51 protein-coding genes and 1 pseudogene (2 of these 52 running past the window's edge) are annotated in these 56,727 nt (G+C 70.8%); 29 read left to right on the top strand and 23 right to left on the bottom strand.

Going from position 1 to position 56,727, the window contains the following annotated elements:
• From OG390_RS10915 to OG390_RS10870, 10 genes are all read left to right on the top strand, one after another.
• Positions 1-720 carry the 3' portion of a molybdopterin oxidoreductase family protein gene (locus OG390_RS10915; protein WP_406167031.1) on the top strand. It extends 1,548 nt beyond the left edge of the window, so 720 of the gene's 2,268 nt are visible here — the last part of the coding sequence; the start codon falls outside the window, past its left edge; it ends in the stop codon at positions 718-720.
• Between the two features lie 121 nt (positions 721-841).
• Complete coding sequence (locus OG390_RS10910) at positions 842-2,263, top strand: CitMHS family transporter (RefSeq protein WP_406167029.1); 1,422 nt, start codon at positions 842-844, stop codon at positions 2,261-2,263.
• Positions 2,264-2,369: 106 nt separating this feature from the next.
• Positions 2,370-3,599, top strand: coding sequence for an MFS transporter (locus tag OG390_RS10905; RefSeq protein WP_406167028.1), 1,230 nt, complete (start codon positions 2,370-2,372; stop codon positions 3,597-3,599).
• A gap of 102 nt (positions 3,600-3,701) precedes the next feature.
• On the top strand, positions 3,702-4,334 hold the full coding sequence (locus tag OG390_RS10900; protein WP_406167026.1) for a hypothetical protein: 633 nt from the start codon (positions 3,702-3,704) through the stop codon (positions 4,332-4,334).
• Positions 4,321-5,091 (top strand): class F sortase, encoded by a 771-nt coding sequence (locus tag OG390_RS10895; protein ID WP_406167024.1) that lies wholly within the window; start codon positions 4,321-4,323, stop codon positions 5,089-5,091. The genes OG390_RS10900 and OG390_RS10895 overlap by 14 nt, the downstream gene beginning before the upstream one ends.
• 272 nt (positions 5,092-5,363) lie before the next feature.
• Positions 5,364-6,707: an ABC transporter ATP-binding protein gene (locus OG390_RS10890; RefSeq protein ID WP_406167022.1), complete on the top strand. Its 1,344-nt coding sequence runs from the start codon at positions 5,364-5,366 to the stop codon at positions 6,705-6,707.
• Between the two features lie 19 nt (positions 6,708-6,726).
• Positions 6,727-7,182: a DUF3574 domain-containing protein gene (locus OG390_RS10885; protein ID WP_406167021.1), complete on the top strand. Its 456-nt coding sequence runs from the start codon at positions 6,727-6,729 to the stop codon at positions 7,180-7,182.
• A 125-nt stretch (positions 7,183-7,307) separates the two neighbouring features.
• Positions 7,308-8,696, top strand: a complete 1,389-nt coding sequence (locus OG390_RS10880) for an aldehyde dehydrogenase family protein (protein ID WP_406167019.1) — start codon at positions 7,308-7,310, stop codon at positions 8,694-8,696.
• Positions 8,697-8,706: 10 nt separating this feature from the next.
• Positions 8,707-9,789, top strand: coding sequence for a Zn-dependent alcohol dehydrogenase (locus tag OG390_RS10875; RefSeq protein ID WP_406167017.1), 1,083 nt, complete (start codon positions 8,707-8,709; stop codon positions 9,787-9,789).
• A 194-nt stretch (positions 9,790-9,983) separates the two neighbouring features.
• Positions 9,984-11,360, top strand: a complete 1,377-nt coding sequence (locus OG390_RS10870) for an MFS transporter (RefSeq protein ID WP_406167015.1) — start codon at positions 9,984-9,986, stop codon at positions 11,358-11,360.
• A gap of 23 nt (positions 11,361-11,383) precedes the next feature.
• Here OG390_RS10870 and OG390_RS10865 read toward each other — a convergent pair whose 3' ends face one another.
• The 3 genes from OG390_RS10865 to OG390_RS10855 form a co-directional block, all read right to left on the bottom strand.
• Positions 11,384-12,349, bottom strand: coding sequence for a DMT family transporter (locus tag OG390_RS10865; RefSeq protein ID WP_406167013.1), 966 nt, complete (start codon positions 12,347-12,349; stop codon positions 11,384-11,386).
• Positions 12,350-12,527: 178 nt separating this feature from the next.
• Positions 12,528-13,253 carry an ArsR/SmtB family transcription factor gene (locus OG390_RS10860; protein WP_406167012.1) on the bottom strand — a complete coding sequence of 242 codons (726 nt, stop codon included), beginning with the start codon at positions 13,251-13,253 and terminating at the stop codon, positions 12,528-12,530.
• Positions 13,254-13,452: 199 nt separating this feature from the next.
• Positions 13,453-14,094, bottom strand: coding sequence for a TetR/AcrR family transcriptional regulator (locus tag OG390_RS10855; protein WP_399088682.1), 642 nt, complete (start codon positions 14,092-14,094; stop codon positions 13,453-13,455).
• 111 nt (positions 14,095-14,205) lie between these two features.
• Between OG390_RS10855 and OG390_RS10850 the strand changes: the two genes are divergently transcribed.
• From OG390_RS10850 to OG390_RS10840, 3 genes and pseudogenes are all read left to right on the top strand, one after another.
• Positions 14,206-15,357: an acyl-CoA dehydrogenase family protein gene (locus tag OG390_RS10850; RefSeq protein WP_406167009.1), complete on the top strand. Its 1,152-nt coding sequence runs from the start codon at positions 14,206-14,208 to the stop codon at positions 15,355-15,357.
• A gap of 102 nt (positions 15,358-15,459) precedes the next feature.
• Positions 15,460-15,669, top strand: a pseudogene (locus OG390_RS10845) (YiaA/YiaB family inner membrane protein); the annotation flags it as partial.
• 83 nt (positions 15,670-15,752) lie between these two features.
• The gene (locus tag OG390_RS10840; RefSeq protein WP_406177603.1) at positions 15,753-16,379 is read left to right on the top strand and encodes a TetR/AcrR family transcriptional regulator; all 627 of its coding nucleotides are present in this window, start codon (positions 15,753-15,755) and stop codon (positions 16,377-16,379) included.
• Between the two features lie 88 nt (positions 16,380-16,467).
• On the opposite strand, the gene OG390_RS10835 is transcribed toward OG390_RS10840, so the two are convergent.
• On the bottom strand, positions 16,468-16,929 hold the full coding sequence (locus OG390_RS10835) for a MaoC family dehydratase (RefSeq protein ID WP_406167007.1): 462 nt from the start codon (positions 16,927-16,929) through the stop codon (positions 16,468-16,470).
• 107 nt (positions 16,930-17,036) lie between these two features.
• Between OG390_RS10835 and soxR the strand changes: the two genes are divergently transcribed.
• Entirely contained in the window at positions 17,037-17,546 is a 510-nt protein-coding gene (soxR, locus tag OG390_RS10830; RefSeq protein ID WP_406167005.1) for a redox-sensitive transcriptional activator SoxR, read from the top strand.
• A 77-nt stretch (positions 17,547-17,623) separates the two neighbouring features.
• Here the strand turns inward: soxR and OG390_RS10825 are convergent, their stop codons facing one another.
• The 3 genes from OG390_RS10825 to OG390_RS10815 form a co-directional block, all read right to left on the bottom strand.
• On the bottom strand, positions 17,624-18,691 hold the full coding sequence (locus tag OG390_RS10825; protein ID WP_406167003.1) for an RNA ligase (ATP): 1,068 nt from the start codon (positions 18,689-18,691) through the stop codon (positions 17,624-17,626).
• Positions 18,692-18,817: 126 nt separating this feature from the next.
• Entirely contained in the window at positions 18,818-19,546 is a 729-nt protein-coding gene (locus OG390_RS10820) for a 3-keto-5-aminohexanoate cleavage protein (protein WP_406167001.1), read from the bottom strand.
• A gap of 136 nt (positions 19,547-19,682) precedes the next feature.
• The gene (locus OG390_RS10815) at positions 19,683-20,285 is read right to left on the bottom strand and encodes a hypothetical protein (RefSeq protein WP_406167000.1); all 603 of its coding nucleotides are present in this window, start codon (positions 20,283-20,285) and stop codon (positions 19,683-19,685) included.
• A 287-nt stretch (positions 20,286-20,572) separates the two neighbouring features.
• Here OG390_RS10815 and OG390_RS10810 point away from each other — a divergent pair, with 287 nt between their 5' ends.
• On the top strand, positions 20,573-23,359 hold the full coding sequence (locus tag OG390_RS10810) for a penicillin acylase family protein (RefSeq protein WP_406166998.1): 2,787 nt from the start codon (positions 20,573-20,575) through the stop codon (positions 23,357-23,359).
• 294 nt (positions 23,360-23,653) lie between these two features.
• Here the strand turns inward: OG390_RS10810 and OG390_RS10805 are convergent, their stop codons facing one another.
• Positions 23,654-24,976: a serine-threonine protein kinase gene (locus OG390_RS10805; RefSeq protein WP_406166996.1), complete on the bottom strand. Its 1,323-nt coding sequence runs from the start codon at positions 24,974-24,976 to the stop codon at positions 23,654-23,656.
• A gap of 93 nt (positions 24,977-25,069) precedes the next feature.
• Complete coding sequence (locus OG390_RS10800) at positions 25,070-26,308, bottom strand: exo-beta-N-acetylmuramidase NamZ domain-containing protein (RefSeq protein ID WP_406166994.1); 1,239 nt, start codon at positions 26,306-26,308, stop codon at positions 25,070-25,072.
• 217 nt (positions 26,309-26,525) lie between these two features.
• Here OG390_RS10800 and OG390_RS10795 point away from each other — a divergent pair, with 217 nt between their 5' ends.
• The 3 genes from OG390_RS10795 (at position 26,526) to OG390_RS10785 (ending at position 29,622) form a co-directional block, all read left to right on the top strand.
• Entirely contained in the window at positions 26,526-27,290 is a 765-nt protein-coding gene (locus OG390_RS10795; RefSeq protein WP_406166992.1) for an SDR family oxidoreductase, read from the top strand.
• On the top strand, positions 27,287-28,948 hold the full coding sequence (locus OG390_RS10790; protein ID WP_406166990.1) for a class I adenylate-forming enzyme family protein: 1,662 nt from the start codon (positions 27,287-27,289) through the stop codon (positions 28,946-28,948). The genes OG390_RS10795 and OG390_RS10790 overlap by 4 nt, the downstream gene beginning before the upstream one ends.
• 80 nt (positions 28,949-29,028) lie before the next feature.
• Entirely contained in the window at positions 29,029-29,622 is a 594-nt protein-coding gene (locus tag OG390_RS10785) for a TetR/AcrR family transcriptional regulator (protein ID WP_327427538.1), read from the top strand.
• Positions 29,623-29,810: 188 nt separating this feature from the next.
• On the opposite strand, the gene OG390_RS10780 is transcribed toward OG390_RS10785, so the two are convergent.
• The 3 genes from OG390_RS10780 to OG390_RS10770 all read right to left on the bottom strand — a co-directional run bounded on the left by OG390_RS10780 (position 29,811) and on the right by OG390_RS10770 (position 32,525).
• Positions 29,811-31,061, bottom strand: coding sequence for an acyl-CoA dehydrogenase family protein (locus tag OG390_RS10780; RefSeq protein ID WP_406166988.1), 1,251 nt, complete (start codon positions 31,059-31,061; stop codon positions 29,811-29,813).
• A 6-nt stretch (positions 31,062-31,067) separates the two neighbouring features.
• On the bottom strand, positions 31,068-32,090 hold the full coding sequence (locus OG390_RS10775) for a phosphotransferase family protein (RefSeq protein WP_406177602.1): 1,023 nt from the start codon (positions 32,088-32,090) through the stop codon (positions 31,068-31,070).
• Positions 32,091-32,228: 138 nt separating this feature from the next.
• Entirely contained in the window at positions 32,229-32,525 is a 297-nt protein-coding gene (locus tag OG390_RS10770) for a hypothetical protein (protein WP_406166986.1), read from the bottom strand.
• Between the two features lie 114 nt (positions 32,526-32,639).
• Here OG390_RS10770 and OG390_RS10765 point away from each other — a divergent pair, with 114 nt between their 5' ends.
• Positions 32,640-33,575 carry an NADP-dependent oxidoreductase gene (locus OG390_RS10765; RefSeq protein WP_399096709.1) on the top strand — a complete coding sequence of 312 codons (936 nt, stop codon included), beginning with the start codon at positions 32,640-32,642 and terminating at the stop codon, positions 33,573-33,575.
• Between the two features lie 232 nt (positions 33,576-33,807).
• Here OG390_RS10765 and OG390_RS10760 read toward each other — a convergent pair whose 3' ends face one another.
• The 4 genes from OG390_RS10760 to OG390_RS10745 form a co-directional block, all read right to left on the bottom strand.
• Positions 33,808-34,131 (bottom strand): DUF202 domain-containing protein, encoded by a 324-nt coding sequence (locus OG390_RS10760; RefSeq protein ID WP_406166984.1) that lies wholly within the window; start codon positions 34,129-34,131, stop codon positions 33,808-33,810.
• Positions 34,128-34,520: a YidH family protein gene (locus tag OG390_RS10755; protein ID WP_406166982.1), complete on the bottom strand. Its 393-nt coding sequence runs from the start codon at positions 34,518-34,520 to the stop codon at positions 34,128-34,130. Before OG390_RS10755 ends, OG390_RS10760 begins: the two co-directional genes overlap by 4 nt.
• Before the next feature lie 218 nt (positions 34,521-34,738).
• Positions 34,739-35,296: an NUDIX hydrolase gene (locus tag OG390_RS10750; protein ID WP_406166980.1), complete on the bottom strand. Its 558-nt coding sequence runs from the start codon at positions 35,294-35,296 to the stop codon at positions 34,739-34,741.
• A 66-nt stretch (positions 35,297-35,362) separates the two neighbouring features.
• Positions 35,363-36,256 (bottom strand): DMT family transporter, encoded by an 894-nt coding sequence (locus tag OG390_RS10745; RefSeq protein WP_406166978.1) that lies wholly within the window; start codon positions 36,254-36,256, stop codon positions 35,363-35,365.
• A gap of 311 nt (positions 36,257-36,567) precedes the next feature.
• Here OG390_RS10745 and OG390_RS10740 point away from each other — a divergent pair, with 311 nt between their 5' ends.
• The 5 genes from OG390_RS10740 (at position 36,568) to OG390_RS10720 (ending at position 42,553) form a co-directional block, all read left to right on the top strand.
• Complete coding sequence (locus OG390_RS10740; RefSeq protein WP_406166976.1) at positions 36,568-38,223, top strand: FAD-binding dehydrogenase; 1,656 nt, start codon at positions 36,568-36,570, stop codon at positions 38,221-38,223.
• A gap of 173 nt (positions 38,224-38,396) precedes the next feature.
• Positions 38,397-39,347 (top strand): hypothetical protein, encoded by a 951-nt coding sequence (locus tag OG390_RS10735; protein ID WP_406166975.1) that lies wholly within the window; start codon positions 38,397-38,399, stop codon positions 39,345-39,347.
• Positions 39,348-39,418: 71 nt separating this feature from the next.
• A complete protein-coding gene (locus OG390_RS10730) occupies positions 39,419-40,984 on the top strand; it encodes an APC family permease (protein WP_406166973.1) in 1,566 nt (521 codons plus the stop codon).
• Positions 40,985-41,097: 113 nt separating this feature from the next.
• Positions 41,098-41,934, top strand: a complete 837-nt coding sequence (locus OG390_RS10725) for a molybdopterin-dependent oxidoreductase (protein ID WP_406166971.1) — start codon at positions 41,098-41,100, stop codon at positions 41,932-41,934.
• Positions 41,918-42,553 carry a cytochrome b/b6 domain-containing protein gene (locus OG390_RS10720; protein WP_406166969.1) on the top strand — a complete coding sequence of 212 codons (636 nt, stop codon included), beginning with the start codon at positions 41,918-41,920 and terminating at the stop codon, positions 42,551-42,553. The genes OG390_RS10725 and OG390_RS10720 overlap by 17 nt, the downstream gene beginning before the upstream one ends.
• 663 nt (positions 42,554-43,216) lie before the next feature.
• Here OG390_RS10720 and OG390_RS10715 read toward each other — a convergent pair.
• Genes OG390_RS10715 through OG390_RS10700 form a run of 4 tightly spaced genes read right to left on the bottom strand, consistent with a single transcriptional unit; the run spans position 43,217 to position 47,003 of the window.
• The gene (locus tag OG390_RS10715) at positions 43,217-44,242 is read right to left on the bottom strand and encodes an L-idonate 5-dehydrogenase (RefSeq protein WP_406166968.1); all 1,026 of its coding nucleotides are present in this window, start codon (positions 44,240-44,242) and stop codon (positions 43,217-43,219) included.
• Between the two features lie 13 nt (positions 44,243-44,255).
• On the bottom strand, positions 44,256-45,014 hold the full coding sequence (locus tag OG390_RS10710) for an SDR family oxidoreductase (protein WP_406166967.1): 759 nt from the start codon (positions 45,012-45,014) through the stop codon (positions 44,256-44,258).
• A 10-nt stretch (positions 45,015-45,024) separates the two neighbouring features.
• Complete coding sequence (locus OG390_RS10705; protein WP_406166965.1) at positions 45,025-46,422, bottom strand: gluconate:H+ symporter; 1,398 nt, start codon at positions 46,420-46,422, stop codon at positions 45,025-45,027.
• A gap of 53 nt (positions 46,423-46,475) precedes the next feature.
• Positions 46,476-47,003 (bottom strand): gluconokinase, encoded by a 528-nt coding sequence (locus OG390_RS10700; protein WP_406166963.1) that lies wholly within the window; start codon positions 47,001-47,003, stop codon positions 46,476-46,478.
• A 139-nt stretch (positions 47,004-47,142) separates the two neighbouring features.
• Here OG390_RS10700 and OG390_RS10695 point away from each other — a divergent pair, with 139 nt between their 5' ends.
• A complete protein-coding gene (locus tag OG390_RS10695; RefSeq protein WP_399096665.1) occupies positions 47,143-47,844 on the top strand; it encodes a FadR/GntR family transcriptional regulator in 702 nt (233 codons plus the stop codon).
• A gap of 35 nt (positions 47,845-47,879) precedes the next feature.
• On the opposite strand, the gene OG390_RS10690 is transcribed toward OG390_RS10695, so the two are convergent.
• From OG390_RS10690 to OG390_RS10680, 3 genes are all read right to left on the bottom strand, one after another.
• Complete coding sequence (locus OG390_RS10690) at positions 47,880-48,257, bottom strand: YchJ family protein (RefSeq protein WP_406166961.1); 378 nt, start codon at positions 48,255-48,257, stop codon at positions 47,880-47,882.
• Positions 48,258-48,278: 21 nt separating this feature from the next.
• Positions 48,279-49,658 carry a M1 family metallopeptidase gene (locus OG390_RS10685; RefSeq protein ID WP_406166959.1) on the bottom strand — a complete coding sequence of 460 codons (1,380 nt, stop codon included), beginning with the start codon at positions 49,656-49,658 and terminating at the stop codon, positions 48,279-48,281.
• 77 nt (positions 49,659-49,735) lie between these two features.
• The gene (locus OG390_RS10680; RefSeq protein WP_406166957.1) at positions 49,736-53,611 is read right to left on the bottom strand and encodes a Pls/PosA family non-ribosomal peptide synthetase; all 3,876 of its coding nucleotides are present in this window, start codon (positions 53,609-53,611) and stop codon (positions 49,736-49,738) included.
• Between the two features lie 867 nt (positions 53,612-54,478).
• On the opposite strand from OG390_RS10680, the gene OG390_RS10675 reads away from it, so the two are divergent.
• The 4 genes in view from OG390_RS10675 to OG390_RS10660 are tightly spaced (at most 2 nt apart) and all read left to right on the top strand, a layout consistent with a single transcriptional unit that may run on beyond the window.
• Positions 54,479-54,715 (top strand): hypothetical protein, encoded by a 237-nt coding sequence (locus tag OG390_RS10675; protein WP_406166956.1) that lies wholly within the window; start codon positions 54,479-54,481, stop codon positions 54,713-54,715.
• On the top strand, positions 54,712-55,494 hold the full coding sequence (locus OG390_RS10670; protein WP_406166954.1) for a vWA domain-containing protein: 783 nt from the start codon (positions 54,712-54,714) through the stop codon (positions 55,492-55,494). The genes OG390_RS10675 and OG390_RS10670 overlap by 4 nt, the downstream gene beginning before the upstream one ends.
• A complete protein-coding gene (locus OG390_RS10665; protein WP_406166953.1) occupies positions 55,494-56,369 on the top strand; it encodes a protein phosphatase 2C domain-containing protein in 876 nt (291 codons plus the stop codon). The genes OG390_RS10670 and OG390_RS10665 overlap by 1 nt, the downstream gene beginning before the upstream one ends.
• A 2-nt stretch (positions 56,370-56,371) precedes the next feature.
• Positions 56,372-56,727 carry the start of a hypothetical protein gene (locus OG390_RS10660; RefSeq protein WP_406166951.1) on the top strand. It continues 712 nt past the right edge of the window, so the window shows 356 of its 1,068 coding nt (coding positions 1-356); its start codon is at positions 56,372-56,374; its stop codon lies beyond the right edge, outside the window.

Below are 56,727 nucleotides of genomic sequence, written 5' to 3'. Positions count from 1 at the left end.
AAGTCCGTCACCGAGGCACACTCCCCGGTGCACGGTCGCGACCCGAAGGAACTCGCCGACCGGCTCACCGGTGTCAACGGCTCCGAGCGGCGGCTCGACATGATGCTGCGCCTCGGCCCGTACGGCGACGGTTTCGGCGCCAGGCCGGACGGGCTGAGCCTCGCGAAGCTGCTGGCCCATCCGCACGGCATCGACCTCGGACCGCTGCGGCCGCGCCTGCCGCAGCCACTGAAGACGCACAGCGGGAAGATCGAGCTGCTGCCCGGCCCGATCGTCGACGATCTGCCGCGCCTGCGCGACGCCCTGCGCGAGCGCCCGGCGGCCCTGGTGCTGGTGGGCCGCCGCCATCTGCGCTCCAACAACAGCTGGATGCACAACGTGCCCGCCCTCACCGGCGGCTCCAACCGCTGCACCCTGCACATCCACCCCGAGGACGCCGAACGCCTCGGGCTCGCCGACGGGGCTGCCGTACGCGTCAAGGGCGCCGGGGGAGAGGTGACGGCCCCCGCCGAGATCACCGACGCCGTACGACGCGGTGTGGTGAGTCTGCCGCACGGCTGGGGACACGACCGCCCCGGCACCCGGATGAGCCACGCCGCCCTGGACCCGGGCGTCAACGTCAATCAGCTCCTCGACGGCTCGCTTCTTGATCCGCTGTCGGGCACGGCGGTGCTCAACGGCGTGCCCGTGGAGCTCGCGCTCACCGATACAGGCCTGTGACCTGGAGTTTTGCGCTTATTGCTCGCGTGTCAACATCTTGTTAACGCTCGCGGGCCCGACCTAACGTCGCCCTACCGCCGGCCCTGGTGGGAGTTCAAGGGCGAACGTTAGGTATCCATTCATGCTGACCATCCTCGGCTTCGCCATGATCGCGACCTTCCTGGTCCTGATCATGCTGAAGAAGATGTCGCCGATCGCGGCGCTCGTGCTGATCCCGGCACTCTTCTGTGTCTTCGTCGGAAAGGGCGCCAAGCTCGGTGACTACGTCATCGACGGCGTCACCAGCCTCGCTCCCACGGCGGCGATGCTGATGTTCGCGATCGTCTACTTCGGTGTGATGATCGACGTCGGTCTCTTCGACCCGATCGTCCGGGGGATCCTCAAGTTCTGCAAGGCCGACCCCCTGCGGATCGTGGTCGGAACGGCGGTCCTCGCGGCGATCGTCTCCCTCGACGGGGACGGCTCGACCACCTTCATGATCACGGTCTCGGCGATGTACCCGCTGTACAAGCGCCTGAAGATGAGCCTGGTCGTGATGACCGGTGTCGCCGCGATGGCCAACGGCGTGATGAACACGCTGCCCTGGGGCGGCCCGACCGCTCGCGCCGCGACCGCGCTGAAGCTCGACGCGAGCGACATCTTCGTCCCGATGATCCCCGCCCTCGCCGTCGGTCTCCTCTGCGTCTTCGCCCTCTCGTACGTCCTCGGCCGCCGCGAGCGCAAGCGGCTGGGCGTGCTGACGCTGGACGAGGTGCTGGAGCCGCAGGAGGCGGAAACGGTTCTGGTCGGCGCGGGCGGCTCGGGGTCCGGCTCCGCAGGCAAGAAGTCCGTGGCGACCGGCGGTTCGGGCTCCGGTACGGACGCGGACGCCCCGGAGGTGGACTCCTCCGAGGACGACGGCTTCCAGGGGCTCGACCCGAACCGCGCGACCCTGCGCCCCAAGCTCTACTGGTTCAACGTGCTCCTCACGGTCACCCTGCTCACCGCCATGATCATGGAGTGGCTGCCGATCCCGGTCCTCTTCCTGCTCGGCGCCGCGCTCGTGCTCACCGTCAACTTCCCGCACATGCCCGACCAGAAGGCCCGCCTCGGCGCCCACGCCGAGAACGTCCTCAACGTCTCCGGCATGGTCTTCGCCGCCGCGGTCTTCACCGGCGTCCTCCAGGGCACCGGCATGGTCGACCACATGGCCAAGTGGCTGGTCTCCAACATCCCGGCCGGCATGGGCCCGCACATGGCCTTCGTCACCGGCGTCCTGAGCATTCCGCTCACGTACTTCATGTCGAACGACGGCTTCTACTTCGGCATCCTTCCCGTCCTCGCCGAGGCGGGGCAGGCGCACGGTGTCTCGTCCCTGGAGATCGCCCGCGCTTCGCTCGTGGGGCAGCCGCTGCACATGTCGAGCCCGCTGGTGCCGGCTGTATACGTCCTGGTGGGCATGGCGAAGGTGGAGTTCGGCGACCACACGCGGTTCGTGGTGAAGTGGGCGGCGCTCACGTCGCTGGTGGTGCTGGGGGCCGGAATTCTGTTCGGCATCATCTGATCGGCGGTCATCGGCTGACAGACATCGACAACTGTCAGCCGGAAACCGCCACCCGCCACCCGCCACTTGCCACCTGTCATCTGTCGTCCGTCATCGGAGGATCACCGTGGGGCCCGGTCGGAATCGCGGCTGGCTGCTGCGCCTCGTCATCGCCTTCACCTTCACACAGGGAGCGGTGTCGATGGCCCGGCCCGCCGTCTCCTACCGGGCCCTCGCGCTGGGCGCGGACGAGCGCGCGGTCGGTGTGATCGCGGCCGTGTACGCACTGTTGCCGCTGTTCGCCGCCGTACCGCTGGGCCGTCGCACGGACCACGGCCGCTGTGCGCCCTTGTTGCCCGCCGGTGTCGTGCTCATAGCCGGCGGCTGCGCGCTGAGCGGTAGGGCGGACTCGCTGCCCGCGATGGCGGCGTGGAGCGGAGTCATGGGCCTCGGCCACCTCTGCTTCGTGATCGGTGGCCAATCGCTTGTCGCCCGCCAGTCCGCCCCGCACGAACAGGACCGCAGCTTCGGCCACTTCACCATCGGGGTCTCGCTCGGCCAGTTGATCGGCCCGATCGCGGCGGGCGTGCTGATCGGCGGTCCCGACATGGCGGGCAGCAGCGCGCTCGCGCTGCTCGTGGCGGGTGCGGTCGCCGCGGTCTCGTTCACTTCGCTGTGGCGCATCGAGGACCGTACGGCCGTCCAGTCCCGTACCGGACAAGGCGAACGGGTGCCCGTCCAGCGCATTCTGCGGGCCCGGGGCGTGCCGGCGGGCATCTTCATCAGCCTCGCCGTGCTGTCCGCGACGGACATTCTCACCGCGTATCTGCCGGTCGTGGGGGAGCATCGGGACATCGCGCCGTCGGTGATCGGTGTGTTGCTGAGTCTGCGGGCGGCGGCCACCATTGCCTGCCGCCTGGTGCTGACGCCCTTGCTGCGGCTGCTCGGCCGGTCTCTGCTGCTCACCGTGACGTGTTTGCTGGGGGGTCTGCTGTGCGCAGGCATCGCGCTGCCGGTGCCGGTGTGGGCGCTGGCCCTGATGCTCATCGTGCTCGGCTTCTGTCTCGGTGTCGGTCAGCCGCTCTCCATGACGACGGTCGTCCAGGCCGCTCCTGACGGCGCCCGTTCCACGGCCCTCGCCCTGCGCCTGACCGGCAACCGGCTCGGTCAGGTCGCTGCCCCCGCGACGGCGGGCCTGGTCGCCGGTGTCGCGGGCGTGGCCGCGCCGTTCGTGATGCTGGGCGCGTTGTTGCTGCTGTCGTCGGGGATCGCGCTGCGCTCGCCGGAGAAGCCCGCGCGCGTCGGTGGTGAGGCTCCGCGGGCCAGGGTGCCGTTGCGCCGGAAGAGCGATATCTGACGGGCCGCAGGGCGCTGTTGCCGAGATCGCTGGGGCACATGTGAGAGGCAGTCAGATGACAGTTGGACTTGTATGACAATCATCTGACTCGGAGGACTGAGCATGCCCACCTCGTCTCTTCAGCGCCGCGTCGGCGCCCGCACGGGCGCCGCCACCCTGGCGGCCCTCACCGTCGCGGGCGCCGCCCTGATGGGGGTACCGGCCGCCGTCGCAGCTCCTGGTGACAACGGAGACGTAAAGATCCACAAGGCGACCGTGCCCGTCGACTCTCAGAACAACGATCCGATGGTGTGCGGGTTTTACCTGGACGCCTTCAACTTCGGCGGCCTGCAGAACGTCAGCTGGGCCATCGAGACCCAAGCCCATGTGGCGGACGGTGTGGCCCTCGCGGGCGACATCGCCATTCCTCCTTCCGGCCACGGCTGGACCAAAGATCTCTCACTGCCGAACGGCCAGTACAGCCTCACCTGGACTTTCGAGGGTGCCAACGGCGCGGGCAGGCACAAGGCCTTCCAGGTCGACTGTCCGTACGGCACCCCGAGCCCGACACCGACGCCGACCGAGACTCGGCTCGGCGGCGGCCCCGGCGGCCCGAACGGCGGACCTCCCGCCGGCGGCGGCGGTGTCGCCCCCCGGGACTTCTCGCCGGTCGCCGGCGCGGTGGCCGTGGGCCTCGTCGTGACCGGGGGAGTCGTGTACCTCCGGCTGCGCCGCCGCCCCCATGGCGCCGCGTAGACGCTGCCGCAGGCCCTGGTACCGGACGCGCGCCTACCGCCTGACGCGGACCGTCGTGGTCGTCGTCGGTCTGGTGGTGGGCGGCGTCCGGTGTGCGGGGGACGACGAGCCCGCCGGGCCCGTCGTCGCGGCCGGCGCCGAACTCGCGGACCCGGCCGTGGCAGGCGGACTCGCCGGCGGGACGAACTCCCGCCGGCCCGGCGGCGGCGACGAGCGCGGCGCCAAGCCCCGCCGTCTCCCGCCCGCCCGGCCGGCCCGGCCCGCACCCCCGCCCAAGCCTCTCCCGCGTTCCCCGGCGACCTCGCTCCGTATCCCGTACTTCGGCCTGGAGGCCCCGATCGTCGGTCTCCGGCTCGACCGTGAGCGGCGGCTCGCCGCGCCGCCCGTGGACGACCCGAAACTGGTCGGCTGGTACCAGGACGGGCCGACGCCGGGAGAGTCGGGCACGGCCGTCGCGGTCGGCCACCGTGACACCAGGACGGGGCCCGCGGTCTTCGTCGCGCTCGGCCAACTCCGGCCCGGCAGGCTCGTCGAAGTCCGGCGCGCCGACGGGCGGACCGCCGTCTACACGGTGGACGCCGTGAAGACGTACGAGAAGGCGCACTTCCCCGACAAGGAGGTGTACGGCGACAGGGGGCGCCCCGAACTGCGTCTGATCACGTGCGGCGGTGTCTACGACCGCAAGAGGGGCTACGCCGGCAATGTCGTCGTGTTCGCGCACCTCACGGAGACCCGGAGGCGGGCCGACACGGGATGAGGCACCCGCCGCGTCGAGCCCGGCGGCGCGCGATCGGGGCCTCGGCTCCCCGGTATCCGGCCGTCCGCTTTTCTCGGCACCCGGTCCTCCGCTTCACCGGTAGGCGATCGTCCGTTTCCGCCCGTGTCGAACCGGACCGTCCGATCCCGCCGCGCATCTTCCCCCGGGCACGCGCGGTCCGTTAACTTCCGTGACTCATACGTCCCGTACGACCCGTACGGGACTTCGACCGCGGAGCATCAGAGTCCCGTGAGCCCTCGGGGGCACCCGTCATGACACGCGCCATCTCTCTGTACAACATCAGCAAGTCGTACACCCGCGGTGTCCGCGTGGTGGAGCGGCTGTCGCTCGACATCCGGCCGGGCGAGTTCCTCGTGCTGCTCGGGCCGTCCGGCTGCGGCAAGTCGACCGTGCTGAGAATGATCGCCGGGCTGGAGGAGGTCACCGAGGGCGAGGTGCGCCTCGACGGCGAGTACGCCAACGATCTGCCGCCGTCCGGGCGGGACATGGCGATGGTGTTCCAGAACTTCGCCCTCTATCCGAGCATGACCAGCCGCGACAACATCGGCTTCCCGCTGCGCATCGAGACGCCCGGTGAGGATCCGCGTCCGCGCGTCGACGCCACCGCCCGGATGCTCGGCATCCAGGACCTCCTCGACCGCTTCCCCAATCAGCTCTCCGGCGGCGAACGCCAGCGTGTTGCCATGGGCCGGGCAATCGCCCGCCATCCCTCCGCCTTCCTCATGGACGAGCCGCTGTCCAACCTCGACGCCAAGCTCCGTAATCACCTGCGGGCCGAAATCTCCAAACTCACCCGGGAGTTGGGCGCGACGACGGTGTACGTCACCCACGACCAGGCCGAGGCGATGTCGCTCGGCGACCGTGTCGCGGTGCTGCGCGGCGGAGTTCTGCAGCAGCTGGGCACACCCCGCACGGTCTATGGGCTGCCCGCGAACGTCTTCGTCGCCGCCTTCATCGGCACCCCGCGGATCAACCTGCTGCGCGGTCTCGTCAGGGCGCCGCTCGACGGGGCCATGTCGATCAGCCTCGGCAAGCAGTACCTGAGACTGCCCGAACCGCTGTCCCTGGACCACCAGTTGCTGCGGGTGCAGCAGGGGCGCGAGGTCATCGTCGGGCTGCGCTCCGAGGCGATCCGGCTCGCCAAGCCGTCCGCCGCGCGGCCGGGCGAGGTGGCGATCAGCGGGCTCGTCGAGCATGTGGAGTTCCAGGGGCACGAGGTCCTCGTCCACTTCAACACCGGCTCGCGGCCCGCCGTCGTACCGGAGTTGGAGGCGCCGCGCCCGACCCGTCCGGCCCGGCGACGGCGCCGCGAGGGCACTGTCCTGGACCGGCTGCGGGAGCGCGCCGGAGCGCTGCGGGCCGGGCCGGTCGTGGTCCTGGAACATCCGGGGGACGCGGGACCCGACTACCCCGAACCGGCGCCGCCCGACGGACGCCTGCCCGGTGACCTCGTCGTCCGCACCACCCCCGACATCGAACTCCGCCACGGCATGCAGGTGCCCCTCCTCGTCGACATCGCCCATCTGTTCGTCTTCGACCAGCACGGTGAACGCATCTGCCCGGCTCCGGCGCGGCTGCCAGATCTGGAGGAGTAGATTCCGCTAGGCAGGCGCCATGACTCCGTACCGCAGCACTCGCTCCCGGCTGGCTGCCGTGACCGCCACCGCCTTGTTTGCCGCCGGCGCCCCGACGGCGTACGCCCTCCTCGACGACCCGGAGCCGCAGGCCCCGGTCCGTGGCGAGGCGTACATCGAGAGTCGGCTCTTCTTCGGCACGGAGCGACCCGACGGCGGCGCGGCCGTCACCGACCGGCAGTTCGTGGCCTTCGTCGACAAGGAGGTGACGCCGGACTTTCCCGACGGACTCACCGTGCAGAACGGGCGCGGGCAGTGGCGGGACGCGCGCGGCACGATCGAGCGCGAGCGGTCGTACGAGCTGATCCTGATGTATCCGGTGGTACAGGCACGCGCGAGCGACACGAAGATCGAGGAGATCCGGCGCGCGTACGAGAAGGCCTTCGCCCAGGAATCCGTGGCCAGGGTGGACGAACCGACTAGGGTCGACTTCTGAGCCCTCCGGGCCGAGGGTGCCCGTGAGGCCGGGGCGGGCCGATTCCGCCGGGTCCCTCTGGCGCCCGAAAACTATCATCGCTAGTTTAGGGTGCGGACGACGCGGCCCCGCTCGGGAGGAACACGATGAAGGCACACGACGGCATGTACATCGACGGCGCCTGGCGCCCCGCCGTCGGCGCGGACACGATCGAGGTCGTGAACCCCGTCGACGAGCAGGTGATCGGCCGGGTCCCTGCGGGCACCGCCGAGGATGTCGACATCGCCGTACGGGCCGCACGTGCCGCGCTCCCCGGATGGGCCGCGACCCCGCCCGCCGAACGGGCCGCCAGGCTCACCGCACTGCGTGACGTGCTCGTCGCCCGCAAGGACGAGATCGCCGAGACCGTCACCGCCGAACTCGGGGCGCCGCTGCCGTTCTCACAGATGGTGCACGCGGGCGTGCCGATCGCGGTGGCGGGCTCGTACGCCGAACTGGCGGCGACCCACGCCTTCGAGGAGAAGGTCGGGAACTCGACCGTCTACCAGGAGCCCGTCGGTGTCGTCGGCGCGATCACGCCCTGGAACTACCCGCTGCACCAGATCGTCGCCAAGGTCGCCCCGGCACTCGCCGCGGGCTGCACGGTGGTGCTCAAGCCCGCCGAGGACACCCCGCTCACCGCCCAGCTCTTCGCGGAGGCCGTGGCCGAGGCGGGCGTCCCGGCCGGTGTCTTCAACCTCGTCACCGGCCTCGGCCCGGTCGCCGGACAGGCCCTCGCCGAACACCCGAACGTGGATCTCGTCTCCTTCACCGGCTCCACGGCGGTCGGCAAGCGGATCGGCGCGACCGCGGGCGCCGCGATCAAGCGGGTCGCCCTCGAACTCGGCGGAAAGTCCGCCAACGTCGTCCTGCCGAGCGCGGACCTGGCCAAGGCCGTCAGTGTCGGCGTCGCCAACGTGATGTCCAACTCCGGCCAGACCTGCAGCGCCTGGACCCGCATGTTGGTGCACACCGCGCGGTACGACGAGGCGGTCGAGCTGGCCGCGGCCGCCGCGGCGAAATACGGCGACCGCATCGGCCCGGTTGTCAACGCCAAGCAGCAGGCACGGGTGCGGGGTTACATCGAGAAAGGCGTCGCCGAGGGCGCCCGGATCGTCGCGGGTGGCCCCGAATCGCCCCGGGATCAGGGGTACTTCGTCAGCCCGACCGTCTTCGCCGACGTCACACCCGACATGACGATCGCCCAGGAGGAGATCTTCGGACCGGTGTTGTCGATCATCCGGTACGAGGACGAGGCGGACGCCCTCCGGATCGCCAACGGCACGGTGTACGGGCTCGCGGGCGCGGTGTGGGCGGGCGACGAGGCCGAGGCGATCGCCTTCGCTCGGCGACTCGACACCGGTCAGGTCGACATCAACGGCGGACGCTTCAACCCCGTTGCCCCGTTCGGGGGTTACAAGCAGTCGGGCGTGGGGCGCGAGCTGGGATCGCACGGGCTGTCCGAGTACCTCCAGACCAAGTCCCTTCAGTTCTAGGAGCATTCACGTGGTTCGCGCTGCCGTACTTCCCGCCGTGGGGGCTCCGTTGGAGATCGCCGAGATCGACCTGCCGGAACCCGGCCCCGGCCAGGTCCGCGTCCGACTCGCCGCCGCCGGGGTCTGCCACTCCGACCTCTCCCTGTCCGACGGCACCATGCGGGTGCCCGTCCCGGCCGTTCTCGGCCACGAGGGCGCCGGCACCGTCGTCTCCGTCGGCGAGGGCGTCACCGATGTCGTCCCCGGTGATGGTGTCGTCCTCAACTGGGCGCCTTCCTGCGGCAGTTGTCACGCCTGCTCGCTGGGCGAGGTCTGGCTGTGCGCCAACGCGCTGACCGGCGCCGGGAACGTGTACGCGCGCCGCGCCTCCGACGGGAGTGACCTCCACCCCGGCCTGAACGTCGCCGCGTTCGCCGAGGAGACCGTCGTGGCCGCCGGATGCGTCCTCCCCGTGCCGGACGGCGTGCCCCTCGCCGACGCCGCCCTCCTGGGCTGCGCCGTCCTCACCGGATACGGGGCCGTCCACCACTCCGCCGGGGTCCGACAGGGCGAGACCGTCGCGGTGTTCGGGGTCGGCGGGGTCGGGCTGGCTGCGCTTCAGGCCGCCCGGATCGCGGGCGCGTCGAAGATCGTCGCGGTCGATGTCTCGCCGGAGAAGGAGTCGCTCGCGCGCGCGGCGGGTGCGACGGACTACGTCGTCGCCTCCGACACCACCGCACGCGAGATCCGCGCTCTCACCGGCAAGCAGGGCGTCGACGTGGCCGTCGAATGTGTGGGCCGCGCCGTGACCATCCGTACCGCCTGGGACTCCACCCGGCGCGGCGGCCGCACCACGGTCGTCGGCATCGGCGGCAAGGACCAGCAGGTCACCTTCAACGCCCTGGAGATCTTCCACTGGGGCAGGACGCTCTCGGGCTGTGTGTACGGCAACTGCGATCCGGCGCGGGATCTGCCGGTGCTGGCGGAGCACATCCGTGCCGGCCGCCTCGACCTCGGCGGCCTGGTCACCGACCGGATCGCCCTCGAGGGCATTCCGGCGGCCTTCGAGAACATGATCGCGGGCAAGGGCGGGCGCGCCCTGGTCGTCTTCTAGCCCGCATCCACCGGGACCCCGGCCGCATTCCGCGGCCGGGGCCTTCGGCGTGCCCATGCCCCACCAGTGGTTGCCATGTGCAGGTAAAAACTGCTGCTGCAGGACCCGTTGACGTCCATACCGTCCGGTCAGTACGTTCCCCGGAACCGCGGCCACCCCCCGTTCCGTCCCCGCACCCACCGGAGTGTGCACGCATGGACACGGCACCTTCCGCTCTCCCCGCCACGACCTCCGCTCCCGACACCCGCAACCGCCGCAAGGTGGCCACCGCAGCCGCCCTCGCGTCGGCCGTCGAGTGGTACGACTACTTCGTCTTCGGTATCGCGGCCGCCCTCGTACTGGGCGACCTGTACTTCCCCGCGGGCGGCTCCTCCACCGGAGTGCTCGCCGCGTTCGCCACGTTCGCCGTGGGCTTCCTCGCCCGTCCGCTCGGCGGCGTCATCGCCGGCCACCTCGGCGACAAGCGAGGCCGCAAACCGATGCTGGTCCTCGCCCTGACCCTGATGGGCCTGGCCACCACGGGCATCGGCCTGCTCCCCACGTACGACACCATCGGCATCGCCGCCCCGATCCTGCTCGTCGCCCTGCGCGTCGTGCAGGGCATCGCCGTCGGCGCGCAATGGGGCGGCGCCATGCTGCTCGCCACCGAGTACGCCCCCGAGGGCAAGCGGGGCGTGTACGGCAGCTTCGTGCAACTCGGCGTCCCCATCGGCGTGGTGACCGCCAACACGGTCTTCCTCGTCGTCGGGGCGGCCACCAGCGAGAGCGCGTTCGCGGCCTGGGGCTGGCGCGTGCCTTTCCTGGTCGGGCTGTTCGTCCTCGGACTTGCCTGGTACATCCACACCCGCGTCGAGGAGACCCCCGAATTCCGGCAAGCGGAGCGGGCGTTGGCACAGAAGGAGCAGGGCGAGAAGGGTTCGCCGTTGCGCACGATCCTGCGCGGGCACCTCGGCACGGTGTTCCTCGCGGGCGGCTCCTTCGCCGTGAACACGGCGACCTTCTACATCCTCATCACGGGCGTCCTCGACTACACCACCCGCGAACTCGACATGAAACGCAGCGCGGTGCTCACCGTCTCGCTCTGCGTAAGCCTCACTCAGCTCGTGCTGATCCCCGCGTCGGCCGCGCTCTCCGACCGCATCGGGCGCATCAGGATCTACGCGCTCGGGGCGGTCGGCATCGCGCTGTGGGCCGTGCCGCTGTTCCTGCTGATCGACACGGGATCGCTGGTGTGGCTGGCGGTCGGCACATTCGTCGCCAGTTGCTTCCTCAGCATCATGTACGGGCCTCAAGCCGCCCTGTTCGCCGAACTGTTCACGCCCGAGATGCGGTACACCGGCGCCTCGCTCGGCTACCAGATCGCCGCCGTGTTCGGTGGCGGACTGGCCCCCTTCGTGATGGTGCTGCTCCTCGAGGCGACCGGCACATCGATGGCCGTGTCCGCGTACATCATCGGGCTCGCGGCGATCGCCCTCGTCTCGATCAGGATCCTCGTGGGCCGGGCGGCGGCGGGAGAAGGCCGAGTGCCGGAAGCGCCGGAAGTGCCTGCTGTGTCGGCCCGCGAGAGCTGACCCACGGCTGACGAGCCCGGCCGTCAGGCTTGTTCCGGCTCGGGCTCGGGCCGCGGTTCCGGAGTGCGCTCCGGGGCCGCGGCCTTTCCTGCGCGGGGACGGGAACGGGACACCGCCACACCTGCCAGGCACAGCGCCCCGCCCGCCAGGGTGAGCAGCCCCGGGACCTCGTCGAGGAACAGCCAGGACATCAGCACTACAAGGGCGGGTACCGCGTACGTCGTCGCGCCCATGCGGCTCGCGGTCGTACGGGCGAGGGCGTACGCCCAGGTCGTGAAGGCCAGCGCGGTCGGGAAGACGCCCAGGTAGACCATGTTGAGCGTGGCCGAGGCGGGCGCGTCGACGGCCTCATGGACCAGCTGCCCGGCGAAGGGCAGACAGGTGACGGCCCCGACCAGGCAGCCGAACGTCGTGACCTGGAGCGCGCTCGCCCGCCCGAGCGCCGGCTTCTGCGCGACGACCCCGGCCGCGTAGCCCACGGCGGCGAGCAGACACAGGACGACCCCGAGGATCGAGGAACCGCCCTCACCGGACATCGACAGCCCCACGGTGGCCGCACCGGCGAACGACACCGCCATACCCGCCAGCAGCCGCGGCGGCATCGCGTCACCGAGCAGTCGGGAGCCGAGCAGGGCGATCAGGATCGGACCGATGTTCACCACCAGTGCCGCCGTACCGGCGTCCACCTGCTGCTCGCCCCAGTTGAGGACGACCATGTAGAAGCCGAACCACAGCAGTCCGGATATGGCGATCCCGCGCCAGGCCGTGCGCGGCGGCCACCCCTCTCGGCGCACGAGGCAGACGGCCCCGAGCGTGACGGAGCCCGCCAGCAGCCGTCCCAGCGCCAGCGCGCCCGGCGAGAACGCTGCACCCGCGCTCCGGATCGACACGAAGGCCGAGGCCCACAGGACGACGGTGACGGTTGCCGCACCCGCGGCGAGCAGTTCCGCGCGGCGGGGGTGCGGGGCGAGTCGGGTCGTGGTCATCATGCTCCTGAGGCTAGGCGGGGGCGCGGGGTGGGGCTGGCGGATTTCGGACGCGATGGTGAGAGGCGCAGGCAGGGGCAGGGCGTCTTCGCCTGCCATGAGACGTCTGCGTGACGCATGAATCGCGGCGCATGAATCGCGGCGCATGAACGCGGCGCATGAACAAGGGCGTTCCGCTTGATCAGTGGAGTGCCGTCGGCTCGATCCCCAGCAGGTCCGCGAGGGCGCGTTCGCCTTCGGAGGTGACCTTGACCGCCCGTTCCGACCCGATGCGCACACACCACTGTGCGTCGAGGGCGTGCCGGCACAGCGCCGCACCGGCGGTACCGGCGAGGTGGGGGCGACGCTCGGTCCAGTCGAGGCAGGCACGGGTGAGCGGGCGGCGGCCGGTGCGGTCGAGGCTGATTCCCGCGGTGTCGAACCACCGCAATCCCGCGTCCGTGAGTGCGAACCCGGTGTCCTGGCGGAGCAGTCCGCGCCCGGTCAGAGCATCGGTGAGGGCGATGCCGAGCCGTCCGGCGAGATGGTCGTAACAGGTGCGACCGCGCGCCATGGCCGAGCCCGCGCTGGACTCCCGCAGGGTGCGTGGGCGTTCGGCCGCATGTGGTCTCACGTGGGCGGCGAGGTCCTCGACGAGTTGCGCGACGCGGGCGTCGGCCAGCCGTACGTAGCGGTGGCGGCCCTGTCGTTCCTCGGTGAGCAGGCCGCCGGTCACCAGCTTGCCGAGGTGCTCGCTGGCGGTCGACGGCGCGACTCCGGCGTACCGCGCCAGCTCACCCGCTGTCCACGCCCGCCCGTCGAGCAGCGCCAGCAGGAACCCGGCGCGCGTCTCGTCCGCCATCAGCCCGGCCAGCGCCGCGAGCCCCGGGCCCACCGGATCCTTCGGCCTCGTCATGCTCCCCAGCATGCGACATGAACGCTTCGGCGGAGACCGAAAGGTTGAGTGCCGGGGCATGGGGTTTGCCGGCCCCTCCGTCCCTGTCCGATTTCGTCACGGGGGGCTCCACCCCCAAAGCCCCTGAAGACGAGCGCGTCAGCGCGATACGGGGGGTCCGGGGGCGGAGCCCCCAGGTACGGGACGGGTAGGGGCGGAGGGGGCGAAAACCTCAGTCCCCCCGAGTCGCCCGCTCGTACTGCAGGCTCAGCCCGTCCAGCAACGCGCTGAGCCCCGTCTCGAACGCCCGCTCGTCGATCTTCTCCTGTTGCTCGGCAAGGAGATGAGCCTGCCCGAGGTGGGGATAGTCGGCGGGATCGTACGCGGTCGCATCGTCGACGAAGCCGCCGGCGAACGAGCCGAGCGCGGACCCCATGATGAAGTACCGCATCAGCGCCCCGATCGACGTGGCCTGCGCCGCCGGCCACCCCGCATCGACCATGGCCCCGAACACCGCGTCGGCAAGACGGAGCCCGGCGGGCCGGCGCCCGGGCCCGCGCGCGAGGACCGGGACGATGTTCGGGTGGTCGCGCAGCGCCGCCCGGTAGGAGACGGCCCAGTCGTGCAGGGCGGTACGCCACTCACGGCCGTCCTCGAACATCGACAGGTCGACCTGCGCGCTCACCGAGTCCGCGACCGCCTCCAGGATCTGGTCCTTGGTGCGGAAGTGGTTGTAGAGCGACGGCCCGCTCACCCCCAGCTCGGCAGCGAGCCGGCGCGTCGAGACGGCCGCCAGGCCCTCGGCGTCCACCAGGGCCCGTGCCGTCTGGACGATGCGGTCGGTGCTGAGCAGGGGCTTGCGCGGTCGGGCCATGGCGCACATAGTAGGGCTGCACCTGGAAACTAGCAGTGCTAATTTAAATGTACGGCTTTCAATGTACGGCTTCCGAAGGTCGCTGTCCGTCTATCTGTGGGGTGACTCGGCATGAACCTGGAGCTCAGCGAGGAGCAGACCGCCGTCCGGCGACTCGCCAAGGACTTCGTGGACCGCGAGATCGCCCCCCATGTCATCGAGTGGGACCGCGCCGAAGAGGTCGACCGGTCCCTCGTGAAGAAGCTCGGTGAGGTCGGCTTCCTCGGGCTCACCATTGACGAGGAGTACGGCGGCAGCGGCGGCGACCATCTCGCGTACTGCCTCGTCACGGAGGAGCTGGGGCGCGGCGACTCATCGGCGCGCGGAATCGTCTCCGTCTCGCTGGGCCTGGTCGCCAAGTCGATCGCGTACTGGGGGAGTGAAGAGCAGAAGCGGCGGTGGCTGCCGGGGCTCACCTCCGGCGAGTACGTCGGCTGCTTCGGGCTCACCGAGCCCGGCACCGGCTCGGACGCGGGCCATCTGTCGACGAAGGCCGTGCGCGACGGGGACGACTACGTCATCAACGGCACCAAGATGTTCATCACGAACGGCACCTGGGCCGACGTCGTGCTGCTCTTCGCCCGTTCCACCGACGACCCGGGCCACAAGGGTGTCTCCGCCTTCCTCGTGCCGACGAACACGCCCGGCCTGTCCCGCCGCACCATCCACGGCAAGCTCGGTCTGCGCGGACAGGCCACCGCCGAGCTGGTCCTCGAGGATGTACGCGTGCCGGTGAGCGCCATGATCGCGCCCGAGGGCAAGGGGTTCGCCGTCGCCATGTCCGCACTCGCCAAGGGGCGGATGTCCGTGGCCGCGGGCTGCGTCGGCATAGCCCAGGCGGCACTGGACGCGGCGGTGACCTACGCGACCGAGCGCGAGCAGTTCGGAAAGACCATCGCCCATCACCAGCTCGTGCAGGAACTGCTCAGCGACATCGCCGTCGACGTGGACGCGGCCCGCCTGCTGACCTGGCGGGTCGCGGATCTCATCGACCGCGGCCTGCCGTTCGCGACGGAATCCTCCAAGGCCAAGCTCTTCGCCTCCGAGGCCGCCGTGCGCGCCGCGAACAACGCCCTCCAGGTCTTCGGCGGCTACGGCTACATCGACGAGTACCCGGCGGGGAAGCTGCTGCGCGACGCCCGCGTGATGACCCTCTACGAGGGCACGAGCCAGATCCAGAAGCTGGTCATCGGGCGCGCGCTGACGGGAGTCTCGGCCTTCTGAGGAGCGCCATCGGAACAGCGCTCTCGACGTTCTGAGTACGTGGGCTGAGTATCCGAACGGATGTGGTGGCAGCCGCATCGTCCGACCCTGGTCCGCATGAACATGAATGGGACACCGGTCAAGCAGCAGTCGACCGCGGCCTTCTACGGCCAGGCGGTCGCCTCGTTCTCCGTCGCCATCGTCGCGACCGCCATCGGCATCTTCAAGCTGGAGGCCGACGCCTGGGTGCGCTCCTTCCTGGGTGTCGCCGTCCTCTATCTGGTGACCTCGTCCTTCACGCTGGCCAAGGTGATCAGGGACCGCCAGGAAGCGGTGCGCTGAACGGGGACACTAAGCGCTCGCTCAGGTTCAGGGGTATGGTGTTCACCCTGGCAGTGGAGAAGGGGCGGACAGCGATGAATACGGCGGAGGAGACGGCCGGCGCCGAGATGCAGCCGTGGGCCGAGGTCACCCCGGACGCGGCCCGACGGCTGCTCGTCGCCGCCGTGGAGGCCTTCGCCGAACGCGGGTACCACGCGACGACGACCCGGGACATCGCGGGCCGCGCGGGCATGAGCCCGGCCGCGCTCTACATCCACTACAAGACCAAGGAAGAGCTGCTCCACCGCATCAGCAGGATCGGCCACGAGAAGGCCCTCGACATCCTGCAGACGGCCGCCCAGGGCGAGGGCACGGCGACCGAGCGCCTCGCCGACGCCGTGAGCTCATTCGTTCGGTGGCACGCGGGCGGCCGCACCACCGCACGGGTCGTGCAGTACGAACTGGACTCGCTCGGCCCGGATGCCCGCGCCGAGATCATCGGACTGCGCCGCCAGGTCGACGCCGAGGTGCGCGGCATCATCGAGGAGGGTGTGGCCGCGGGCGACTTCGATGTCCCGGACATTCCCGGCACCACGCTCGCCATCCTCTCCCTCTGCATCGACGTGGCCCGCTGGTTCAACGTCAATGGCCGCCGGACCCCGGACGAGGTCGGCGCGCTCTACGCCGACCTCGTCCTGCGGATGGTCGGGGCCAAAAAGTGACCGTGCCCCGTAGGGGGCACAGGGAGTTGCGCGACCAGCCGCGGACGGCGGGCCGTCCGTGGACGGCCCGCGGCTGTCGGCGCCGCACTCAGAAGTAGTACCGAGACACCGACTCGGCCACGCACACCGGCTTGTCCCCGCCCTCGCGCTCCACGGTCACCGCAGCCGTGACCTGGACTCCGCCGCCGGCCTCGGTGACCTCCTGGAGGACCGCGGTCGCGCGCAGCCGGGACCCCACCGGTACCGGCGCGGGGAAACGCACCTTGTTCGAACCGTAGTTGACGCCCATCTTCATACCCTCGACGCGCATCACCTGCGGCACCAGTGCGGGCAGCAGCGACAGCGTGAGATAGCCGTGCGCGATGGTCGTGCCGAAGGGGCCCGCGGCCGCCTTCTCCGGGTCCACATGGATCCACTGGTGGTCGCCCGTGGCGTCCGCGAACAGCTCGATCCGCTTCTGGTCGATCTCCAGCCAGTCGCTGTGACCCAACTGTTCGCCCACGGCCGCCTTCAGTTCGTCGGCGGATGTGAAGATCCTCGGCTCTGCCATGTCCCTGGCCTCCCGCGTCGCATTGTCTAAGCGACTGCTTAGCATGCTCGGGTGAGGGGCTTCTGTCAACGCACCGCAGGTGTGCCGAGGTGGGTTAGGTTCGAGGGGTGCCCCAGATTCCCGAGAAGATCCACGAACTCACGGTCGGCCAGCTGTCGGCCCGCAGCGGCGCCGCCGTCTCCGCCCTGCACTTCTACGAGTCCAAGGGTCTGATCAGCAGCCGCCGCACCACAGGAAACCAGCGCCGCTACCACCGGGACGCGCTCCGCCGCGTCGCCTTCGTGCGCGCCGCGCAACGCGTCGGCATCCCGCTCGCCACCATCCGTGAGGCACTCGCCGAACTCCCCGAGGAGCGCACCCCGACGCGGGAGGACTGGGCCCGGCTCTCGGAGGCCTGGCGCTCCGAACTCGACGAGCGCATCAATCAGCTGAGCCGGCTGCGGGACCACCTCACGGACTGCATCGGCTGCGGCTGTCTGTCGCTGGAGAACTGTGTGCTCTCCAACCCGGACGACGTCTTCGGTGAGCGCTTGACCGGCTCCCGGCTCCTGGTGGAACGCCCCGGCGCCCAGCGAAGGCAGCAGAAGCGGCAGCGGGAGCCCGAGGACGCCCGCTGACCGCCGCGGTGGGCCCCCGCACGGTGACACGGTGACCGCGCGCGTACGGAGCCCCACAGGCTCCGTACGCGCACTGTCTACTCGTACTCCGTGCCGCCCTTGCGCGTCAGATACGCCGGGCTGACCGCCTTCGCAATCGCCCGGCCGCCCGTGACCGGGCTGTACCGCTCGATGGCAGGGCGGATCACGACGCCCTCGCGCAGATGCAGCTCGCGCCCGGACACGGTCTCCCGGCCCGAGGCGACCTCCAGGACGCGCCCGATGTCGTACGGGCCCTCGTACAGCCGTGGCACCAGCGGGAGTTCACCGTCCAGCAGGGTTGCCGCGTCCAGCCAGCGGACCTTGCCGTCGATCTCCGCGGACACGTCGAACACGGCGTAACCGATCGTCTCGCGGCGGCCGTCTGCGCCGTACGACAGGTCCTGTACACCCGCCCCGTACACCTCGCCGAAGATGCCGACCCGGCGCGCGCCCAGCCGCTCGGCGAGCCGGGCCGCGGCCTCCGCGACCCCGTGGCCATGGACGGCGCGCCAGCACAGATTGCGCGGGTCCTCCCTCAGCGCCAGGGACTTGGCGCCGAAACCCTTCGACGAGACGTGCGCGCGTCCCTCGTCGGCGACATAGGTCAGCAGGCAGGCCGAACCGTGCAGCTTCTCGGTGAGGACGACGGGCTCGCCCGGGGTGAAGATGTCCGGGTACCGCTGGATGTTCTCGATGTCGACCCAGGGCAGCAGATCGGGCGCGGACTCGACCTCGCCGTCCATCGTCGGCGGGATCGGTGCCACCCACTTGACGATGCCGAGCATCTCGGCGAAGTCGGTCCCCTCCTCGGCGGCCTTCGCCAGGTCGACGTCCGACAGTGCCTTCGGGCGGCACACGATCCCCTGCGACAGCTCACCGCGCAGTCGTACGGCTCTGACCCGGTCCGACGTGCTACCCGCCAGTCGCCCGGTCAGCCCCAGCTCCTCGATCAACTCGGCCGGGAGCACGGACTGCTCCGGGATGTAGACGGCGCGCTCGCCGGTGCGGTAGGCGCCCTTGGCGACGACGGCTCGGTACAGGCCGACCTGGGCCAGTTCGAGCGCGTCGGCGTTCGGATGCTCATGGATGGTCAGCACTTCGGCGGTGACGCGCAGCGTCGACATGGCGGGACTCCTCGGGTTCCTCAGCCGGGTTTCATCGCCCCCAACTGTCCGGAGGAGAAAGCGCTGGAGCGAGTGGATTTGCGGCTGGTACCGTCGGGCCGCCCGCGCCGAAGTCGTCGACCGCTCCTACGGCAAGCGCCGGGCCGCCTCGTACTGAACCAAGCCCTCCGCCACCAACTCGCTGTTGGACACCGCCCGCTCCCCGCCCGGCAGGACCAGGGTGTCCTCCAGGCCGATCCGTGTGGCGAGCCCCAGCCGCCCCGCGAGTCGCAGCACCGGCCAGGTGCCGCCCTCCACGCCGTGCAGCAGGACGGGCCGGCCGTGGTGTGTGCCGAGGTCGGCGAGGAGGGCTCGGGCCGACTCCTGGGCCGTCCGAGCGGAGGTGTCCATCACCTCGGCCAGGACCCGCAGCACCCGGGGCGCGAGGGGTGACGCGGCGAACCGCGCGGCGCCCTCGGTGTCGGACCAGATGCCCGCCTCCACGCCGATCCCGCGGTCGAGGAGCGCCGCCGCCACCTCCTCGGCGCCCGGCTCATGCCAGTTGACCGAGGCGTGGTCGGGCAGGACGGTCCAGGAACGCACGCGCTCGGCGCGGGCGGCGGGATGCGGCTCGGCCCACGCGCCGGTGGTCACGCCGACGGGGACGCTCACCCGCGCCCGTATCGCCTCGAGCGTCGCCGCGACCGCCTTGGACGACAAGGTGTCCTGCCCACAGGGTGACTTGGGATGGACATGGATGTCCGACGCCCCGGCCGAGACGGCCTCGGCCGCGGACTGGGCCATCGCTGCGGGCGACATCGGCACGACGGCGCCGTCCGCCGCTCCGCGAGCTCCGTTCACACAGACCTGCACCATGCCTCGATGGTGCCAGGCGCCACTGACAACCAGGCGGGAGCGACCGGACGAACGGCCGCGCGGGTGGGCGTACAGGGTCAGGGTGCCGTGGGCACCCGCACGGGGGTGCGGCACTGTCGGCGCACCCCCGTCGTGCTCACGCCGATACGAGCATCCGTCCGCGCCTGGCCTCTGCCAGCGCCTCGGACGTCAGAACGGGGCGCGGCACCACGATTCCGCACCGTGCGCACACCGGACCCGACGAGGGTTCGTGGGCCAGGTCGTACTTCCATGTGAGGCGCTCCCAGGCGCACACCGGGCAGACCGCGCCCGGCTCGCGCTCCAGCGCGGCGATCAGCCGGCGCAGCACCTCGGTCAGTGGTTCATGGGGGTGGATCTTCGGGTCGTCACACCACGCGACCCCGAAGCCGCCCCAGGTGAGCCGGTGCCAGTCGTCCACACTGCCCGGGCTGCGCAGCCCGTCGTGCTTCTCCTTCTTGCGACGCTGGGCGAACTCGGCCTCGTAGGCGAGCCAGACGGAGCGGGCCTCCTCCACCTCGTCCAGTGCGGCCACGAGCCGCGCTGGATCGGGGGACCGGTCCTCGGGACCGAACCCGGCCCGGGAGCACAGATGGTCCCAGGTCGCCCGATGCCCGTAAGGGGCGAACTTCTCAAGGCACTTGCGCAGTGAGTAGCGCCGCAGTGCCAGATCGCACCTCGGATCTCGCACCTGTCTCGCCAGACTCCGGAAACCGGCCATCGCCCTGCACCTCCGTCACACCTGCACCTGAACTTCGGTCACTTCGGCGTCGTCGTCGTATGGACGTCGCCGAATAGACGTATCGACAAGCGATTCGGCTCCATCCATTTTCGATGACCGCCATAAGCCACCCGCCGAGTTGCCCCCGGCCTACCTCCTGCCGCTGTCAGCCGCCTGTCGACGGCGCTGTCGGGACGCGATGAATCCCAAAAACTGACGCATGTTCATCTTCAATCTCGGGGATACCGGCGGTAACGTCCGGCCCACCCCCGTCGGGAGGAGCTGCCATGCCAGGGCGCACCCCACGCACCACGCTCGACAGACTGAGAACTCCCCGCAGATTCCCCAAGTTCCTCAAGGCCGCATCCGTATGCGTCCTCATTGCCGGTCTTTTGTCGCCCCTTTCCCAGGCGGCGGCGGCCGACCCGTCGACCACGGCGGCCGCGAACGACTACTGCGGCGGCCAGTGTTCAGACATCCTCCCGCCCGGCGAGAACGGCAACGCGACCCTCGCCCAGATCCTCCTCAACCAGGCCTTCGGCACCCAGCCGGACCACGCCGAGGATCAGCTCGCCCCCTACGGGAACCTGCCCTCCGGCTCCTCCACGCTCACCGACGCGAAGATCAACACCTTCTTCAACGACGCGTCCTTCGGGGTCGCTTCGGACCAGGTCGCCTCGACCACGAAGCCGCGCACCGACGTGACGATCGTCCGCGACAAGAAGACCGGTGTGCCGCACATCACGGGTACCACCCGCTACGGGACGGAGTACGGCGCCGGGTACGCCGCCGCCCAGGACCGGCTGTGGCTGATGGACGTCTTCCGGCACGTCGGACGCGGCCGGCTGACCACCTTCGCCGGCGGCGCGGCGTCCAACCAGGGCCTCGAGCAGGAGTTCTGGCGCAACGCGCCCTACACCGAGGCCGATCTGCAGGCCCAGATCGACAACGCCATCGCCGGCAACGGCGAGCGCGGGCAGCAGGCGCTCACCGACGCCAACGCCTACCTCGACGGCATCAACGCCTACATCGATGCCTCCGACAGCGGTCGCTACTTCCCCGGCGAGTACGTCCTGACCGGCCACAAGGACTCCGTCACCAATGCCGGCACCATCGACCACTTCAAGCTCACCGACCTGGTCGCGCTGGCCTCCGTCATCGGCGCCCTCTTCGGCTCCGGAGGCGGCGGCGAGGTCAACAACGCTCTCTCGCTGCTCGCCGCCCAGTCCAAGTACGGCGTGACCGAGGGCACCAAGATGTGGGAGTCCTTCCGCGAGCGCAACGACCCCGAAGCGGTCCTCACCGTCCACAACGGCGAGAGCTTCCCGTACACCGCGAAGCCCGACTCCCCGCAGGGCGAGGCCCTGCCCGACGCCGGTTCGGTGACCCAGGAGCAGCTGGTCTACGACCGTACGGGCAGCGCCGCCACCTCCACCGCCACCAGCGCCTCGGCCACGGCGGCCACCACGTCCCTCACCTCGGCCAAGCGCGGTATGTCCAACGCCCTCGTGGTGAGCGGCAACCACACGGCCAGCGGCCACCCGATCGCCGTCTTCGGTCCGCAGACCGGCTACTTCGCGCCACAGCTGCTCATGCTCCAGGAGATCCAGGGCCCGGGCATCAGCGCCCGCGGCGCCTCCTTCGCGGGTCTGAGCATGTACGTCGAACTCGGCCGCGGCCAGGACTACTCCTGGAGCGCGACGACCTCCGGCCAGGACATCATCGACACCTACGCCGTCGAGCTGTGCCAGGACGACTACCACTACCTGTACCACGGCACCTGCACGGCCATGGACAAGGTCGAGCAGACCAACTCGTGGAAGCCGACCGTCGCCGACGGCACCGCCGCGGGCTCGTACCGGATGCAGGTCTACCGGACCAAGTACGGCCCGGTGGAGTACCGCGCGACCGTCGGCGGCAAGAAGGTCGCGTACACCACCCTGCGCTCCTCCTTCATGCACGAGGCCGACTCGATCATCGGCTTCCAGATGCTCAACGACCCGGACTACGTCAAGAGCCCGGCGACCTTCCAGAGCGCGGTGCAGCACATCAACTACACCTTCAACTGGTTCTACGCCGATTCCTCGCACACCGCGTACTACAACAGCGGTGACAACCCGGTGCGGGCCACCGGTGTCGACGCCGAGTTCCCGGTGTGGGCGCAGGCGGCGTACGAGTGGAAGAACTGGAACCCGACGACGAACACCGCCGACTACACGGCGGCGTCCGCCCACCCCAACTCGGTCGACCAGGACTACTACATCTCCTGGAACAACAAGCAGGCCAAGGACTACACGACGGCCTCCTGGGGTGACGGCTCGGTCCACCGCGGAAACCTGCTCGAAGACCGGGTGAAGAAGCTGGTCGCGGCGGGTGGTGTCACCAGGTCCGCACTGGTGAGGGCCATGGCCGACGCGGCGCTCGCCGACCTCCGGGCCGAGGACGTCCTGCCCGACCTGCTGAAGGTCGTCAACAGCTCGACGGTCACGGACTCGACGGCCGCGGCGGCCGTCGGCAAGTTGTCCGCGTGGGTGACCGCGGGTGCCAAGCGGACCGAGACCTCGTCCGGATCTCACACCTATGCCAATGCCGACGCGATCCGCATTCTGGACGCCTGGTGGCCGCTGCTGGTGAAGGCGGAGTTCCAGCCGGGGCTCGGCAGCGATCTGTACACCGCGTTCGGCAACAACCTCCCCATCGACGAGTCGCCGTCGGCGGCGCACGGCCCGACCGGCTCGCACGCCGGAAGCTCCTTCCAGTACGGCTGGTGGAGCTATGTCGACAAGGACATCCGGGAGGTCCTCGGGGAGTCGGTGCAGGGTGGTCTCTCGCAGAAGTACTGCGGCGGCGGCAGCCTCAGTGCCTGTCGGGACACCCTGATCAGCACGCTCAAGGAGGCGGCCGGCAAGACCGCGTCCGACGTCTACCCCGGCGACGACCAGTGCTCGGCGGGCGACCAGTGGTGCGCCGACTCGATCGTCCAGCGGACGCTCGGCGGCATCAAGCACGGCAAGATCAGCTGGCAGAACCGGCCGACCTATCAGCAGGTGGTGGAGTACACGTCGCATCGGTGACGACGCCCACGGGTGTTGGCCAACGGGCGTTTCGCCTACGTCCGTTGGCCAGCGTCCGTTGGTCAATGCCTGTTGGTCAACGCAGGTTGGCCAGCGTCGATTGGGCAACGCCCGGTGGGGCAACGCCGGATGGCCTACGCGGGTGGGCCTAAGCAGGTTGGTCAACGCCGGTTGGTCGACGCCGGTTGGTCGACGCCGGTGGGTCAACGCTGGTTGGTCAACGCTGGTTGGTCAACGCTGGTTGGTCGACGCCGGTTGGTCAACGTCGGTTGGCCAACGTCGGTGGGCGGCGGGTCACTGAATACGGCCCGCCGCCAGCACCACCCGCGCCAGTTGCCGGTGGCAGATGTCGCTGTGGGCCCCGGACGGGGGACCGCCGTGCCGGACCACTGCCGCGGCGTCGATGTTCACGCACCCCGACGTGGGCAGCCGTGTACTGAGGGCGTCGGCCAGCGTGTACGACTTCGTGCCCGCCACCGCCTGCACCCCGTCGTGGCCCATCGCGCCCCACTGGGCGCCCAGGGCGCGGCCGATGTCGAAGCCCGCGGCGACCGTCCGGGAGTCGCCCGCCATCCGCGAGGCCAGCGGATAGATCTTGCCGAGCGCCGAGTCGAAGTGGGAGTAGCAGCACACCAGGGGACCGTCGATGCGGTTCTGCTGGCCGTCCAGCACACCGCTCGCCCGTGCGTCATGGGGCAGCCGCGCCGCGAACGCGTAGTGCGAGAAGGCCCCTTGGAGCAGCGTCACCGACTTCACCGTGCGCACGCCCTCGGGCAGGCCGCGCAGCGCGAAGGAGACCAGGCGCCCGCCGAAACTGTGTCCGACGAGATGCACGCGCACATCGGGCGCTGCCTTGGCGAGTTGCCCGATCGCGCGCCCGAGCCCGCGCTCACCGACCGTGCCGGCGCGCCGTTTCATCGCGTAGTACGTGGCCTGGCGCAGCAGTTCGTGCGCGCCGTCCCACAGCCGTGGCAGCGCGAACGAGGCGGCGCCGGGAGTCTCGGCCTCCGCCAGCGCCTGCGCGAACTCGCCGCAGACCGTCGCCGTGTCCCCGAAGAGCATCTCGGGGTCGCTCTCCGGTACTCCTTCCGCCAGCGTGTCCGCGGTGAAGGCGGCCTGCGGCCCCTGCGGCCGGACCTCGACGAGCAGCCGTACGAGACGTCCGAACTCCTCCAGCGAGGCGCCCTCGTCGGGCTGTTGGTCCAGCAGTCGGGCGATCTGCTCGACCACCGTCGCACGGCCCGGGAACACTTCCAGAAGCGCGTGCCGGGTGTTCTTGTCGAGGACGGGCCGCGCGGTCGGGGCGATGCCGGCGGCCACCGACGCAGGGAAGTCGGGGATCGGCTCGTCCGAGAAGCGCATCGAGGGCCACACCACTCCCACGTATCCCAGGCGCGCGGTCGGCGCGAGCCCGGGGACGGGCTCGAAGAAGCGGCTGTAGAGCCGGGTGGCGCCCGAGCGGTCGTTGTTCCAGCCGTGCGCGAAGACGACCAGGTCACGGACCTTGCGCTGCGGTACCTCCCGCAGCAGCCGGTCCCGTTCCCGGCCGTCGACGTCCCCGTCCGCGTCGAAGGTGAGCTCCCAGTAGGGAGAAACACTCACTGCCGGATCGGCCATGACAAGCCCCCTCGTCCCCCGCGGGCGGTGCGATCTGGGCGCATCGTCCTACCAGGGGCGAAGGTTGGCCATACGTCACGACGCATCCGTACCTCATCCGTAGAGGAGGTACTCCTTCCGTACGCGCTGGAATGCCTTCAGTTCGTCCTGCCAGGCCGCCGCGATCTCGTCGGCCGTCGCGCCCGCGTCGATCATCGTGCGCACCAGCGTCGAGCCGGTCAGCTTGTCGATCCAGTTGTCGGAGCGCCAAGTGAAGCCGCTCCAGACCTTCTTGGCGGTCACGAGGAGGGCGATGCCGGTGCGTACGGGGTCGTACGCCGCCCGGTCGTGCACATGGATCTGCACGCCCCCGATGGTCTTGCCCTGGAACTTGGAGAAGGTGGGAGCGAAGTACGCCTCCCTGAAGTGCACCCCGGGGAGGCCCAGTCGACCGGCTTCGAGGGCCCAGCGTCCGTCGATGCCGTCCGCGCCGAGCAGCTCGAACGGGCGGGTGGTGCCGCGCCCCTCGGACAGATTCGTCCCCTCGAAGAGGCAGGTCCCCGAGTACACCAGGGCGGTGTCCTCCGTCGGCATGTTCGGGCTGGGCGGCACCCAGGGGAGCCCGGAGGCGTCGTAGAAATCCGAGCGCTTCCAGCCCGACATGAGTACGGTGTCCAGCGCCACCGGCGCCGCCAGGAACTCCCCGTTGAACAGCCGCGCCAGCTCCGCCACCGTCATCCCGTGCGCCTGCGCGATCGGCTGCCGCCCGACGAAGGTCGCGAACTCCTTGTGCAGAACGGGTCCTTGCGCCGCCCGCCCGGTCACCGGGTTCGGCCGGTCGAGCACCACGAAGTGCTTGCCCGCGAGCTGGGCCGCCTCCATGCAGTCGTACAGCGTCCAGATGTACGTGTAGAAGCGCGCGCCCACGTCCTGGATGTCGAAGACGACGGTGTCCACGCCGGAGGCGGTGAAGATGTCGGCCAGCGGCCGGCCGCTCTTGAGGTACGTGTCGTAGACGGGCAGCCCGGTCGCCGGGTCGTCGTAGCGGCCCTCCGAGCCGCCCGCCTGCGCGGTGCCGCGGAAGCCGTGCTCGGGGCCGAAGACGGCGACCAGGTTCACGCGGTCGTCGGCGTGCATGACGTCGACGATGTGGCGTACGTCTCTGGTGATGCCCGTGGGGTTCGTGACGATGCCGAGCCGCCGGCCGTGGAGTGTGGCGTAGCCGTCTGCTTGGAGGCGCTCGAAGCCGGTGCGCAGGCTGTGGCCGCCTTGCTCGGCCACCTTCGCCGCCAGCGGTGTCAGTGCCGCTGCGGCGGTGCCCGCGGCGAGCAGCGTGCGTCTCGACATGCGCATGGTGTGACCTCCGTGATCGCGGAACGTTGGCATAGGCACGCTAGGCGCTCCTGGCGGAAGTTCGTAGGCTGCGCGGCGGTCGTGGCTTGTCGCGCGGTTCCCCGGGCCCTCGCGGGGCGCTCCCGCTATGGGCACGGTCACCCTTCCCTAGTTACATACCGACTGGTTAGTCTGGCGTCGCAGCAGAGCCGATTCGCGTCGCGTCGAAGGAGACCCGATGGTGGAAGCCGTGCAGGATGCCGGAGTGGTCGTCACCGGAGCGGGGGGCGGTATCGGGGCCGCGCTGGCCCGTCGCTTCGCGGCTGAGGGGGCCAGGGTCGTCGTCAATGACCTGGACGCCGCGAAGGCCAAGGCCGTGGCCGACGAGATCGGCGGCATCGCGGTCCCGGGCGACGCGTCCGCGATCGTGGCCGAGGCCCGGGAAGCCCTCGGCGGCACGGTCGACGTGTACTGCGCCAACGCCGGCGTCGCCGCCGGCGGCTCGGAGGCGGCCGGCGAGAACGTCTGGGCGCTCGCCTGGGACGTCAACGTGATGGCGCACGTCCGCGCGGCCCAGGAGCTGCTCCCGGCCTGGCTGGAGCGCGGCAGCGGCCGCTTCGTCTCCACCGTCTCGGCCGCCGGACTGCTCACCATGATCGGCGCCGCGCCCTACAGCGTCACCAAGCACGGCGCGTACGCCTTCGCCGAGTGGCTGTCGCTGACGTACCGCCACCGGGGCCTCAAGGTGCACGCGATCTGTCCGCAGGGCGTGCGCACCGACATGCTCGACGCCACCGGCAGCGCGGGCGACCTCGTCCTGCAGCCGACCGCCATCGAGCCCGAGGACGTCGCCGACGCGCTCTTCAAGGGGATGGCGGAGGATCGCTTCCTGATCCTGCCGCACCCCGAGGTGGCCGGGTACTACCAGGTGCGGGCCGCGGAGCCCGATCGCTGGCTGACCAACATGAACCACATCCAGCAGAAGTGGGAGGCGGGCCGGTGACCACCTACGCCGAGCGGCCCTGGGTGGCCCTGCTCAATGACGCCCAGCGGGGCCCGGTGAGCCCCGCCGACACCCTGGTCCACGCCCTCCGGGAGGTCGTGACACGCACCCCGGACCGCACCGCACTCGCCTACTTCGACGGGCGGCTGAGCTACCGCGAGGTGGACGAGCTGAGCGACTCGATCGCCGGGCACCTCGCCGCCCGCGGCCTGGAGCGCGGCGACCGGGTCGCGATCCTGCTGCAGAACTCCCCGCACTTCGTGCTGGCCCTGCTCGGTGCCTGGAAGGCCGGCGCGACGGTCGTGCCCGTCAACCCGATGTACAAGTCGGGCGAGGTCCGGCACGTACTCCACGACGCGGAAGTGAGCGCCCTGGTGTGCTCGGACCGCGCGTGGGAGTCGTATCTGCGCGAAACGGCCGCCGACTCACCCGTACGCATCGTGCTGACGGCCTGTGAGCTGGATCTCCAGACCCGCAACGACGGGCGCGTACTGAGCTTCGAGCGGCTGCCGGTCGCGGAGGGCACCGACGACCTCGTGGCCGTCGCGCGGCAGGGCCACAAGGCCCCCGAGGGCCGCGACCTCGGACCCTCCGACATCGCGCTGATCAGCTACACCTCCGGCACGAGCGGCACCCCCAAGGGGGCCACCAACGCGCACGGCAACATCATGTACAACGCCGAGCGGCAGCGGACGGGCCTGGGGCTGCCCGAGGCTCCCGTCTACTTCGCGATGGCGCCGCTGTTCCACATCACCGGGATGGTCTGCCAGCTCGCCGCCTGCCTCAACAGCTCGGGCACGTTGGTCCTCGCGTACCGCTTCGAGGCGGGGGTCGTCCTCGACGCGTTCGCCGAGCATCGGCCCGCGTACACGGTGGGCCCGTCGACCGCCTTCATGGCGCTGGCCGCGCACCCGGCGGTCACGCCGGACCACTTCTCCTCCTTCGTGATCATCTCCTCCGGCGGAGCCCCGCTGCCGCCGGCCCTGGTGGAGAAGTTCCGGGCCGGTTTCGGTCCCTACATCCGCAACGGCTACGGGCTCACCGAGTGCACCGCGCCCTGCGCCTCCGTGCCCCCGGGCCGGGAGGCTCCCGTCGACCCGGTCTCGGGGACGCTGGCCGTCGGCGTACCGGGCCCGGACACGGTCGTACGCATCGTCGACGACCAGGGCAAGGAGGTGCCGTTCGGGGAGCAGGGCGAGATCCTCGTACGCGGACCACAGGTCGTGCCCGGCTACTGGCGCCGCCCCGAAGCCACCGCCGAGACCTTCCCGGACGGCGAGCTGCGTACCGGCGACATCGGTTTCATGGACTCCGACGGCTGGCTCTACGTGGTCGACCGGAAGAAGGACATGATCAACGCGTCCGGCTTCAAGGTGTGGCCGCGCGAGGTCGAGGACGTCCTCTACACGCACCCCGCGGTCCGTGAGGCGGCCGTGGTCGGGATACCCGACGGCTACCGCGGAGAGACTGTCAAGGCGTACATCAGCCTGCGCCCCGGGGCCGAAGAGGACCCCGACGCGCTCGCCGCGTACTGCAAGGAGAGACTGGCCGCCTACAAATATCCGCGGCAGGTGGAGATCCTGCCCGACTTGCCTAAGACGGCGAGTGGGAAGATTCTCCGTCGGGAACTTCGTTCCCGGTCCGAGGAGACCCGGTAAAACGCTCGGGAACGCATCGAAACGCACCAGCACTCACTGGAGTGTTTCGCACGACAACGCTTGGAAGGCAGGTGGCGGCAGTGCCCAGGACGACGGACGGTGACGGTACGCCCGTCCCGCAGCGGCTCTTGGCCGCCGCCACCCGGCTCTTCGCGGAGCAGGGCTACGACCGCACCTCCGTGCAGGAGATCGTCGAGGCGGCGGGCGTCACCAAGGGGGCGCTCTACCACTACTTCGGCTCCAAGGACGATCTCCTGCACGAGGTGTACGCGCGCGTGCTGCGTATCCAGCAGGAGCGTCTGGACGCCTTCGCGGACGCCGACGCGCCGGTCGAGGAGCGGTTGCGCGGTGCCGCGGCCGACGTCGTCGTCACCACGATCGACAACCTCGACGACGCGTCGATCTTCTTCCGCTCGATGCATCACCTCAGCCCCGAGAAGGACAAGCAGGTGCGTGCGGAGCGGCGCCGCTACCACGAGCGGTTCCGAGCGCTCGTGGAAGAGGGCCAGAAAAAGGGCGTCTTCTCCACGGCGACCCCCGCCGACCTGGTCGTCGACTACCACTTCGGCTCCGTGCACCACCTGTCGACGTGGTACCGCCCCGACGGCCCGCTCACTCCCCAGCAGGTCGCCGACCACCTGGCGGACCTGCTGCTGCGGGCGCTGCGGCCCTAGCTGGGATGGGCGTGAGTTCTTTCGCCCCCCTCCGCCCCTGTCAGCCGCTGATCGCGCAGTTCCCCGCGCCCCTTTCAGGGGCGCGGGGAACTGCGCGATCTTTTAGGGGGGTCTGGGGGCGCAGCCCTCAGGGACGGGACGGGCGGGGGCGGGGGGGGCGAAAGAACCCCACCCCCCCGCCGCCCGACTCACACGTACTTCTTGATCTCCCGCCGCGCCAGCGAGCGCTGATGGACCTCGTCCGGCCCGTCCGCGAGCTTCAGCGTCCGCGCACTCGCCCAGAGTTCGGCGAGCGGGAAGTCCTGACTGACACCACCCGCACCGTGCAACTGGACGGCCTTGTCGAGGATGTCGACAACCGTACGCGGCGTGGCGATCTTGATGGCCTGGATCTCGGTGTGGGCGCCCTTGTTGCCGACGGTGTCCATCATCCAGGCGGTCTTGAGGACCAGCAGCCGGAGCTGCTCGACCGCCACACGCGCGTCGGCGATCCAGTTCTGGACCACGCCCTGCTGGGCGAGCGGTTTGCCGAAGGCCGTACGGGACACGGCACGGCGGCACATCAGCTCGATCGCCCGCTCGGCCATGCCGATCAGCCGCATGCAGTGGTGGATCCGCCCGGGCCCGAGCCGCGCCTGGGCGATGGCGAAGCCGCCGCCCTCTTCGCCGACCAGGTTGCTCACGGGCACCCGGACGTGGTCGAACACGACCTCGGCGTGCCCGCCGTGGGAGTGGTCCTCGTACCCGTACACCTGCATGGCGCGCCGGACTTCGAGACCCGGGGTGTCGCGGGGGACGAGCACCATGGACTGCTGGCGGCGGATGTCCGCGCCTTCCGGGTCCGTCTTGCCCATCACGATGAAGATCTTGCAGTCGGGGTTCATCGCCCCGGAGATGTACCACTTGCGGCCGGTGATGACGTACTCTCCCCCACTCTCGGCTCCGCTCGAGCGGGAGGTGCCCCCCTCGTCCCGCTGGATGTGCGTGGTGATGTTCGTGGCGTCGGAGGAGGCCACCTCGGGCTCGGTCATCGCGAACGCCGAGCGGATCTCACCGGCGAGCAGCGGCTCCAGCCACTGCTTCTTCTGCTGCTCGTCGCCGAACTGCGCGAGCACCTCCATGTTGCCGGTGTCCGGCGCGGCGCAGTTCAGCGCGGTGGGCGCCAAGTGCGGGCTACGGCCGGTGATCTCGGCGAGAGGGGCGTACTGGAGGTTGGTGAGCCCGGCCCCGTACTCGGAGTCGGGGAGGAACAGGTTCCACAGGCCCTGCCTGCGGGCCTCGGCCTTCAACTCCCCGACCACGGCGGGTGTGTCCCACGGCGAGGCCAGCTGCGCGCGCTGCTCCTCGGCGACGGCCTCCGCCGGATAGACGTACTCGTCCATGAAGGCGAGCAGTTTCTGGCGCAGCTCCTCGGTGCGCGCGTCGAATGCGAAGTCCATGGCGGATCAGCCTTCCTGGAGGGTGGTCAGGCCGTGCTCGATGAAGAAGGGGACCAGTTCACCGATACGGTCGAAGCCCGCGCCGACAGTCTGGCCGAGCGTGTAGCGATAGTGGATGCCCTCCAGGATCACGGCGAGCTTGAACCAGGCGAACGCCGTGTACCAGGAGACGGCGGACACATCGCGCCCCGAGCGCGCGGCGTACCGCTCGACGATCTCGGCCGGGTCCGGGTGCCCGGCGGCCGAAGCGGTCGTGCTGATGGGGGAGTCGGGGAGATCGAGCGGGGCGCTGTACATCACCAGCAGCCCCAGGTCGGTGAGCGGATCGCCGAGCGTGGACATCTCCCAGTCCAGGATGGCCTTGATCCGGTCGTCGGTGCCGATCAGCACGTTGTCGAGCCGGTAGTCCCCGTGCACGACGGAGGGCGCGGGGGAGTGCGGCAGCGCGCGTCCCAGAGCCGCGTGCAACTCGTCGATCCCCGCGAGGTCGCGGTTCCTGGAGGCGTCCAGCTGCTTGCCCCAGCGGCGCAGCTGCCGGTCGAGGAAGCCCTCGGGCCGGCCGAAGTCCGCGAGGCCCACCTCGGCGGGGTCCACCGAGTGCAGCTCGACCAGCGTGTCCACGAGCCCGAGGACGGCGTCGCGGGTGCGCTCCGGGCCGAGCGGGGCGAGCTGCTGGGCCGTGCGGTAGGGCGTGCCCTCCACGAACTCCATGACGTAGAAGGGCGCGCCGAGCACCGACTCGTCCTCGCACAGCAGCACCGGGCGGGGTACCGGCACGGCCGTCGGGTGCAGTGCGTTGATCACCCGGTGCTCGCGCTTCATGTCGTGCGCGGTGGCCAGCACGTGGCCCAGCGGAGGCCGGCGTACCACCCATTTCGCGGCGCCGTCGGTGAGCGCGTACGTGAGGTTGGACCGTCCGCCTTCGATCAGCCGGCCGGTCAGGGGGCCGTTCACCAGCCCGGGCCGCTCACGGTCGAGCAGGCCGCGCAACTGGTCGAGATCGAGACCTGGCGGGTGGTCTGGGCTCATCATCGCTCCTACGCACACGAAAACGGGACATGACCATGATGCCGACCAGTCGGTATGTCGTCCAGAGAGTGCGCCAAACGTGATCGGCGTCTCGCTCCGGTGGTGCGGATCCCGGAGCGGGACGCCGACCGGGTCGTCCTAGTGGTCGTCCCAGTGGCCGTCGTGCGAGGCGTGCCGGTGGCCGTCGTGCAGATAGTCGAGATGGTCGCCGTGCGCGACGGCGGGGTGCCCGCAGTCCTCGCCGTGCTGGTGGCCGTGCCCGTCGTGGGCCAGGTGACCGCTCGGCTCGCACTCGTCCCAGTGCCCCGCGTGCTCGCGGTGCAGATGGCCGTCGTGCGCGTAGTCGACGTGGTCCCCGTGCCGCACCTCGGTGTGACCGCAGCTCGGTCCGTGGGTGTGCTCGTGGGTGGGGTGTTCCTGGTGAAGGGTGGTCATGCTGCTCGCCTTCGGAAGTGGCGTGGAAGGACGACTCAGGCTAACGCCGCAAACTGCAGTAATTCTGGCTATTCCGGCTTGCGTGCCGTGCGAGTAACCCAGAGGGTCGAGGGCATGAAGGCGATCAGCTACAGCCGGTACGGCGGGCCCGACGTACTGGAGTACGGAGACGTCCGGGACCCCAAGGTGGGACCCGACTCCGTCCTGGTGAAGGTGCGCGCGGCGTCCGTGAACCCCGTCGACTGGAAGTGCCGCGAGGGCTACCTGGACGGGATCCTGGACCCCGTCTTCCCGGTGATCCCCGGCTGGGACGTGTCCGGCGTGGTCGTCCAGCCCGGGGCGTCCGTCACGGAGTTCGCGGTCGGCGACGAGGTCGTGGCGTACGCCCGGGAGGACTTCCTCTCGCGCGGCACCTTCGCCGAGTACGTCGCGGCCCCGGTGCGCACCCTCGCCCGCAAACCGCTGAACCTCTCCTTCGAGCAGGCGGCCGGCCTGCCGCTGGCGGGGCTCACCGCGTACCAGATGTTCACCAAGGTCCTCGACGTGACGGCGGGCGACACCGTCCTCGTCCACGCGGCCGCGGGCGGCGTCGGCTCGATCGCGGTCCAGCTCGCCCGCCACCTGGGGGCGCGCGTGATCGGCACGGCGAGCGAGTCGAACCACGATTTCGTACGGTCCCTGGGCGGCGAGCCCGTCAGCCATGGCGAGGGTCTCGCCGAGCGCGTACGGGCCCTCGCGCCGGAGGGTGTGAACGCGGTTTTCGACACGATCGGCGGTGACACGATGAAGATGTCCGCCGAGCTGCTGGCCCCCGAAGGCCGGCTGGCCTCCATCGCCGACCCCGACGTGGTCGGCTTCGGCGGCCGCTACCACTTCGTCCGCCCGAACCCGCACGATCTTCAGAGCCTGTGCGACCTCGCCGAGCAGGGCGTCGTCTCGGTCCATGTGTGCGAGACGTTCCCGCTGGAACGGGCGGCGGATGCGCATCGGCTGAGCGCGGAGGGGCACACGCGGGGAAAGATCGTGGTGACGGTGGACTGGGCGGACTGAGCCCGGGCCGTCCTCAGAAGCGGCCTCAACCCCGGCTCACCCTCGCAGGGGACCGAACCCCGGTCCCCTTGGAGGCGGACTGAACGCCGGTCCCCTTGGAGGCGGACTGAACGCCGGTCCGCTCGGAGGCGGATTGAACCCCGGTCTGCTCGGGGGCGGCCTGAACCCCGGTCCCCTTGGAGGCGGATTGAACCCCGGTCCGCTCGGAGGCGGCCTGAACCCCGCCTCATCCTCAGAACACGAGTGCCGCCGCGCACACGGCCAGCGCGACCGTGCAGAGGGCCGCCGCCGTCGCGTGGCGGGGTGTGAGTGCCGGGGGGCCGTCCGTGCCGGCTGCCGCGAGCACACGGATACGACGGTGGGCGAGGGCCAGGAAGCCCAGCCAGAGCGCGCAGCAGACGGCGCACACGACGACGCCGGCCACCGAGCGGCCGTGCAGGGCGGTCTTCGTGGCGAGCACGGCGGCGACGGTGCTGGAGAGGGTCGTACGGCGCCACGCGAGCCGCGTACGCTCCGGCTGCAGGCCCGGGTCGCGTTCCCGGGTGGGCCCGGTCATCCTGCCCAGCCGACGAGTACGACGAAGACCATCGCGACGGCGACGATCGCGACGGCGATGCTCAGCAGGGCCGGGAAGCGGGACACCGGCAGGTCTTCGCCTCTGCGCATGGCCTGCTCGCAGCGGATCCAGTGATTGACGGCGCGCAGGGAGCAGAGCACGCCCGCGCCCAGCAGGGCCAGCGCCAGACCGACGCGCCAGCCCCACCGCAGACCGGGCAGGAACTGGTCCACAGCGAAGCCGCCGCCGATCAGCGCGAGGGCGGTGCGCAGCCAGGCCAGAAAGGTCCGCTCGTTCGCCAACGAGAACCGGTAGTCGGGCGTCCCGCCTTCCTTGCGAACCTCCTGGGGTGCGAACCACAGCAGGACATTCCGCACGAGTTCAATCACGTGCTGGACCCTACCGGGGCGCCCGGAGCGGGACGTTGTCGGTGCCGCCCGTTACGGTTCGGGCCATGGGTGTTCCTGCGTCACTGGCTTCGTACGCGCTGTCCGGGTACGGCATCGCGGTCGCCGAGGACCAGGAGCGGGCCCTGGCCGACGCGCTCGCCGAGGACCAGGAGCGGGCCCTGGCCGACGCGCTCGCGGGTGGCCCGCGCCCGGTGGAGTCAGTCCGTCGCCCGGTAGTCCCGCAGCCGCTCGTACGCGACCAGGCCGTCCGGCACCCAGGTCCACTCGCCCAGCCGCCGCTCCACCTCCTCCTCGGGGAGGAAGTCATGCCAGGCGACCTCCTCGACCTGAGGGTTCACCGGGAGCTCACAGCGCACCTCGTACACGGCCGACCACCAGCTCTGACCGGCGCCGTTGTCGTACAGGAACTTGAAGAGGGGGACGGGCCGCGGCAGTCCGCAGACGCCTAGTTCCTCCTCGGCCTCGCGGAGCGCCGCGTCGTCGTAGGACTCACCCGCCCCGACGACTCCACCGACGAACATGTCGTAGAGGGAGGGGAAGACCAGCTTCGTAGGCGTCCGGCGATGGACGAAGACGCGGCCTCCGGCATCCCGCGCCTGAATGAACACGCACCGGTGGCGCAGACCGTGCGCATACGCCTCCCCGCGGGGGGACTGGCCGATGACCTGGTCGTTCTCGTCGACGATGTCGAGGATCTCGGCGGCGGGACTCGTGCCCCCGGCCGCGTTCGTGCCCGCATCCCCCGCCACGCTCATGCCCCCATCCAAGCAGCCCCGAGCCCCGGGCGAGCGGCACCGCCCCGGCCGGCGGGACCGGCACCCTCAATGCCGCTGAAGATCCCGCGACGGCTCTGCCTCCGCCGTCCCGGCCGGCATCGCCGGATGCAGCCCCAGCAGCACGATCCCCGCCACGATGGACGCGAGTCCCGCCGCCTGCCAGGCGAGCGCCCCCGCGTCCGTACGCAGCTGGTCGCCGAGAAAACCCACCCCGCAGACGATCCCGGCCAGCGGCTGGGCCGCGGTGAGCGCGGGCAGTGACATCCGCAGCGGTGCGGTCTCGAAGGCGCTCTGGACCAGGACCAGGCCCGTCACGCCGAGCGCCAGCACCGCGTACGGCTGCCAGCCGGTGAGCAGCTCGCTCCAGCCGCCGGCACTGAACCGCTGCCCGCTGACCCGGGTGAGCGCGTCCTGGACGCCGTACAGCAGCCCCGCGGCCAGCGAGAGCAGCACGGGCCCGGAGCTCAGCCGGGACCGCTTGGCGTAGGTGGTGAGCAGCAGCGCGAGGCCGACCATGATCCCGATGATCAGCCAGTGCCGCAGCGGATCGGTGACGGCGTCGCCGCCCCGCGGCTGACCCGCCACGATGAAGGCCGTGACGCCGCCCGCGAGCAGCGCGAGCCCGGTCCAGCCCTGCCGCCCCAGCGCCTGCTTGGTCTGATGGCGGGAGAGCGCGAGCGCGAAGAGCAGGTTTGTCGCGAGGAGCGGTTCCACCAGGGAGATCTCGCCCTTGCCCAGGGCGATCGCGCCGAGGACCATGCCGCACACCATGAGCCCGATACCGCCCAGCCACCGGGGGACACGGATCAGGTCGAGCAGCAGACGGGGGGAGAGGAAGTCGCTCAGTGGCGCGTGCGAGGCGGCGTTCTGCTGGAGCACGAAGCCGAAGCCCAGACAGCAGGCCGCGCTCACGGCAAGGATCAGAACGAGAACCGACACGCTGTGTACCTCGAGACGTCGGACGGGCCACGGTTGCGTATCCGCCGACTGTAGTGCCAAGGGCCGGGGCCTGCCCCCAGGAGTACCCGGAAACAGGCAGTTGACTCGGTCACTCTTCTTGCCGAAGGATCTGACCGATCAGTAACAAGGTGCGGTCGACCAGCGCGGTCAACCACCACCAATGTCTCATCAACCCGCGACGGTGCCGATCGGTTCGTGACAAACCTCATGACCACCGTTATGAGGAACTTTGTGAGGGTCCCTCATGACGACACCGATCCGACCAGTCGGAATGCCGAGAGGACGGGCCCATGGCCTACGACGCAGATGTGATCGTGATCGGAGCGGGCCTCGCGGGGCTCGCGGCGACCGCGGAGCTCGTCGACGCGGGCCGCAAGGTGATCCTCCTCGACCAGGAGCCGGAGCAGTCGATCGGCGGCCAGGCGCACTGGTCCTTCGGCGGGCTCTTCTTCGTCGACTCGCCCGAGCAGCGGCGCCTGCGGATCAAGGACAGCCACGCGCTCGCCCTCCAGGACTGGATGGGCACGGCCGCCTTCGACCGGCCCGAGGACCACTGGCCACGTCGATGGGCCGAGGCCTATGTCGACTTTGCGGCCGGTGAGAAGCGTTCCTGGCTGCACCGGCAGGGCGTGCGCTTCTTCCCGGTGGTGGGCTGGGCCGAGCGCGGCGGCTACGACGCGGGCGGGCACGGGAACTCGGTGCCCCGCTTCCACATCACGTGGGGGACCGGGCCGGGCCTGGTCGCGCCCTTCGAGCGGCGGGTGCGGGCCGGCGTCGCCCGCGGCCTCGTGCAGCTGAAGTTCCGCCACCGCGTCACCGGCCTCTCGCGCAACGCGGGATCCGTCGACACGGTCACCGGCGAGATCCTTGAGCCGTCCGGCATCGAGCGCGGTCAGGCCAGCAGTCGCGCGGTCACCGGTGCCTTCGAGCTCAAGGCCCAGGCGGTGATCGTCACGTCGGGCGGCATCGGCGGCAACCACGACCTGGTGCGCGCCAACTGGCCGGAGCGGCTGGGTACTCCGCCCGAGCGGATGATCTCCGGCGTCCCCGCGCACGTCGACGGCAGGATGCTCGGGATCGCCGAGGAGGCGGGCGCGCACCTCATCAATCGCGACCGCATGTGGCACTACACCGAGGGCATCCAGAACTGGAACCCCATCTGGGCCAACCACGGCATCCGCATCCTCCCCGGCCCCTCCTCCCTGTGGCTCGACGCGCGCGGCAACCGACTGCCGGTGCCGTTGTTCCCCGGCTTCGACACGCTCGGCACGCTCGAACACATCATGCGGACCGGGTACGACTACACCTGGTTCGTGCTCGACCAGAAGATCATCGGCAAGGAGTTCGCGCTCTCCGGCTCGGAGCAGAACCCCGACCTCACGGGGAAGTCCGTCAGAGACGTCATCGGGCGGGCGCGTGCCGATGTGCCGGGGCCGGTGAAGGCGTTCATGGACAACGGCGTGGACTTCGTCGTCGAGAAGGACCTCGGCGCGCTCGTGCGCGGGATGAACGCGCTCACCAAGGAGCCGCTCATCGAGGAGGCGGAGCTGCGCCGCGTGATCGTCGAGCGCGACCGGGAGATCGCCAACCCGTTCACCAAGGACCTTCAGGTGACCGCGATGCACGGGGCCCGCAGGTTCCTGGGCGACAAGCTGATCCGTACCGCAGCGCCGCACCGCATCCTCGACCCCAAGGCGGGCCCGCTGATCGCCGTCCGCCTCAACATCCTCACCCGCAAGTCCCTCGGCGGGCTGGAAACCGACCTCTCCTCGCGTGTGCTGACCGAGGGCGGTGATCCGCTGGAGGGCGTGTACGCCGCCGGAGAGGCCGCCGGGTTCGGCGGCGGCGGGGTGCACGGCTACCGGTCCCTCGAAGGTACGTTCCTGGGCGGCTGCCTGTTCTCCGGGCGTACGGCGGGGCGGGCGGCGGCCAAGGCGGTGGGCTGAGCCCGGGCGTCACACATCCCCGTCGGCGCGGCGGGTCGCGGGTTCAACTCCGCGGCTCGCAAGGCAAGTTGACACGTGTAGCGAATCGGTCGGCCCTTGACGTGAACCCATGGCTGCGGGTTTGCTGTGCGTGATCGACTCCTGACGAGCCGCGCCTGTGAGGAAGACCCGCGGTGTCACCACCCCCACCTCCCCTCGGCCGCGGTCGCAAGCGCGCGGCCCAGGCCTTCGACGCCGCGCTCGACGACGCCGAACTCGTTGCCGCGCGCGCCTCGTTGAACCAGGGGCGATGGACCGCGGTCCGCGCACTGCTCGCCGCGACCGGCGACGACTGGGATCGGCGTGGTCATCGCGTCACCGTCCTCGCGCAGGAGTCCGCCGCGCTCGCCTGGGCCCGCGACTGGCAGCTCGCCGAACCGGAGTCCGCCGACGCCGCCGTACTCCTCGGCTGCGCCGCCGTCCAGCGCACCCTGAAGGGCAAGGAGCGCCCGGAGCGCGCCCGCGAGGCCTGCAACGCCGCCGCGGCACTCGCGCCCGCCGACCCCACCCCCTGGCTCGGCCTGCTCGTCCTGGAGCGCTCCCTCGGTACCGAGGACGATGTGGTCCAGCTCTTCGACGAGGTGCGTCACCGCTACCCCGATCACCACCACGCCCACCATCTGATGGTCGCCCGGCTCGCCGAACGTCGGGCCGAAGCGGGCCAGGACCCGCTGCACGAGGTGTACGACTTCGCCAACTGGGCCGCCGAACAGGCCCCCGCCGACTCGCCCCTCGCCGTCCTCCCGGTCGTCGCGCACGCCGAGCGCTACCGCGTGCTCGCCACCGCGGGCAGCGAGCCCGCCGATCCGGTCGCTTCCGGGCATTGGGTCGGTCGCCGGGCCCGCCAGGTGATGAAGGCCGCCTTCGACTGGTGGCTGGAGTGGGAACGCGACGACCACCCGCGCCGCTTCGTCGACCTCAACTTCCTCGCCCACGCCAAGTTCTGCGAGGGCCGGGGCGCCGAGGCGGCCGCCCTGTTCCACCGCATCGGAGAGCACGCCACCCCGGTGCCGTGGTCGTACCCGGACCGCGACCCGTACAAAGCCTTCCGTGCCGCTCGCGACAGCGCGCTCGGCACGGTGTGAACGACCGCGCGCGACCGATCCAGACCCCCGAACACCCCCGAGATCCGAACATCCGAAAGGACAACCCCGCGATGACGACGGGCAGTTCGAGCACATCGAGTACGTCGAACACGGGCAGACCGGCCGTCGACGGCGGCGGCATCAGCACCTTCAAGGGACAGGAGCGCGCCCTGCGCGCCGACCGGCTGGGCACGGGCGGTCTGCTGCTGTCCGTCCTCGCGGCGACCGCCCCGCTCATGGTGGTCGCGGGTGTCATGCCCACCACATTCGCGGTGATGGGCATCGTCGGACAGCCGCTGCTCTTCGTCATCCTCGGCGTCGTCCTGGTGCTCTTCAGCGTCGGGTACGCCGAGATGAGCCGGCACGTCCACAACGCCGGCGCCTTCTACGCGTACATCTCGCGTGGCCTCGGCGGCACCGCCGGCGCGGGAGCGGCGCTGATCGCCCTCGTCGCGTACAACGCCCTCCAGGTCGGCATCTACGGCATCTTCGGCTTCGAGGTGTCCGGGCTGTTCTCCACCTACCTGGACCTCGAAATCGCCTGGTGGATACCGGCGTTGGCGGCCGTGCTCGTCGTCGGCGCGCTCGGCTGGCTGAAGATCGACGTCAACGCGCGCGTGCTGGGCGTGCTGCTGATCATCGAGGTGGCCCTCGTCGTCATCTTCGACATCGCCGCGGTCGCCGACCCGGCGAAGCAGGGCCTGTCGCTGCACGCCTTCAACCCGGACACCCTCACCGGTGCCGGGGTCGGCACCGCGCTCTGCTTCTGCGTCGCCGCCTTCCTCGGCTTCGAACAGGCCCCCGTGTACGCGGAGGAGACCAGCCGGCCGCACATCCTCGTGCCGCGCGTGATGTTCCTCGCCGTCGCCGGTGTCGCCGTCTTCTTCGCGCTCAGCTGCTGGGCGCTCACCGTGGCCACCGGCCCCTCCGGGATCGTCGGCGCCTCCCAGAAGCAGAGCGCGGGCCTGCTCTTCTTCCTCACCGAGTCGCGGCTCGGCGGCACCTTCACGGACGTCCTGCACGTCCTGTTCGTGACCGGCATGTTCGCGGCGATGCTCAGCTTCCACAACGTCGTCGCGCGCTACGCCTTCGCCATGGGCCGCGAGGGACTGCTGCCCGCTGCCTTCGGCCGGACGGCCGGCACCAGCGGTGCCCCCGGCACCGGCTCCCTGCTGCAGACCGCCGTGTCCCTGGTGTTCGTGATCGCCTTCGCGGTCGCCGACGACAAGCCGACCGGCGATCCGACCGCACCCGTGCTGCACCTGTTCACCTGGGGCGGCAACATCGGCGCGCTCGGCGTCATCGTGCTGATGGCCGCCGCCTCGCTCTCCGTCATCGTCTTCTTCGCCCGCCGGGGCGCCGCGCGGGCCCAGGCCTGGCGCCTCGCCACCTCCGCCGTCGCGGGCGTCGCGCTGCTCGTCATCGCGGTCTACACGGTCAAGGACTTCGACGTCCTCGTCGGTGCGGGCCCCGGCTCCTCGCTGAGTTGGCTGCTGCCCGGCATTATCGCGGCCGCGCTGGTCATCGGCGTGATCCAGGGCCTGGTGCTGCGCGCCCGCAAGCCTGGGGCGCACGCCCGGATCGGGCTCGGCAACGAGGCGTTCCAGCTGGACAAGGCGGCCGAGTCCGCGTCCTGAAGCGGCCTGCCTGGAGCACGCCTGACGAACGGCACGTAAGAAGTGATTACGGAACGCTGACGGGCACCCGCCGCCGCTGGCCTTTTGGGGGTCGCGGGTGCTCGAATCAGTGTGTGAACCCTGAACAGCCCGAGGAGCGCGAACCGGAGCGATCCGACGAGCGGGCCCGGGAGCGACCCGAAGAGCGAAGTCCCAAGCGGTCCGAGGAGCGAACTCCGCACGACCGGGGTCCGGAGCGGCCCGAGGAGCGTGGGGCGCCGATCGGCCGCCGGGTGCTGCTCGGCACGCTCGGACTCGGCGCGCTCGGTGTGATCGCCGCGCCACCGATCCAGCGCGGCCTCGAATCCTTCCTCGCCGGCGCCTCCGAGAAGGACCCCACGGGCCTCACCGGTCTGCTGCCCAACGGCGGCGGCTTCCGCTACTACTCGGTGGCGTCCTCCGTCCCCCACAAGAACGAGACGAACTACCGCCTCACCATCGACGGCCTGGTCGACCACCCCAGGTCCTACACCCTCGCCGAGCTGCGAGCGCTGCCCCAGACCCGCCTCGTGCACGACGTCCAGTGCGTCACGGGCTGGCGGGTGCCGGGCACACCCTTCGAGGGCGTACGCCTGTCCCGGCTGCTGGACGCCGCGGGAGTGCGCTCCTCGGCCGGGTCGATCCGGTTCACCTGCTTCGACGGGACGTACACGGAGAGCCTCACGCTGCGGCAGGCCCGCCGCGCCGACGTCCTGGTGGCCCTGCGCATGCAGGACAAGCCCCTCGGCCACAACCACGGCGGCCCCGTCCGCCTCTACGTAGCCCCCATGTACTTCTACAAGTCCGCCAAGTGGCTCTCCGGCATCACCGTCACCGAGGACGTCCGTCCCGGTTACTGGGAGGACCGGGGCTACGACGTGGACGCGTGGGTCGGCCGCTCGAACGGACGCGACGATGCACCCACGAGTTGACGACACCCCGGCCGTGTCCCCGCGCTCCGCCCGGGTGCGGCGCTTCAGCCGCGCCGAGCACTGGGTGCACCGTGCGACCGCCCTGCTGATGGGCGTGTGCGTGGCCACCGCGGCCTGCCTCTACATCCCCCAGCTCGCCGAACTCGTCGGCCGCCGCGAGCTCGTGGTCAGGATCCATGAAGTGGCGGGCGTGCTGCTCCCGGTGCCCGTCCTGGCGGGCCTGGCCTCTCGCGCCTTCCGCGCCGACCTGGGCTTCCTGAACCGCTTCGGGCCGCACGACCGGGTGTGGCTGCGCGCGGCGCTGCGTCGCGACAAGAGCCCGGAGTCCCGCCCGGCGGGCAAGTTCAACGCCGGGCAGAAGATCTACGCGGCCTGGATCGCCGGGGCCTCGCTGGTGATGCTGGGCACGGGCCTGCTGATGTGGTTCACCCACCTCACGTCTCTGATGTGGCGCACCAGCGCGACCTTCGTGCACGACTGGCTGGCTCTGACGATCGGCATCGTCCTCGCCGGCCACATCGGCATGGCGCTGGGCGATCCGGAGGCCCGGGAGGGGCTGCGGACGGGGTCGGTGAGCCGGGAGTGGGCGGAGAGCGAGCATCGCCTCTGGCGGCCCTGAGTACGCCGCCGGCAGCATCGGCGCGGCCACCTGGGCGTGCCGCGGCACCCTCGCGGCCCGCGCCGGATCTCGCCGGACCCGCTGGTGCAGCACCGCCGCCGGTTGCGATCGCCCCCGGGGCGTCGCCGCTCAGGGGCTGCGGACGGGGTCGGTGAGCCGGGAGTGGGCGGAGAGCGAGCATCGCCTCTGGCGGCCCTGAGTACGCCGCCGGCAGCATCGGCGCGGCCACCTGGACGTGCCGCGGCACCCTCGCGGCCCGCGCCGGATCGCGCCGGACCCGCTGGTGCGGCACCGCCGCCGGTTGCGATCGCCCCCGGGGCGTCGCCGCTCAGGGGCTGCGGACGGGGTCGGTGAGCCGGGAGTGGGCGGAGAGCGAGCATCGCCTCTGGCGGCCCTGAGTACGCCGCCGGCAGCATCGGCGCGGCCACCTGGACGTGCCGCGGCACCCTCGCGGCCCGCGCCGGATCGCGCCGGACCCGCTGGTGCGGCACCGCCGCCGGTTGCGATCGCCCCCGGGGCGTCGCCGCTCAGGCTCGGTGGCCGCGGGTCGTCCTCGGGGGGCTCATGACGGCACCACCGATGCCGTCCGGGAAGACACTTCGCCGAGGATGCGAAAGCAGCCGCAGGAAGTGTTCGGGAGGCGAAAGCAGCCGCAGGAAGGGCTCAGGAGGCGAAATCCAGCAGCACCTTGCAGGACTTGTTCCGGTCGGCGGCGAGAGCGAAGGCCGACTCCGCCTCCCGGACGGGGACCACCGCGCTGACGAGGCCGTCGAACGAGGACTCGACCGCGAGCAGTGCGATCGCGTCGTCGAACTCCCCGTCGAAGCGGAACGCACCCCGCAACTCGATCTCCCGGCTCACCACCAGGTTCCCCGCGAACGGGCTCTGCCCGGGCGGCAGCATGCCCAGCTGCACGACGACGCCGCCGCGCCGCACCAGGCGGAGGCAGGTGTCGAGGCCCGCGGCGACACCGGACGCCTCGATGGCGACGTCGACCTCGCGGGGCCAGGCGGGATCGGCGGGATCGTCGGCCCGTACGACCGTGTCCGCGCCGGCCGAGACGGCGTACGACAGCGCTCGCGGCAGCAGATCCGTGACCGTGACCCGTGCGGCGCCCGCGGCCTTCGCGGCGGCCACCACGAGGCAGCCGATGGGCCCGGCGCCCGTCACCAGCACATGGCGGTCGGCGACGGCTCCGGCCCGCCGCATCGCGTGCAGTGCGACGGACAGCGGCTCGGCGAGCGCGGCCCGCCGGAGGTCCAGGCCCGCGGGCAACGCCCGCAACTGGCCGGCCGGGACCACGACTTGGGCCGCGAAACCGCCCTGGATGTGCGGCGTGCGCGCCGCGCTGCCCAGGTACCGGGTGTCACGGCACACGTTGGCGCGGCCGTCGACGCACTCGGGACAGCCCCCGCACGCAGTGGCCGGGTGCGCGGCAACAGCCGTTCCCGGCACGGGACCTGAGGCCCCGTCACCGTACGAGACCACCGTCCCGACGACCTCGTGGCCCAGCACCATCGGCTCCCGCAGCCGGAAGTCACCGACCCCGCCGTGCCGCCAGTAGTGCAGGTCGGACCCGCACACCCCGCCGTACCGGACGGCGACGAGCGCCTGACCGGGACCGGGGGAGGGCACGGGCAGTTCGTCGACCCGCAGGTCGCCCTGGCCGTGGATCACGCAACCGAGCATCGCCGACTCCCTTTCAGAGCACACTCGTCATGCCGCCGTCGACGTACAGCACCTGCCCGCTGACGAAGTCCGCCGCGGGAGAGGCGAGGAAGAGCACGCCGCCGACCAGGTCGTCGGTACGTCCCCACCGCCCGGCCGGGGTGCGCCGCCGCACCCAGGCGCTGAACTCCTCGTCGTCCACCAGCGGTCTGGTGAGCCGGGTCTCGATGTAGCCGGGGCCGAGCCCGTTGACCTGCACGCCGTGCGGGCCCCAGTCCGCGCACATGCCCTTGGTGAGCATCTTCAGCGCGCCCTTGGTGGCCGCGTAGGGGGCGATGCCCGGGCGGACGACCTCGCTCTGCAGCGAGCAGATGTTGACGATCTTGCCGTGGCCGCGTTCGGTCATCCGCCGCGCGGCCTCACGGCCCACCAGGAACGCGCTCGTCAGGTTGGTGTTCAGGATGCGGTGCCAGTCCGTGTCCGTGAACTCCAGGAGCGGGGCGCGCAGTTGCATGCCCGCGTTGTTGACGAGGATGTCGAGCGGTCCCACCCGCTCCTCGACGTCCGCTATGCCGGCGGCCACCGAGGGCCCGTCGGTGACGTCGAACACCGCGGTGTGGACGTCACCGGGCAGCTCCGAGGCGGCCTTGGTGAGCCGTTCGGGGTCGCGCCCGTTGAGGACGACCGTGCAGCCGGCCTCCGCGAGACCGCGCGCCAGTGCGAGCCCGATGCCGCGGCTGGAGCCGGTGACAAGAGCCGTACGGCCGCTGATGTCGAAGAGCGGGTGACTCATCCGTGTACTCCTAGATCACGAGGGACAGCAGCAGGACCAGTCCTCCGCCGACCACCGAGATGATCGTCTCCATCACCGACCAGGTCTTGATGGTCTGGCCGACGTTCAGGCCGAAGTACTCCTTGACCAGCCAGAAGCCGGCGTCGTTCACGTGGCTGAAGAAGAGCGAGCCCGCGCCGATCGCCAGGACGAGGAGGGAGGTGTGCGCGGTCGACATGTCGGCCGCGAGGGGTGCGACGAGACCGGCCGCCGAGATGGTCGCGACGGTCGCCGAACCGGTGGCGAGCCGGATGGCCACCGCGATCAGCCAGGCGAGCAGCAGCGCGGGGATCGACCAGTCCTTGGAGATGTCCAGGATCATCTGGCCCACACCGGAGTCGATCAGGGTCGCCTTGAAGCCGCCACCCGCGCCGACGATCAGCAGGATGCCCGCGATCGGGGCGAGGGACTTCTCGACGGTCGTCGCGAGGCGGTCCTTGGTGAAGCCGGCCGCGCGGCCCAGCGTGAACATACCGACGATGACGGCCGCGAGCAGGGCGATCAGCGGCGCACCGATGACGTCGAAGACGCGCTGCACCCGGTCCGTGGGGTCGTCGACGATGATGTCGACCAGGGCCTTGGACAGCATCAGGATGACCGGCAGCAGCATCGTGGCGAGGGTGGCGCCGAAGCCGGGGCGCTTCGCCAGGTCCTCGGAGGCGCGGGTCGGGATCATCCGGTCGGGGGCGGGGACGTCCACCCAGCGGGCCGCGTAGCGCGAGAAGAGCGGACCGGCGATGATCACCGTCGGGATGGCGACCAGGACACCGAGCGCGAGCGTGAGGCCGAGGTTGGCCTTGACCGCGTCGATCGCGACCAGCGGACCGGGGTGCGGCGGGATCAGGCCGTGCATCACGGACAGACCTGCCAGTGCCGGGATGCCGATGCGCATCAGGGAGTAGTTGCCGCGCTTGGCGACCATCAGGACCACCGGGATCAGCAGCACGATGCCGACCTCGAAGAACAGCGGCAGACCGATCACGGAGGCGATCAGCACCATCGCCCACGGCATGGCGCGCCCGCCCGCCTTGGCGAGGATCGTGTCGACTATCTGGTCGGCGCCGCCGGAGTCGGCGAGCAGCTTGCCGAGGATCGCGCCCAGCGCGATCAGTACACCGACGCCGGCGACGGTCGAGCCGAGCCCGGTCGTGAAGCTGGCGATGGTCTTGTCGAGCGGGGCCCCGGCGAACGCGCCGAGGGCGAGCGAGCCGATGGTCAGGGCCAGGAACGCATGCAGCTTGAACTTGGTGATGAGCAGGACGATGACGGCGATGCCCGCCAGCACGGCGATGCCCAGCTGAGCATGGCCTGCCGAGGTGATCGGCTCGACGGCGTCCGCTGCCAGCATCTCGGCGCTGAGTCTGGTCACGGTTGATCCCTTGCTTGAGAAAGGTACGAAGGGGACAGGGGTACGGCGAAGGGTTACTGCGAGGGCTGGGCGAGCCCTTGGAGCGCGGCAACGGCCCGCTCGGTGATCTCCTCGGGGCCGCCCGACACGTCCACGGCGACACCCGCCTCGTCCGCCTCCAGCGGCTGCAGGGTGGCGAACTGGGAGTCCAGGAGCGCTGTCGGCATGAAGTGCCCCTGGCGGTGCGACATCCGGTCCTCGATGAGCTTGCGTTCACCGGTGAGGTGCACGAACACGACTCCGGGTGCCGCTGCCCGCAGCCGGTCCCGGTAACTGCGCTTCAGCGCCGAGCTGCTGACCACTCCGCCGAGTCCGGCCCGCTCGTGCGCCCAGGCGCCGATCGCGTCCAGCCACGGCCAACGGTCCTCGTCGGTCAGCGGTGTGCCGGCCGTCATCTTGGCGATGTTGGCCTGCGGGTGGAAGTCGTCGCCCTCGGCGTACGGAACGCCGAGCCGGGCCGCGAGCAGGGGACCGATGGTGGTCTTGCCGGTTCCTGCCACGCCCATGACCACGACGACATGGGGGGTACGCGTCAGCTGCATCGTGCTCTCGCCGTCTTCATCGTCTTCATCGACATCTGATGTCGACGACACTGAAACTCATTAGGTACGACGAATTCAAGAGTCTGTGACATATAAGTCTGACTTTTTGTTCCTGGCGATGGCCTCGTACGCTGACCCCATGACCACACGGGGCCGGGGGCTGCACGGACATGTACTGGAAACCCTCGGGCCGGCGATCACGGCGGGGGAGTACCCGCCCGGCAGCGTGCTGCGCACGGACGAACTCGCGCAGCGCTTCGAGGTATCGCGCTCCGTGATGCGCGAGGCGGTCCGGGTTCTCGAATCCATGCACCTCGTCGAGTCCCGCCGCCGCGTGGGCGTCACGGTCCGCCCCAAATCCGAGTGGAACGTCTACGACCCTCAGGTCATCCGCTGGCGGCTGGCCGGCGCCGACCGCCCCCACCAGCTGCGTTCGCTCACCGTGCTGCGCTCCGCCGTCGAGCCGATCGCCGCGGGCCTGGCCGCCCGGCATGCCACGGCCGAGCAGTGCGCCGAACTCACCGAGTGCGCCCTGGGCATGGTCGCCACGTCACGCGGGCACCAGCTGGAGGCGTATCTCGTCCACGACGTCGCCTTCCACCGGGTGATTCTCAACGCGTCGGGCAACGAGATGTTCGCCCGTCTCGGTGACGTCGTCGCGGAGGTCCTGGCGGGCCGTACCCACCACGAGGTCATGTTCGAGGACCCCGACCCCGCCGCCGTCACGCTCCACGTCCAGGTCGCGGAGGCCGTACGGGAAGGCGACGCGGCCCGCGCCGAGGAGCTCACCCGCGAGATCACGGTCGGCGCACTCCAGGAGCTGGACATCCTGGCGCCGTAGGCCCCACCGGCTCCACTGGTCGAGGCAGTCCCCTTCTACTGGTCGAGAAAGTCGCCGTCCACGTACACCCACGTCCCGTCGACCCGCTCGAAGCGGCTGCGCTCGTGCAGCGAGCCGCCCCGGTAGGAGGCCCGGAACGTCACGGTCCCCACGGAGTGGAACGCCGACCCCTGACTCGTACCGAGAATCTCCAGCCCCGTCCACCGCATCCGGGGGTCGAACTCCACCCGCGCAGGCCGCGTTCGTGGATGCCAGGTCCTCAGCAGATACCCCTCGTCCTCCTTCACGAAGGCGCAGTACCGCGACCGCATCAGCGCCTCGGCGGTCGGTGCCGCGGCCTCACCGCGGTGGAAGCGCCCGCAGCACTTCGCGTACGGCTCGGGAAGCCCGCAGGGGCAGGAACGACTGGTCATGGCTGCCATTCTGCCGAGGGTCTAGGCCGAGTCGGCGTTCGTCGGCGGGTACGTGGGCCGGGCGGGAACCGGCGCGGCGAGCGTCGGCACGGGTGGGAGGGCGGGCTCGTACAGCCAGGCCGCGAACACGTCGTCCAGGGGCTCCGCCGTGTAGCGGGATGCGTGCGCGGTGAAGGCCGCCGTGGTGACCGCTCCGCTCCGGTGCAGGGTGGCCCAGCCGCGCAGCATGCGGAAGAAGGCGTCGTCACCCATCGCGCAGCGCAGCGCGTGCAGGGTGAGCCCGCCGCGCTCGTAGAGCCGGTCGTCGAACATCAGCTTGCGGCCCGGGGCGGACAGGACCAGGTCCTGCGGCTGCGCGGACAGCTTCCGGTGCGCTGCGGCGGCCAGTCGCTGCGCCGTACGGCCGCCGGACCGCTCCGACCAGAGCCACTCCGCGTACTTCGCGAAGCCCTCGTTCAGCCAGATGTGCCGCCAGTCCGCGATGGAGACGCTGTTGCCGAACCACTGGTGCGCCAGCTCGTGCGCGATCAGCCGCTCCGACCCGCGCGCCCCGTCCACGTGGTTGGCGCCGAACAGCGACAACCCCTGTGCCTCGACCGGGACATCGAGTTCTTCCTCCGTCACGACCACCGCGTACTCGCCGAAGGGATACGGCCCGAAGAGGTCCTCGAACAGCTCCATCATCGCGGGCTGCCGCGCGAAGTCCCGGGAGAACTCGGAGAGCAGATGCGCGGGCAGATGACCGGACTGCGGTACGCCGCCGAGGCCCGGGTCGCCGAGCAGCACCGTCTGGTACTTCCCGATCGACAACCCGACCAGATAGCTGGACGTCGGCGCCGCCTGCTCGTACACCCACGTGGTCGTGGAAGCCTTCGTCGTACGCGTCAGCAGCCGGCCGCCCGCCACCACCGAGTAGGCGGAGGGGGTGGTGATCGAGATCTGGTACGAGGCCTTGTCGGCCGGGCGGTCGTTGCACGGGTACCAGGACGGCGCCCCGGTCGGCTGGCTCGCCACCAGCGCCCCGTCCTCCAGCTCCTCCCAACCGAGCCCGCCCCAGGGGCTGTTGACCGGCTTGGGGTTGCCCGACCAGTGCACCTCGATGGTGAAGGCGGCGCCGGCCCGGATCGGCTTCGCCGGGCGGATGCGCAGCCTGCCGCCGCGGTGCGTGTAGTGCGGCGCCTTGCCGTCCACGCGGACCCGGCCGATCCGGAAGTCGGCCAGGTTCAGCTGGAATTCGGTGAGCGGCGCCCGGCCGGCTATGGCGTTGAGCCGCGCGGTGCCGGAGAGCCGGTTCGGGCCGGGACGGTAGTCCAGCGCGAGCTCGTACCGATGCACCCGGTAGCGGGGATCACCGTTGGCCGGGAAGTACGGGTCCGATCCCACTGTCTGCTGAACACTCACCGCTGCGACTGCTCCCTGCCCTGTGCTCGTACGACTTGCCGCTGTACCGCCCTTCGTATCCGATCCGGTCATGTCTTCTATGAACGCCATGCCTCGATCGGGTTGCCCAGCCAGCGGGTGTCGTCGGGAACGGACTCCGCCGCCATCACCAGCGACGCGGGACCCAGGGTGGAGCGGGCCCCGACGGTGCTGCCGGGCAGGACGATTCCGCCCGGGCCCAGGGTGGCGCCCTCACGGAGAACTACAGTATCCGTCCGCAAGATCCGGTCGTGGAAGAGGTGGGTCTGCAGCACACAGCCCCGGTTCACCGTCGCCGCGTCCTCCAGCGTGACCAGGTCGGTCTCGGGCAGCCAGTAGCTCTCCACCCAGGTGCCCCGGCCGATGCGGGCGCCGAGCCCGCGCAGCCACGCCGTCATCAGCGGCGTACCGGGCACGGAGCCGGCCAGCCACGGCACGGCGACGACCTCGACGAACGTGTCCGCGAGCTCGTTGCGCCACACGAATCCGCTCCACAGCGGGTGCTCACCGCTCCGGTGCCGGCCCACGAGCAGCCACTTCGCCAGGATGGAGACGAGGCACGCGAGAGCGCCCACGGCGAGCAGCACCACCCCGGACAGCGCCCAGCCCCACGCCCCCAGCGCACTCAGTGCGGCCACCGTCAGTACGGCCAGCGCCGCCGAGCAGAACACCGGCACGATCCGGCACAGCTCGACCAGGCCCCGCCCCCACAACAGGCGCACGGGCGGGTCGTACGTACGGCTCCGGTCGCCGTCCTGCGTCGAACGCGGCAGCTTCACCGGCGGCAGCCCCAGATACGAACTGCCCTTCTTCGCCTTCTTCGGCGTCGCCGACAGCACACCGACCAGGCCGCCGTCCGGCACGCTGCGGCCCGGCGCGGTCATCCCGGAGTTGCCGAGGAACGCCCGGCGGCCGATCTCGGCCCGCCCGATCCGCATCCAACCGCCACCGAGCTCGTACGGTGCGGTCAGCGTGTCGTCCGCGAGGAAGGCGCCCTCACCGACGGTGGTGAGGCTGGGCAGCGCGAGGACGGTGGAGACCTCGGCGCCCCGCCCGATCTTCATGCCGAGCAGCCGCAGCCACACCGGCGTGATCAGCCCGGCATACAGCGGGAACAGCGTCTCGCGAGAGCGGTCCATCAGCTGGGTGACCGTCCAGGCCTGCCAGCCGACGCGGCCGTGCGTCGGATGCGTGCCCTCGTGCAGCCCGAGGCTCAGCAGACGCACGGCGACCAGGAGCAGCAGCGCGTAGGCGAGACCGAAAGCGAGCGTCGCCGGCACCAAAGCGAGCGCGGCACCGCGCAGGGCCGCGCCGAGCCCGGCGTCCGCGCTCACGAACACATGCGCCACGAGCAGGGCGGCGACGCCCGCCAGCAGGGGCAGCGCGGACAGGGCGAACCCGGTCGCGCCGTACATCGCCCGCCAGTACGTGCCGCGCTGCGGCCGTTCGTTGGGCCAGGCGCGCTTCGCCTTGCCGAGCTTGACCGCGGGGGCTCCGGCCCAGCGCTGCCCGGTCGGAATGTGTCCGGACACGGCGGAGCCGGGGGCCACCTCGGCCCGCTTGCCCACGCGCGCACCGGGGAAGAGCAGGCTGCGCGTGCCGACCACCGCGTGCGCGCCCACCTTGACCGGGCCGATCTCCAGCCGGTCGCCGTCCAGCCAGTGCCCCGACAGGTCCACCTCGGACTCGACAGCAGCACCCCGGCCGAGCTTGAGCATGCCGGTCACCGGCGGCAGCGAGTGCAGGTCCACGTCCGGGCCGATCTTGGCGCCCAGGGCACGGGCGTACCGCTCCAGCCAGGAACCGGTGAGCGAGGTCGCGCCGCTGAACTCGGCGAGCCGCTCGGCCGTCCAGAGCCGGAGATGAACGCTTCCACCGCGCGGGTAACGCCCGGCCTTCACGTCCCGCAGCAGCAGCCGCGCCCCGCCCGCCGCGATCGCGAGCCGCCCCGGCGGACTGAAGAAGACGAGCGCACCGGCGGCGACGAGCCACCACGACGCGCTCGGCGCCCACGGATAAGGCCCGAACCAGTGCAGTACGTTCCCGAGCGCGGCCAGCGCCACGGTCCAGCGCAGCCCGAGCAGCGTGAACAGCGGGATCAGCAGAAGCAGCTGGGTCGCCTTGGCGCGCAGCGGGACCGGCGCGACGATCCGCTCGGCGCCGTCGTCCTGCGCGGACTTCTCCAGGCGCCGGGCCAGCTTGCGCAGGACGGGCTGCTGGTAGATGTCCAGGACCGCCGCGCTCGGATAGCGGGTGCGCAGCCTGGTCGTGAGCTGGGCGGCGGCGAGGCTGCTGCCGCCGATCGCGAAGAAGTCGTCGGACGCGCCCGCGACGGGGATGCCGAGCACCTCGCTCCACTGCTCGGCGAGCCAGGCCTCGGTGCCGTAGAGCTGTTCTTTCGCGGCGCCCGTCTCCAGGCCCTCCAGCGGCCAGGGCAGCGCGTTGCGGTCGACCTTGCCGGACGTCCGGGTCGGCAGGTCCTCGACCGGGGCGAGCAGCGGCACCAGGGCGGCGGGCAGCTCGGCGCGCAGCCTCTCCACGGCGGTGGCCTGATCCCAGCCGTCCTGGGTGACCACATAACCGACGAGCAGCTGGTTGCCGCTGCGCGCGGTGCGCACGGCGGCGGCCGCGCCCGCGACCCCGGGCAGGGCCTGCAGGGCCGCGTCCACCTCACCGAGCTCGATCCGGCGCCCGCCGAGCTTGATCTGCTCGTCGGCCCGTCCGAGGAAGATCAGCCCCTCCGGCTCGGCCTTGACCAGGTCACCACTGCGGTACGCCCGCTCCCAGCCCAGCGACTCCAGCGGCGCGTACTTCTCCGCGTCCTTCTCGGCGTCGAGATACCGGGCGAGCCCGACCCCGCCGATCACGAGCTGGCCGCTGTCGCCCATGGCCACGGGCTCGCCGGCCTCATCGACCACGGCCAGCTCCCAGCCGTTCAACGGCAGTCCGATCCGGATCGGCTCCTCGCCGGTCATGAGGGAGGCACAGGCGACGACGGTGGCCTCGGTGGGCCCGTAGGTGTTCCACACCTCGCGGCCCTCGGTCACCAGCCGCTGGACCAGCTCGGGCGGGCAGGCCTCACCGCCGAAGATCAGCAGCCGGACCTCGTTGAGCGTCTCGGGCTCCCACAGGGCGGCCAGCGTGGGCACGGTGGAGACGACGGTGATCTCCTGCTCCACCAGCCAGGGCCCGAGGTCCGCACCGCTGCGGACCTGCGCGCGCGGCACGGGCACCAGACAGGCGCCGTAGCGCCAGGCCAGCCACATCTCCTCGCAGGAGGCGTCGAAGGCGACGGAGAGCCCGGCCATGACCCGGTCACCGGGCCCGATCGGGTCCTCGGTCAGGAACAGCTCGGCCTCGGCGTCCACGAACGCGGCGGCGCTGCGGTGACTGACGGCGACGCCCTTGGGCTTGCCGGTGGATCCGGAGGTGAAGATGATCCACGCGTCGTGCTCGACTCCGGGCCGGGCGGCGACAGCCTCCGACCGGCCGTTGACGGTCAGCTCGTGCCCGGCGCCGACGACCGCGCGCACCGCCGCCTCGCCGAACACCAGCTCGGCCCGCTCGTCCGGGTCCTCGGCGTCCACCGGCACATAGGCGGCACCAGCGGCCAGTACGGCGAGGATCGCGACGTACAGCTCGTTGGTGCCGGAGGGGACCCGGACACCGACCCGGTCGCCGAGGCCGACCCCGGCGGCGCTCAGCCGCCGCCGCAGGGCCTCGATCTCGACGGCCAGGTCACGGTACGTGAGGCAGCGGTGCCCGTCGTCCAGCGCGGGCTCGTCGGGGTACGCCCGGACGGAGGCGTCGAGGAGGTCGACAAGGGTGCGGGGCGAGGCGGCGGAGGAGGCGGAGAAGCGTGCGGGGTTGCCGAACTCCGCGCGCACCTCCTCGTCGAACAGCGCGAGTGCGGGGCCTTGCTCGAGGGCTGCCATCGGGTCCTCACGTGTTGTTTCCCGGAGCGTCCGGGTCGCTGGTGGGCCCGCAGGTACGCCTGGGGATATTCCGGTCCAGCTCCAAACAAGCGTGAAATAGTAGTACGACGCTATCCGCGGACCTGGTCGTCAGCCATGCGAGGAGCCCTCCCGGGGCACCGGAACCATTGGTTCCGCAGTGCTGACGGTGCTCTGACATGGGGATATGTCATCCTGACGAGATCTGCCCCACATCTGCCCGTAACGTCTCGAACACAACGAGCGAGGGTGGCCGGTGTCGCGCGCGACGGGCCGACAACGTAACGAGCTCGGGCCGCGACCTGATGGTCGCGGCCCAAGCTCGTTCGATGTGGGAAACCGACGGAACGCGCTGTTCAGGCAGTAGGCCAGGCCCCTCGGAGATCGTTTCCCACGGCCTCGGTGATCATTTCCCACGGTCCTGACCGGAGGCCATTCCCACGACACGTCACGATTGAGAAGCGGCGCCATGTGTGCCGCTGTGAGATCCGCTCGCTCGACGGCACAGTCCCAGCACACTCGCTTCCCGAGCCGGCCTCAGTCGCGTGCTCTGGTGAACCAGCCGCACGCACAGCGACCAGGCCGGGCCGGGGCGCGGGGAGATCCGGATGCTCATCCGTGCCGTCGTCGACGTACACGGATGTCGAACCCACACCTGAAGTTGCCCAGGAGGCTCGCACCGTCGATGCCGTGGATGGCGACTGCTTCAGCTGGTTCGTTCCCCGCCGGACCGGCCCGCCGGCTCGAAGCCGGCCCAGAGCCCTGCTGAACGAATCCTGCGACAACCTGCTTCCACCCAAATACACTCGGTGGCCACCGGATCGGTCTGTGCCACGAAAGGTTGAGCACATGACGGAGTTATGGTCGGGCGCCCACGGCTCGGTGGGGCGCGTGGTCACATGGCCCGCACCTGACGCGTACGTCCTGGTCGACGGCGTCCTGCTGCGGGCCCTGCCGGCCCGCGTGGACGCGATACCCGGGCGTCTGGTGCGGCTCGCCTTCGACTCCGGGAAGGGGCGCCTGCTCATGACGGAAGCCGATCCCGGCGACGACCCGAGGACCGCCGGGAAGCCGGGCGCCGCATGACCACGGACTACGACATCGGGTTCGCGTCCGGGCTCGACGAACGGCAGCCTGTCGTCATCCTCCTCGACGCCTCGGGCTCCATGGCCCGCCCCGCGTCCAACCCCCGCATCGCCGAGGTCGACTCGGCGCTCACCACCCTGTTCGAGAGCGTTCGGTCCCAGGCCCGGCTGCGGGCGCGGGTGGAGACCTGTCTGATCACCTTCGGTTCGCAGGTCCGGGTGTACGACGCAGGCGCCTCCGCTCTCGTCACCGCGGAACAGGCGGACTCCGACCGCGTCTTCGTACCGGTGGACAAGTTGTCCCCTCCTCCGCTCACCGCGGAGGGCTACACCTGTCTTGAGCCCGCGCTGGATGTCGCTCTGCGGCTCGCCGCCGAACGCCGCCGAACTCTGGAGGCCCGCCGGCTGTCCGTACTTCGGCCGCTGATCTGGCTGGTGACGGACGGCGCGCCGAGCGATGAGCGGGGCCGGGCACTGGACACGGCGGAACTGGCCCCGCTCGCCGACCGGTTGCGTGTGGCGGAAGCGGCCTTGCCCCCCGACGGATGCGTCTTCCTCACGATCGGTGTCCAGGGCGCCGACCGCCGACTCCTCGAAGTACTCGCGCCGGACGCCACGTTCATGCTGGAAGGCCTCGACTTCACCCAGATCCTGCAGTTTCTGCTCCGCAGTTCCGACCGGGTCAGTTCGATCGGCACGGCCGGGGAAGTGCACCGTGAGGTCGCCCGGCAGGCCGCGCTGCAGAAGGCCATGAACGACCTGGCGGAGAAGCACCTCTAGTGGACGACCACCGCGGGCTGTTCGTATCGGGGGCCGTGGTGCAGGGCACCGACCACCTCGCCTCGGGAATCGGTTGCCAGGACGCCCTCAAGTCCGCCCGGTGCGAGGGCGGCGAGGGCGTCGTACTGGCCGTCGCCGACGGTGCCGGCAGTCGGGACCGCAGTGCCCTGGGAGCCCATCTGGCGGTCGACATCGCGTGCCGGGCGCTTGCCCGGGACCTACCGGGCGGCGACACGGACGGCCCGGTGTGGACCGAGTGGATCAGTGGCCGGGCGAAGGAGGTCGTGGACACCTGGCTGCGTGCGACGCGTGCCCTGCCCGCGGCGGGGGACTACGAGGGGGCCGGAGCCCACGTCCCGCGCGTCGGCGCCGCAGACCCCCCCGACCCCGGAGAGTTCGCCGCGACCCTGGCCGCGGTAGTCGTGCGACCGCCCTGGGCCGCGTTCCTCTGCGTAGGAAACTGCTTCGGCACTGTCCTGACCATGGACGGCGACAGCGCACGGGAACGCTGCCACCTGGTGCTTCCGCCACCTGACGAACGGCACTCGTCCGTCTTCCTCTCCTCACCCGGGGCTCGCATGCGAGTGCGATCGTTCGCCCTCTGGGATCCAGACCTCACCGGTGTCATGGTGGCAACGGACGGCTGCGTACCGCTGACGCTGGACCACCCTGACATGCACGGACTGCCGACCGCGGCCGGGCCGGTGCCCTCCGCCCGGTTCTTCGTCGGGCTGGCGACGGCCCTGCGGGACAACGGCGGTGACGCGGAACCGCTGCGCGCCCTGTTGTCCAGCCCCGAGGCCGGACGCAGCGGTGACGACCTGACGATGCTGTGCGCGCTCACGGGCCGCGGCACGCGGACCGGGGGGAGGTGACGGTGGTGATTCGCACCTGGTCCTCGTCGGGTCGCGAGTGGGTCCTCGGCGAGGTCGTGGGCAGCGGCTCGGAAGGCGCGGTATACACCGTCGAGCGGCGGCCGGGGCTGGTCGCGAAACTCGTGCCCCTGGCGGCCGAACCCGACGTGTACCGACTGCGTGTGGAAAGCCTCGTTCGGCAGGGACGGGAGCCGCGGACCGTGAAACTGCTGAGCGGAACGCCGAGTCGGCTGGCCTGGCCGCTGGACACCCTGGTCACGTCCGGAGGTGTCACCGGGTATCTGATGCGGGACATGCGCCAGGCGTTCATGCCCTTCGAACAGCTGCTGCTGCCGACGGCACGCCGGGAGTCCCTGCC

The sequence above is a fragment of the Streptomyces sp. NBC_00996 genome (assembly GCF_045162675.1).
GTDB lineage: Bacteria > Actinomycetota > Actinomycetes > Streptomycetales > Streptomycetaceae > Streptomyces.
Note: the sequence above shows the minus strand (reverse complement) of the source record. Positions and strands in the feature narration are given on the sequence as shown.

Excerpts from the sequence above, each read along its gene's own strand:
- OG390_RS10805 (WP_406166996.1), bottom strand. The coding sequence starts at position 24,976 with ATGGCCGATCCGGCAGTGAGTGTTTCTCCCTACTGGGAGCTCACCTTC.
- OG390_RS10895 (WP_406167024.1), top strand. The coding sequence starts at position 4,321 with ATGGCGCCGCGTAGACGCTGCCGCAGGCCCTGGTACCGGACGCGCGCC.
- OG390_RS10820 (WP_406167001.1), bottom strand. The coding sequence starts at position 19,546 with ATGGTGCAGGTCTGTGTGAACGGAGCTCGCGGAGCGGCGGACGGCGCC.
- OG390_RS10855 (WP_399088682.1), bottom strand. The coding sequence starts at position 14,094 with ATGGCCCGACCGCGCAAGCCCCTGCTCAGCACCGACCGCATCGTCCAG.
- OG390_RS10715 (WP_406166968.1), bottom strand. The coding sequence starts at position 44,242 with ATGCTCGGTTGCGTGATCCACGGCCAGGGCGACCTGCGGGTCGACGAA.
- OG390_RS10825 (WP_406167003.1), bottom strand. The coding sequence starts at position 18,691 with ATGTCGACGCTGCGCGTCACCGCCGAAGTGCTGACCATCCATGAGCAT.
- OG390_RS10780 (WP_406166988.1), bottom strand. The coding sequence starts at position 31,061 with ATGGACTTCGCATTCGACGCGCGCACCGAGGAGCTGCGCCAGAAACTG.
- OG390_RS10850 (WP_406167009.1), top strand. The coding sequence starts at position 14,206 with ATGAACCTGGAGCTCAGCGAGGAGCAGACCGCCGTCCGGCGACTCGCC.
- OG390_RS10795 (WP_406166992.1), top strand. The coding sequence starts at position 26,526 with ATGGTGGAAGCCGTGCAGGATGCCGGAGTGGTCGTCACCGGAGCGGGG.
- OG390_RS10860 (WP_406167012.1), bottom strand. The coding sequence starts at position 13,253 with ATGCTGGGGAGCATGACGAGGCCGAAGGATCCGGTGGGCCCGGGGCTC.
- OG390_RS10720 (WP_406166969.1), top strand. The coding sequence starts at position 41,918 with ATGCACCCACGAGTTGACGACACCCCGGCCGTGTCCCCGCGCTCCGCC.
- OG390_RS10840 (WP_406177603.1), top strand. The coding sequence starts at position 15,753 with ATGAATACGGCGGAGGAGACGGCCGGCGCCGAGATGCAGCCGTGGGCC.
- OG390_RS10675 (WP_406166956.1), top strand. The coding sequence starts at position 54,479 with ATGACGGAGTTATGGTCGGGCGCCCACGGCTCGGTGGGGCGCGTGGTC.
- OG390_RS10815 (WP_406167000.1), bottom strand. The coding sequence starts at position 20,285 with ATGGCCGGTTTCCGGAGTCTGGCGAGACAGGTGCGAGATCCGAGGTGC.
- OG390_RS10710 (WP_406166967.1), bottom strand. The coding sequence starts at position 45,014 with ATGAGTCACCCGCTCTTCGACATCAGCGGCCGTACGGCTCTTGTCACC.
- OG390_RS10890 (WP_406167022.1), top strand. The coding sequence starts at position 5,364 with ATGACACGCGCCATCTCTCTGTACAACATCAGCAAGTCGTACACCCGC.
- OG390_RS10700 (WP_406166963.1), bottom strand. The coding sequence starts at position 47,003 with ATGCAGCTGACGCGTACCCCCCATGTCGTCGTGGTCATGGGCGTGGCA.
- OG390_RS10910 (WP_406167029.1), top strand. The coding sequence starts at position 842 with ATGCTGACCATCCTCGGCTTCGCCATGATCGCGACCTTCCTGGTCCTG.
- OG390_RS10770 (WP_406166986.1), bottom strand. The coding sequence starts at position 32,525 with ATGACCACCCTTCACCAGGAACACCCCACCCACGAGCACACCCACGGA.
- OG390_RS10760 (WP_406166984.1), bottom strand. The coding sequence starts at position 34,131 with ATGACCGGGCCCACCCGGGAACGCGACCCGGGCCTGCAGCCGGAGCGT.
- OG390_RS10750 (WP_406166980.1), bottom strand. The coding sequence starts at position 35,296 with ATGAGCGTGGCGGGGGATGCGGGCACGAACGCGGCCGGGGGCACGAGT.
- OG390_RS10690 (WP_406166961.1), bottom strand. The coding sequence starts at position 48,257 with ATGACCAGTCGTTCCTGCCCCTGCGGGCTTCCCGAGCCGTACGCGAAG.
- OG390_RS10810 (WP_406166998.1), top strand. The coding sequence starts at position 20,573 with ATGCCAGGGCGCACCCCACGCACCACGCTCGACAGACTGAGAACTCCC.
- OG390_RS10870 (WP_406167015.1), top strand. The coding sequence starts at position 9,984 with ATGGACACGGCACCTTCCGCTCTCCCCGCCACGACCTCCGCTCCCGAC.
- OG390_RS10670 (WP_406166954.1), top strand. The coding sequence starts at position 54,712 with ATGACCACGGACTACGACATCGGGTTCGCGTCCGGGCTCGACGAACGG.
- OG390_RS10775 (WP_406177602.1), bottom strand. The coding sequence starts at position 32,090 with ATGAGCCCAGACCACCCGCCAGGTCTCGATCTCGACCAGTTGCGCGGC.
- OG390_RS10835 (WP_406167007.1), bottom strand. The coding sequence starts at position 16,929 with ATGGCAGAGCCGAGGATCTTCACATCCGCCGACGAACTGAAGGCGGCC.
- OG390_RS10865 (WP_406167013.1), bottom strand. The coding sequence starts at position 12,349 with ATGATGACCACGACCCGACTCGCCCCGCACCCCCGCCGCGCGGAACTG.
- OG390_RS10730 (WP_406166973.1), top strand. The coding sequence starts at position 39,419 with ATGACGACGGGCAGTTCGAGCACATCGAGTACGTCGAACACGGGCAGA.
- OG390_RS10800 (WP_406166994.1), bottom strand. The coding sequence starts at position 26,308 with ATGCGCATGTCGAGACGCACGCTGCTCGCCGCGGGCACCGCCGCAGCG.
- OG390_RS10885 (WP_406167021.1), top strand. The coding sequence starts at position 6,727 with ATGACTCCGTACCGCAGCACTCGCTCCCGGCTGGCTGCCGTGACCGCC.
- OG390_RS10695 (WP_399096665.1), top strand. The coding sequence starts at position 47,143 with ATGACCACACGGGGCCGGGGGCTGCACGGACATGTACTGGAAACCCTC.
- OG390_RS10680 (WP_406166957.1), bottom strand. The coding sequence starts at position 53,611 with ATGGCAGCCCTCGAGCAAGGCCCCGCACTCGCGCTGTTCGACGAGGAG.
- OG390_RS10880 (WP_406167019.1), top strand. The coding sequence starts at position 7,308 with ATGAAGGCACACGACGGCATGTACATCGACGGCGCCTGGCGCCCCGCC.
- OG390_RS10900 (WP_406167026.1), top strand. The coding sequence starts at position 3,702 with ATGCCCACCTCGTCTCTTCAGCGCCGCGTCGGCGCCCGCACGGGCGCC.
- OG390_RS10765 (WP_399096709.1), top strand. The coding sequence starts at position 32,640 with ATGAAGGCGATCAGCTACAGCCGGTACGGCGGGCCCGACGTACTGGAG.
- OG390_RS10740 (WP_406166976.1), top strand. The coding sequence starts at position 36,568 with ATGGCCTACGACGCAGATGTGATCGTGATCGGAGCGGGCCTCGCGGGG.